The 57,671-nt window shown below is 45.2% G+C and carries 46 protein-coding genes, 2 pseudogenes and 1 CRISPR repeat array (1 of these 49 running past the window's edge); of the genes and pseudogenes, 21 read left to right on the top strand and 27 right to left on the bottom strand.

The window, feature by feature from the left end; genetic code table 11:
• A protein-coding gene (locus ACBR23_RS10115) for a translocation/assembly module TamB domain-containing protein (protein WP_371119437.1) crosses the window boundary here: on the top strand, positions 1 to 2,140 show its 3' end. It extends 4,628 nt beyond the left edge of the window; 2,140 of the gene's 6,768 nt are visible here — the last part of the coding sequence; its start codon lies beyond the left edge, outside the window; it ends in the stop codon at positions 2,138 to 2,140.
• 119 nt (positions 2,141 to 2,259) lie between these two features.
• Here the strand turns inward: ACBR23_RS10115 and ACBR23_RS10110 are convergent, their stop codons facing one another.
• The 4 genes and pseudogenes from ACBR23_RS10110 to ACBR23_RS10095 form a co-directional block, all read right to left on the bottom strand.
• Positions 2,260 to 2,994 carry an HAD family hydrolase gene (locus ACBR23_RS10110; protein ID WP_371115525.1) on the bottom strand — a complete coding sequence of 245 codons (735 nt, stop codon included), beginning with the start codon at positions 2,992 to 2,994 and terminating at the stop codon, positions 2,260 to 2,262.
• Between the two features lie 232 nt (positions 2,995 to 3,226).
• Positions 3,227 to 5,638, bottom strand: a complete 2,412-nt coding sequence (locus ACBR23_RS10105) for an ATP-binding protein (RefSeq protein ID WP_371119436.1) — start codon at positions 5,636 to 5,638, stop codon at positions 3,227 to 3,229.
• A gap of 342 nt (positions 5,639 to 5,980) precedes the next feature.
• A pseudogene (locus ACBR23_RS10100) lies at positions 5,981 to 7,234 on the bottom strand (CheR family methyltransferase); the annotation flags it as partial.
• A gap of 161 nt (positions 7,235 to 7,395) precedes the next feature.
• On the bottom strand, positions 7,396 to 8,895 hold the full coding sequence (locus ACBR23_RS10095; protein WP_371119427.1) for a phytoene desaturase family protein: 1,500 nt from the start codon (positions 8,893 to 8,895) through the stop codon (positions 7,396 to 7,398).
• Between the two features lie 71 nt (positions 8,896 to 8,966).
• On the opposite strand from ACBR23_RS10095, the gene ACBR23_RS10090 reads away from it, so the two are divergent.
• The gene (locus tag ACBR23_RS10090) at positions 8,967 to 10,664 is read left to right on the top strand and encodes a hypothetical protein (RefSeq protein ID WP_371119426.1); all 1,698 of its coding nucleotides are present in this window, start codon (positions 8,967 to 8,969) and stop codon (positions 10,662 to 10,664) included.
• A gap of 115 nt (positions 10,665 to 10,779) precedes the next feature.
• Positions 10,780 to 11,775 (top strand): pentapeptide repeat-containing protein, encoded by a 996-nt coding sequence (locus ACBR23_RS10085; protein ID WP_341740199.1) that lies wholly within the window; start codon positions 10,780 to 10,782, stop codon positions 11,773 to 11,775.
• Between the two features lie 498 nt (positions 11,776 to 12,273).
• On the opposite strand, the gene ureC is transcribed toward ACBR23_RS10085, so the two are convergent.
• From ureC to ACBR23_RS10040, 9 genes are all read right to left on the bottom strand, one after another.
• Positions 12,274 to 14,145, bottom strand: coding sequence for an urease subunit alpha (ureC, locus tag ACBR23_RS10080; protein ID WP_371119425.1), 1,872 nt, complete (start codon positions 14,143 to 14,145; stop codon positions 12,274 to 12,276).
• A gap of 156 nt (positions 14,146 to 14,301) precedes the next feature.
• Entirely contained in the window at positions 14,302 to 14,607 is a 306-nt protein-coding gene (locus ACBR23_RS10075; protein ID WP_371115520.1) for an urease subunit beta, read from the bottom strand.
• 33 nt (positions 14,608 to 14,640) lie between these two features.
• The gene (gene ureA, locus ACBR23_RS10070) at positions 14,641 to 14,943 is read right to left on the bottom strand and encodes an urease subunit gamma (protein WP_015179363.1); all 303 of its coding nucleotides are present in this window, start codon (positions 14,941 to 14,943) and stop codon (positions 14,641 to 14,643) included.
• A 47-nt stretch (positions 14,944 to 14,990) separates the two neighbouring features.
• Positions 14,991 to 15,290: a DUF86 domain-containing protein gene (locus ACBR23_RS10065; RefSeq protein ID WP_371115539.1), complete on the bottom strand. Its 300-nt coding sequence runs from the start codon at positions 15,288 to 15,290 to the stop codon at positions 14,991 to 14,993.
• Between the two features lie 19 nt (positions 15,291 to 15,309).
• Complete coding sequence (locus ACBR23_RS10060) at positions 15,310 to 15,636, bottom strand: nucleotidyltransferase family protein (RefSeq protein ID WP_371115519.1); 327 nt, start codon at positions 15,634 to 15,636, stop codon at positions 15,310 to 15,312.
• Between the two features lie 124 nt (positions 15,637 to 15,760).
• Positions 15,761 to 16,636 carry an urease accessory protein UreD gene (locus ACBR23_RS10055; protein WP_371119424.1) on the bottom strand — a complete coding sequence of 292 codons (876 nt, stop codon included), beginning with the start codon at positions 16,634 to 16,636 and terminating at the stop codon, positions 15,761 to 15,763.
• A 58-nt stretch (positions 16,637 to 16,694) separates the two neighbouring features.
• On the bottom strand, positions 16,695 to 18,011 hold the full coding sequence (locus ACBR23_RS10050) for a photosystem II assembly protein (protein ID WP_371119423.1): 1,317 nt from the start codon (positions 18,009 to 18,011) through the stop codon (positions 16,695 to 16,697).
• Positions 18,004 to 18,924 (bottom strand): radical SAM protein, encoded by a 921-nt coding sequence (locus ACBR23_RS10045; protein WP_371115516.1) that lies wholly within the window; start codon positions 18,922 to 18,924, stop codon positions 18,004 to 18,006. The genes ACBR23_RS10050 and ACBR23_RS10045 overlap by 8 nt, the downstream gene beginning before the upstream one ends.
• Before the next feature lie 56 nt (positions 18,925 to 18,980).
• Positions 18,981 to 23,738, bottom strand: a complete 4,758-nt coding sequence (locus ACBR23_RS10040; protein ID WP_371119422.1) for a CHAT domain-containing protein — start codon at positions 23,736 to 23,738, stop codon at positions 18,981 to 18,983.
• Positions 23,739 to 23,818: 80 nt separating this feature from the next.
• Here ACBR23_RS10040 and rnhA point away from each other — a divergent pair, with 80 nt between their 5' ends.
• Both rnhA and ACBR23_RS10030 read left to right on the top strand, forming a co-directional pair.
• A complete protein-coding gene (rnhA, locus tag ACBR23_RS10035) occupies positions 23,819 to 24,736 on the top strand; it encodes a ribonuclease HI (protein WP_371119421.1) in 918 nt (305 codons plus the stop codon).
• Positions 24,737 to 24,894: 158 nt separating this feature from the next.
• Positions 24,895 to 25,131: a pentapeptide repeat-containing protein gene (locus tag ACBR23_RS10030; RefSeq protein WP_371125642.1), complete on the top strand. Its 237-nt coding sequence runs from the start codon at positions 24,895 to 24,897 to the stop codon at positions 25,129 to 25,131.
• A 234-nt stretch (positions 25,132 to 25,365) separates the two neighbouring features.
• Here the strand turns inward: ACBR23_RS10030 and cruG are convergent, their stop codons facing one another.
• From cruG to ACBR23_RS10015, 3 genes are all read right to left on the bottom strand, one after another.
• Positions 25,366 to 26,538, bottom strand: a complete 1,173-nt coding sequence (gene cruG, locus ACBR23_RS10025) for a 2'-O-glycosyltransferase CruG (protein ID WP_371119420.1) — start codon at positions 26,536 to 26,538, stop codon at positions 25,366 to 25,368.
• A 181-nt stretch (positions 26,539 to 26,719) separates the two neighbouring features.
• Entirely contained in the window at positions 26,720 to 27,664 is a 945-nt protein-coding gene (cruF, locus tag ACBR23_RS10020; RefSeq protein ID WP_371119419.1) for a gamma-carotene 1'-hydroxylase CruF, read from the bottom strand.
• 257 nt (positions 27,665 to 27,921) lie between these two features.
• Positions 27,922 to 30,537, bottom strand: coding sequence for a CHAT domain-containing protein (locus ACBR23_RS10015; RefSeq protein WP_371119418.1), 2,616 nt, complete (start codon positions 30,535 to 30,537; stop codon positions 27,922 to 27,924).
• A gap of 218 nt (positions 30,538 to 30,755) precedes the next feature.
• Positions 30,756 to 30,961: a CRISPR direct-repeat array (repeat unit 26 nt; unit sequence ATTCCCCCCTTGGGGGGGGTAGGGGG).
• Positions 30,962 to 31,482: 521 nt separating this feature from the next.
• On the opposite strand from ACBR23_RS10015, the gene ACBR23_RS10010 reads away from it, so the two are divergent.
• The 4 genes from ACBR23_RS10010 (at position 31,483) to ACBR23_RS09995 (ending at position 32,960) form a co-directional block, all read left to right on the top strand.
• Positions 31,483 to 31,713 (top strand): hypothetical protein, encoded by a 231-nt coding sequence (locus ACBR23_RS10010; RefSeq protein ID WP_371115510.1) that lies wholly within the window; start codon positions 31,483 to 31,485, stop codon positions 31,711 to 31,713.
• A 6-nt stretch (positions 31,714 to 31,719) separates the two neighbouring features.
• Entirely contained in the window at positions 31,720 to 31,998 is a 279-nt protein-coding gene (locus tag ACBR23_RS10005; RefSeq protein ID WP_371115509.1) for a hypothetical protein, read from the top strand.
• A 129-nt stretch (positions 31,999 to 32,127) separates the two neighbouring features.
• Positions 32,128 to 32,313 carry a hypothetical protein gene (locus tag ACBR23_RS10000; RefSeq protein ID WP_371115508.1) on the top strand — a complete coding sequence of 62 codons (186 nt, stop codon included), beginning with the start codon at positions 32,128 to 32,130 and terminating at the stop codon, positions 32,311 to 32,313.
• Between the two features lie 428 nt (positions 32,314 to 32,741).
• On the top strand, positions 32,742 to 32,960 hold the full coding sequence (locus ACBR23_RS09995) for a hypothetical protein (RefSeq protein ID WP_371115507.1): 219 nt from the start codon (positions 32,742 to 32,744) through the stop codon (positions 32,958 to 32,960).
• Here ACBR23_RS09995 and ACBR23_RS09990 read toward each other — a convergent pair.
• Positions 32,922 to 33,716, bottom strand: a pseudogene (locus ACBR23_RS09990) (filamentous hemagglutinin N-terminal domain-containing protein); the annotation flags it as partial. The gene ACBR23_RS09995 and the pseudogene ACBR23_RS09990 overlap by 39 nt on opposite strands.
• Positions 33,717 to 34,098: 382 nt before the next feature.
• Here ACBR23_RS09990 and ACBR23_RS09985 point away from each other — a divergent pair.
• Genes ACBR23_RS09985 through ACBR23_RS09965 form a run of 5 tightly spaced genes read left to right on the top strand, consistent with a single transcriptional unit; the run spans position 34,099 to position 37,739 of the window.
• Entirely contained in the window at positions 34,099 to 35,649 is a 1,551-nt protein-coding gene (locus ACBR23_RS09985) for an AAA-like domain-containing protein (protein WP_371119417.1), read from the top strand.
• A gap of 14 nt (positions 35,650 to 35,663) precedes the next feature.
• Entirely contained in the window at positions 35,664 to 35,891 is a 228-nt protein-coding gene (locus tag ACBR23_RS09980; RefSeq protein ID WP_371119416.1) for a DUF433 domain-containing protein, read from the top strand.
• 12 nt (positions 35,892 to 35,903) lie between these two features.
• Positions 35,904 to 36,317, top strand: a complete 414-nt coding sequence (locus tag ACBR23_RS09975; RefSeq protein ID WP_371115504.1) for a hypothetical protein — start codon at positions 35,904 to 35,906, stop codon at positions 36,315 to 36,317.
• Entirely contained in the window at positions 36,314 to 37,543 is a 1,230-nt protein-coding gene (locus ACBR23_RS09970) for a DNA methyltransferase (RefSeq protein ID WP_371115503.1), read from the top strand. The genes ACBR23_RS09975 and ACBR23_RS09970 overlap by 4 nt, the downstream gene beginning before the upstream one ends.
• A complete protein-coding gene (locus ACBR23_RS09965) occupies positions 37,506 to 37,739 on the top strand; it encodes a DUF5615 family PIN-like protein (protein WP_371115502.1) in 234 nt (77 codons plus the stop codon). Before ACBR23_RS09970 ends, ACBR23_RS09965 begins: the two co-directional genes overlap by 38 nt.
• A gap of 153 nt (positions 37,740 to 37,892) precedes the next feature.
• On the opposite strand, the gene ACBR23_RS09960 is transcribed toward ACBR23_RS09965, so the two are convergent.
• The 5 genes from ACBR23_RS09960 to ACBR23_RS09940 all read right to left on the bottom strand — a co-directional run bounded on the left by ACBR23_RS09960 (position 37,893) and on the right by ACBR23_RS09940 (position 46,142).
• Positions 37,893 to 39,182: a DNA sulfur modification protein DndB gene (locus ACBR23_RS09960; RefSeq protein ID WP_371115501.1), complete on the bottom strand. Its 1,290-nt coding sequence runs from the start codon at positions 39,180 to 39,182 to the stop codon at positions 37,893 to 37,895.
• 291 nt (positions 39,183 to 39,473) lie between these two features.
• A complete protein-coding gene (locus ACBR23_RS09955) occupies positions 39,474 to 41,279 on the bottom strand; it encodes a ShlB/FhaC/HecB family hemolysin secretion/activation protein (protein ID WP_371119415.1) in 1,806 nt (601 codons plus the stop codon).
• 165 nt (positions 41,280 to 41,444) lie between these two features.
• A complete protein-coding gene (locus ACBR23_RS09950; RefSeq protein ID WP_341736974.1) occupies positions 41,445 to 42,410 on the bottom strand; it encodes a protochlorophyllide reductase in 966 nt (321 codons plus the stop codon).
• A 149-nt stretch (positions 42,411 to 42,559) separates the two neighbouring features.
• Positions 42,560 to 43,678 (bottom strand): alkene reductase, encoded by a 1,119-nt coding sequence (locus ACBR23_RS09945; RefSeq protein ID WP_371115498.1) that lies wholly within the window; start codon positions 43,676 to 43,678, stop codon positions 42,560 to 42,562.
• Between the two features lie 136 nt (positions 43,679 to 43,814).
• Complete coding sequence (locus ACBR23_RS09940; protein ID WP_371119414.1) at positions 43,815 to 46,142, bottom strand: pseudouridine synthase; 2,328 nt, start codon at positions 46,140 to 46,142, stop codon at positions 43,815 to 43,817.
• Between the two features lie 120 nt (positions 46,143 to 46,262).
• On the opposite strand from ACBR23_RS09940, the gene ACBR23_RS09935 reads away from it, so the two are divergent.
• The 5 genes from ACBR23_RS09935 (at position 46,263) to ACBR23_RS09915 (ending at position 51,171) form a co-directional block, all read left to right on the top strand.
• Positions 46,263 to 47,957: a tetratricopeptide repeat protein gene (locus ACBR23_RS09935; RefSeq protein WP_371119413.1), complete on the top strand. Its 1,695-nt coding sequence runs from the start codon at positions 46,263 to 46,265 to the stop codon at positions 47,955 to 47,957.
• Positions 47,958 to 47,971: 14 nt separating this feature from the next.
• Positions 47,972 to 48,439, top strand: coding sequence for a hypothetical protein (locus tag ACBR23_RS09930; protein WP_371119412.1), 468 nt, complete (start codon positions 47,972 to 47,974; stop codon positions 48,437 to 48,439).
• Positions 48,440 to 49,049: 610 nt separating this feature from the next.
• Positions 49,050 to 49,838 carry a hypothetical protein gene (locus tag ACBR23_RS09925; RefSeq protein WP_371119411.1) on the top strand — a complete coding sequence of 263 codons (789 nt, stop codon included), beginning with the start codon at positions 49,050 to 49,052 and terminating at the stop codon, positions 49,836 to 49,838.
• 164 nt (positions 49,839 to 50,002) lie between these two features.
• The gene (locus ACBR23_RS09920; RefSeq protein ID WP_341736980.1) at positions 50,003 to 50,311 is read left to right on the top strand and encodes an RNA-binding protein; all 309 of its coding nucleotides are present in this window, start codon (positions 50,003 to 50,005) and stop codon (positions 50,309 to 50,311) included.
• 248 nt (positions 50,312 to 50,559) lie between these two features.
• Positions 50,560 to 51,171: a hypothetical protein gene (locus ACBR23_RS09915; protein WP_341736981.1), complete on the top strand. Its 612-nt coding sequence runs from the start codon at positions 50,560 to 50,562 to the stop codon at positions 51,169 to 51,171.
• A gap of 107 nt (positions 51,172 to 51,278) precedes the next feature.
• On the opposite strand, the gene egtD is transcribed toward ACBR23_RS09915, so the two are convergent.
• From egtD to egtC, 3 genes are all read right to left on the bottom strand, one after another.
• The gene (gene egtD, locus ACBR23_RS09910) at positions 51,279 to 52,316 is read right to left on the bottom strand and encodes an L-histidine N(alpha)-methyltransferase (protein WP_371119410.1); all 1,038 of its coding nucleotides are present in this window, start codon (positions 52,314 to 52,316) and stop codon (positions 51,279 to 51,281) included.
• Positions 52,317 to 52,452: 136 nt separating this feature from the next.
• On the bottom strand, positions 52,453 to 53,688 hold the full coding sequence (locus tag ACBR23_RS09905; protein ID WP_371118158.1) for an SUMF1/EgtB/PvdO family nonheme iron enzyme: 1,236 nt from the start codon (positions 53,686 to 53,688) through the stop codon (positions 52,453 to 52,455).
• Positions 53,660 to 54,448: an ergothioneine biosynthesis protein EgtC gene (gene egtC / locus ACBR23_RS09900; RefSeq protein ID WP_341736984.1), complete on the bottom strand. Its 789-nt coding sequence runs from the start codon at positions 54,446 to 54,448 to the stop codon at positions 53,660 to 53,662. Before egtC ends, ACBR23_RS09905 begins: the two co-directional genes overlap by 29 nt.
• 135 nt (positions 54,449 to 54,583) lie before the next feature.
• Here egtC and ACBR23_RS09895 point away from each other — a divergent pair, with 135 nt between their 5' ends.
• Complete coding sequence (locus ACBR23_RS09895; RefSeq protein ID WP_340518771.1) at positions 54,584 to 54,802, top strand: hypothetical protein; 219 nt, start codon at positions 54,584 to 54,586, stop codon at positions 54,800 to 54,802.
• Between the two features lie 135 nt (positions 54,803 to 54,937).
• Here ACBR23_RS09895 and ACBR23_RS09890 read toward each other — a convergent pair whose 3' ends face one another.
• Both ACBR23_RS09890 and ACBR23_RS09885 read right to left on the bottom strand, forming a co-directional pair.
• Positions 54,938 to 55,162, bottom strand: coding sequence for a hypothetical protein (locus ACBR23_RS09890; protein WP_371118157.1), 225 nt, complete (start codon positions 55,160 to 55,162; stop codon positions 54,938 to 54,940).
• 50 nt (positions 55,163 to 55,212) lie between these two features.
• Positions 55,213 to 55,464 carry a hypothetical protein gene (locus tag ACBR23_RS09885; RefSeq protein ID WP_371120901.1) on the bottom strand — a complete coding sequence of 84 codons (252 nt, stop codon included), beginning with the start codon at positions 55,462 to 55,464 and terminating at the stop codon, positions 55,213 to 55,215.
• Between the two features lie 107 nt (positions 55,465 to 55,571).
• Between ACBR23_RS09885 and ACBR23_RS09880 the strand changes: the two genes are divergently transcribed.
• Positions 55,572 to 57,482 carry a hypothetical protein gene (locus tag ACBR23_RS09880; protein WP_371118156.1) on the top strand — a complete coding sequence of 637 codons (1,911 nt, stop codon included), beginning with the start codon at positions 55,572 to 55,574 and terminating at the stop codon, positions 57,480 to 57,482.
• The last annotated feature ends 189 nt before the right edge of the window (positions 57,483 to 57,671 follow it).

Below are 57,671 nucleotides of genomic sequence, written 5' to 3'. Positions count from 1 at the left end.
GGGAGTCCCCGAAGCCCCTTTAATCGAACAGTTGCAGCGCTTGGTAGAAATTGAAGAAATTCTCAAACAGCAGCAAGCAGTCACAGCATCGGAACCCTTGCCTCCCTTGGATCAATTGCAAGGCACTTTTGGTGGAGAAATTGCCGTAGCCGGTTCTTTGCAAACCGGAATTCAAGCTAAATTTAATGTCAAAGGTGATAACTGGCGCTGGGGTAAATATGTCGCCCAACAATTCAGCATTGAGGGAGGTTTCCAGGACGGGATTCTAACTATCTTACCTCTGGAAATTCGATCGGGCAAAAGTGCGATCGGCTTTTCTGGACAACTAGGCCAAAAAGCTCAATCCGGGCAGTTGCGGGTGGAAAATTTACCAGTCGAAGAGTTAGCAAAACTGGTGGAATTGCCCTTTGTCGATGTCACGGGCAATTTGAATCTGCGGGCAAACTTGGCCGGCACTTTAGCCAATCCGCAACTAGCCGGAGAATTGAGTTTGCAAGACGGTACTCTCAACAGAGAACCAATTAAAAAAGCCGATGGCAGTTTCAGTTACAGCAACGCCCGTCTGAATTTTGGGGGCAGCGCTTTGGTGACTCAAACCGAACCGATTGAAGTTCAGGGAAGTTTACCCTTTGAGTTGCCTTTTGCCACTGTCAAACCTGATAGCAATCAAATCGATTTGCGGGCCAATTTGCAAAATGAAGGATTGGCCATTATTAATGTCTTGACTCCCCAACTTACTTGGGTTAGTGGCAAGGGACAGGTGCAAATTCGCGTGGGAGGAACCCTGGAACGCCCTGTAGCTCAAGGAATTGCAAATTTTGAAAATGCAACCGTCCGCGCCAAAGCCTTCCCAGAACCGCTCACAGGGCTGACTGGGGCGGTGCGCTTTGAGGGCGATCGCATTCGGGTAGAGGGAATTCGGGGACAGTGGTCGCAGGGAGAAATTGTCGCCCAAGGTGTGATTCCGCTGTCAGTACCTTTTGTTGAGGGTGATGTGGATGGGGCGAGTCCCCTAGCTGTAAATTTAGATAAGTTGGGTTTGGACCTTAAAGGATTGTACCGTGGCAAGGTAATTGGTCAAGTGCAGGCGATCGGCACGGCTTTGCGGCCGCAGTTGAGTGGCAAAATTGAACTGTATGAGGGCGAGGTATTTTTATCCAGTGCAGGTGGTGCGACAAAGTTAGTCTCTGCTGCTGCTGCTTCCCCTAAAACTCCTTCTGCTGCGGTTGAGGTTTCTCCTGCGGTTGTGACTCCAACTGCGACTTCCTCTTCTCCTTCCTTTGAAGTCCGTTTAAATGATTTGCGGTTAAACTTGGGGCGTGGAATTCAAGTTAAAAGCGCGCCCCTATTGAGTTTTGGGGCGACTGGGGGTTTGACTGTCAACGGTACTCTTGACGATCTGCGCCCAGAGGGTACAATTAGATTGACAAACGGTGCTGTGAATTTGTTTACAACCCAGTTTAGGCTCGATCGAGGATATCCCCAAACTGCTACTTTTATACCATCCCAAGGATTAGACCCCACCCTGGATGTGAGATTAGCAACTTCGGTACAGGAAGTAACCAGATTTCGGACTCCGGGAAATTCTGTCGCATCGGAAATAGCAGACGAACCGAATCTGTTTGGGAATGTGCGGAGTGTACGAGTTCAAGCCTTGGTAAGGGGAAAAGCTTCTCAGTTGGTGGATAGTTTGGAGTTGAGAAGTTCTCCGAATCGATCGCAAATAGAAATTGTCGCACTGTTAGGTGGCAGTTTTATCCAAACTTTAGGTAGGGGAGATAGTACCCTGGCGATCGCCAATTTAGCAGGTGCTGGCTTATTTGGCAACATTCAATCTGTAATTACAAATGCCACGGGATTAACGGAATTCCGGCTATTTCCCACTAGGATTGGTAGCGGAGAAGGGCGCACGGCTAGTGCGGGTTCCACAAATGGTAGTGCCGGTTCCCTCGGTGTCGGATTGGAAATTGGAGGCGATATTACCCGCAATCTTTCGGCTACTATCATCCGGGTGTTGTCTGCTAATCAACCAACAGAATTCAATTTGCGCTATCGTTTGAGTGACGAAGTTTTGCTACGCGGTTCTACGGATTTTCAAGGAGATAATCGAGCAACTGTGGAGTATGAATTAAGATTTTAAAATGATTTCACCGCAGAGAACACAGAGGATAAAGAGGGAGATAAGAGAGATGAATGCAGGACGATGCTACCGGATTGGATATAACCAACAACAACTAACCAATAACCAATAACAAATAACTAAATTGTAATTTCATCCAAAGATGCGATCGCCACATCAGCCTTTTCCAAATGACTAACCTGGGCATTTCCCCAACAAATCCCAATACAGCCCGCCGCACCAGCATTTTTACCCATCAGAATATCTCCCGCTGAATCTCCCACCATCAAAGTTGCTGCGGGTTCTACTCCCAGTCTCTCACAAGCTAACAAAAATAATTTAGGGTCTGGTTTATTGAGATGCACAGAATCCACACCCATTTCTAACTGAATGTATGCGCCTAATTCGGAACTTTTCACAAAGTTTTTCACGGCTTGAGTCGTAGCAGCCGAAAGAATTCCCAGTTTCAAACCCGCATCTGAGAGAGATTTCAAAACTTCTAAACTGCCCACAAATAAGGGAGAAGGCGGACTATTTTTTAACATTGCGTCGGCTTCATCAAAAGCACGTTGGGCAATCGCTAAAGATTCTATCCATCCTCTGCCAGTTTCGGCAATATATCCCGCAGCTACAATTTCGTTTTCCCGGCGGCTACCCACTGCCATCAAGCCCGTGGGGTCGATTTTACCAGCTTCGATGCCGAAAGCCATTTGCAATGGCTCTCCAACGCCGGGAATTTGGGCATCTACCAAGCGCGATCGCTTCAGCCCTAAATGTCTCAAAAATTCTTGAGAATCCTCTAGAGTGCCATCTTTGTCAAAGATAATGGCTTGAATATTAGAGAAAGTAATACCCCGACATTTAATAGTTACCAAGAATCAAAACTCCTTAATTTTTATATTTTTTTCTATTTTCTCATCTTTCGATGTTTTTCGCAATTAGTATCGGAATTATTTATCCCTCTCTTCTCTTCCTCTGCGCTCTCTGCGTTCTCTGCGTTCTCTGTGGTTAAATCATTACCTTTAGCCACGGGAGGCAGAGCCTCTCGACATCAGTTCCCAGGCAGAGCCTGGGAACCAGATAATAAAACCAGATAATAAGTTACAATCAAACATTCTTTTTAGCGATTAAATCCGCAATGATTAATGCTAATTGAGCAGGCTTAACAGGTTTAGCAATATGCTTGTTAAAACCTGCATCGATCGCCCTTTGTACCTCCTTGTCGCTAGCATAAGCAGTCAGCGCAATGGCTGGAATGTTTCCAGCTTTGGCATCAAGAGAACGAACTTGTTGCATCAAGGAATACCCATCTTCCTCTGGCATTCCAATATCAGATATCAGGATGTCATATTTGTCAAGGTTTTCCGTCAAAGCTGCGATCGCCTCTTTTGCAGAGCCCACCGTCAGCACCTGGGCGCCGTAGTCTTCCAGGACAAATTGCAATAACTCGCGGGTATCCATATCATCATCTACGCTTAAAATCTGCAAACCTTCAAGGCCCCGTCCCCCATCTTTGGAAGTGCTTAAAGGTAGTGTAAATACAGGCGGTTCTACATCACTCGGCGGTGTTAATTCCTGGGTAATTGAAACTAGCGGCAACCTCACAGTCATCGTAGTTCCTTGTCCCTCACCCAGACTTTCGGCTCCCACTGTACCACCATGAAGTTCGACTAAATGACGCACGATGGACAATCCTAATCCTAGCCCTTGATTAGCCTTGGTAGTGCTGGAATCGCCTTGATGGAAACGATCGAAAATATAGGGTAAAAAGTCTGGTTTAATGCCTTTTCCCGTGTCCCTGACTCGAATTTGAGCGTGACTGTCGATCGCCTCTAAGACAATTTCCACTCGTCCACCGGAGGGGGTAAACTTAATCGAGTTAGATAGCACATTCCACAGCACTTGTTGCAATCTGTCAGCATCCCCTAAAACAGTCGCAGAACTCAACTCGGCAAACATTTCAATGTTTTTGGCATCCGCTGATAATTGCACCCCGTCGATCGCACTTTGCACCACTACCAGCAGATCCATCGGACTGGTATCCAGATGCAGTTTACCACTGGTAATCCGGGAAATATCTAGAATATCTTCAATTAACTGAGTTTGGGCGATCGCACTCCGCTCAATCACCTCTAGGGCGCGAGTCACGGCTGCTTCATTAAGTTTGCCAGAGCGCAGCAATTTTGCCCATCCCAGGATGGGAGTCAGGGGGTTACGAAGTTCGTGGGAGAGATTCGCCAGAAATTCATCTTTAGCACGGTTGCTGTTTTCTGCTTGTTGACGGGCTAACTGCTCCTGCATCAATAGTTGCGATCGCTCTTTCTCAAACTGCTTGCGACTTGTGATATCCTCGATCGACAACAAAATCATCATACCTTGGTCTTCTCGTTGCAGTTTAGAAGCATTCAGCAACATAGTTTTCTGGCCAATCTGCTCAAATACGTGCTCTAACTCAAAGTTGTGAAGCTCAACATCACTCACCAGAATATCTGCCAATATCGATCGCAGTTGCGGAATATTCCATTGCCCATTTCCCAATTGAAACAGCGAAATCTGCGATGTTTCTGGGAATGAAACCTGAAACGTTTCATAGAAACATCGATTGGCTGTATTCACACATAAATCAGCATCCAGCACCACTAAAGGTGTGGGAACAGTTTCGACGATGGTTTCAGCATAATTTCGGGCTAACTCTAAGGTTTTGGTACTGCGTTTCATAGCATCAATATCGATCCAAACCATTACCACACCATCAATGCGGTTTTCCGTAGTCCGATAAGGACGAATGCGGAGGATGTACCAATATCCCGCTAGAGTTTGAACTTCTTGTTCCTTCGTCTGGAGAGTCTCAATCACCTCCAAAATTAGCCCTGACAAATCTGGAACATCAAGATGGGAACGAATATCGCTAAAAGGCCGCCCAATATCGGTAGGAATCAGATTAAAAAGTTGCTGTGCCATCGGCGTAAAGCGTCTAATTTTTAAATCGTTTTCCACCATTAAAATCGGAATATTGATACTCCCCAGCAAATTTATCAAGTCGTTACTGATATGATGTTGTTCAATATTTCGACTGCGAAGTTCCTCGTTAGTGGTGATCAGTTCCTCGTTGGTGGCTTGAATCTCTTCTTTGGCAGTTTCTAGTTCCTCGTTGGTGCTTTGCAGTTCCTCGTTGCTGGATAGGATTTCTTCGTTGGCAACTTTGATGTCTTGGTTGAGACTTTCCTGCTGCTGAATTACCGATTGGAGATGCGCTTGAGCCACATTTTTGTCTTCATTCGCGGTGGCAAGTGCCTGTCTCAGTTCCAGAATCTCGCGCTGTAAATCAGCAGGATGCAAGCTCTCAGAATTGACGGTACTGAGGTTGACCGCAGTAAGTAAAGCTTCTTCAAATAGAACCAAAAAGTAGCGTGATTGGGCCCGATCCGGGTGGAAGGGAATCACCTCAAAATTGACGAAGTTCGATCGCTCGCCCACAACCAAATTTATCCCTTCTTTTCTCACAACTACGTTCTGCATCAGTGCCTGATACATTGCAGTACGAAGTTCGATGGCTAAGTCTTCCCTTGCCATTGTCAGCAAGTTTAAGCTGGGAATCCCTGGTGTCAGTCTCAAGTAAGCATTGGTATCTCCCCGCACTTGCAGAATGTTCATCTGCTCGTTGACAACCACACCTGTTGGGGCGTAGCGATTCAAAATTAGTTGGTCTGTGTATTGCTGTAAGTCAAACCCATCTGGAGAGTTTTCATTAGTGGGCTGAGATTTATTTACTTGAGCGATGGGGTAAGAACTCGTTGCAAAGGAAAATATCTGACTATTTTCCGTCAATGTTTTAGCATAAATTTTGCACTTTGTGTGCAATGAATTAAACAAAGATGAAAATTTTCCGATACTTTCAGAAGAGCCTAACAGGAGAAAACCAGTGGGGTTAAGACTGTAATGAAAAATCGGAATCACTCTTTTTTGCAAAGGCTCTGCTAGGTAAATCAGCACATTGCGACAGCTAATGAGATCGAGATTGGAAAAAGGCGGGTCGCTGCCTAAATTTTGTCTGGCAAATATACACAGTTCGCGGACTGTTTTGTTGATTTTATAGCCTCCTCCTTCCCATATAAAGAAGCGAGTCCGGCGCTCTGGTGAAACGTCGAGCATCTGGTTTTCTAAGTAGAAGCCAGACCTGGCTTTGCTAATAACGGCTTCGCTAATATCTGTGGCAAAAATCTGGATCGGTGGCTGGGGAGATCGATCGCCCAAAAACTCTAACAAACAAATGGCGATCGAGTAAACTTCTTCCCCTGTGGAACATCCCGCCACCCAAATCCGTATGGGATTCTTGACTGACTTATTTGCGGTAATCGTGGGAAAAACCAGCTCTTTTAGCTGTTCAAAGGCTTCTGGATCGCGAAAAAAACTGGTGACGTGGATCAGGATTTCTTGATACAGGGCATAGACTTCAAGCGGATGGTCTTGCAGATATTCGGCGTAATCTGCCAAGGAATTGAGCTTGTACAATACCATTCGTCGTTGGATGCGTCGATCGATCGTAGCGACTTTGTAGTGGGTGAAGTCAACCCCTGTAGTCGATCGCAACAATCCTAAAATAGTGGTGCGGACATAGTTGTCTGGGGGTGATTCTGTAACTGTGGTGGTCAATATCGGGCAAGAAAGCCAGGAATCAGCGCGGAAATTTGCCAGTTCCTCGGCAATTTTTTGAGGGGGCAGAACGAAGTCTACATTACCTGTAGCCACTGCCGTATTTGGCATACTATCGAATTTTGCCGAGGCTTCGCATTGAGCAAATGTCACACCTCCGGCTGCTTTAATAGCCTTGATCCCCAGGGAACCATCTCCGTCTCCCCCGGATAATACTACGGCCAGGGCCTTGGGTCCGCGATCGGCCGCCAAGGACAAAAGAAACGCATCTCCCGGCATATATTTGCCATAAATTTTCTCGCGGGCTGTGAGTTTCAGGACACCGCTGGCCACTGTCATCTTAGTGTTGGGCGGAATTATGTATACTTGATTCGGCTCTACAGTTGTCCCGTCAACCACCTGACTGACTGGCATTTGTGTGGTTCTGGCGAGAATTTCAGTCAGCAGACTTTCGTGATTGGGGTCTAAGTCTTGTTTTGCGAGTTCAACACTAGCCCCTTGAGTAGGATCTAATCCTAGTCCATCGCAAGCGCATCAATAAACTTTTGAAATCCGAACTCTGTTGATTGTAGTCAAATAACCATTGCTGTTGACGATAAACTTGAGTCAAGACTGGCAAAATTTTACAAAAATTGTGCCGTGATCTGGCAATTAACCAGAGTATTCGCGCACAGAATTCCTGATGCAGCCACCGCAGGTACGCCAATTCCTGGCATGGTACTGTCTCCTACTCGATACAAACCTTTGACTGGTGTTTGTGGACCCGGAAATGTGCCTTTTCCGGCGGGGATTCCCGGCCCGTAAGTACCTTGATATCGGTGCAAAAATCGGGCATGGGTTAGGGGTGTGCCGATCGACTCTAGGACAATTCGCCTCCGCAAATCGGGGATAATTTTTTCTAAAGCTGTGAACAGAGATTGCGATCGCTCTTGCTTTTTTTGTTGATAAAATTCGCCATATTCCCAACCTTCGTAGGGTTCCAGTGTATAAGCATGAATGGCGTGATGTCCCGGCGGTGCGAGATTGGCATCCCAAACCGTAGGAATCGAAATCATGCAAGTATTTCCAGGTACTGTAATATCGATGTTGCTGTCATGGACAACAACGTGGTGCCCAGTCAAACCATGGAGTCCTTCAGCTTTAATACCTAAATGCAGGTGCATAAAACTTTCTACCGCTGGCGTTGATAAGGCAATTTGGCGATAATTTTTTGGTAAATCTTCTGGTGATAGCAACTTAGTATAAGTATCCCAGATGGTCGCATTGGAGATAGTAATTGGTGCGCGGATAATTTCGCCATTTTGCAAGCGAACACCAGTTGCTCTCCCCGATGCAACTAAAATTTGCTCGACTGGTGTTCCCAGGCGCAACTTTCCCCCCCAGCGCTGCAAGCCTCGGACTAAAGCATCGACGATCGCACCACTGCCACCGACGGGATATTCTATAACTGAGCGCGATCGTTCGCCAATCATAAAAGCGATTTCCGGGGCGACAGTTCCCTCCGCCTTCAAGCCAGACAGCAAAAAGCACTCCAAATCGATCAAACGCCGCACCCAAGGGTCCCTCACATCCCTATCCATCAACACCCCCGCAGCACCTCCTATCACCCCTACCAGCGGCAGCAGTTTCAGCATAGATGGCCAGTACCGAAACAGCAAAAGAGGCATTAACTGCCAATCTGCTCTAAGCGCCACCGCCGGAATTCCCCGCAAAGCTTCATATAAAACTAATAAATTTTGTTGGAATTGCTGCAATTCCTTCGCACCTTTTGGTGTAAACTCAGCTACAGCATCTAAGTATTTTTTCGCATCAGCATAAACCGGCAAACTTCCCTCTGGAAAATGATAATGCCCCAAGGGGTCGTAGGGAATTGTGGCGATGGATTCCTCCAAAATCTCCAACACTTGTCGCAAAGGATTGAGGGACTGGGGGTCAGTCAAACCGCAATAAAAAGAAGGTCCCGAATCAAAATGAAATCCCCGGCGCGAAAAACTGTGAGCCACGCCACCGGCTATGGTATGGCTTTCGCAGACGAGTACCCGCTTACCGTAGCGAGCTAGCATTGATGCGGCGACTAAGCCGCCAATGCCACTCCCAATTACAATTACATCAAAGTCTGGCATCTGTTAAATGTGGTATAATTTTATTGTTTCTTGGTAATTGTTGACAGGGTATTTTTTGGAGGTAGAAAACTATGAAACCTTTATCTATTTTAGATGAGGTTGTTCGCGAGTTGGAACAAGATGTCAATATCTCGCGGATTAAAAGAATAATATTTTTTGCTTGTAAAGAATTCTGGGAAAACGATGTCGGAAAGTTAGGTGACACAGATTTAGGTATTCTGATCCAAGAATTATGTACCAAATATACCAATTTAGAAGATATTGAGACAGTTTTAAATATTATAGTTTCTAAAGTCAACAAAAAAGCAGAGTACGCTTTAGTAGCAGACCTAATCATCTGTCAACTGAGTAGGCTGTACGAATTTGAAGACTTGACCAATTTAGAAACAAACATATCTAGATTTGGCGGTGAGAGTCCGCCCCCATTTCAAGAGGAATTTAGTTCGGAAATCCCAGGTACTGACGAAACAGAAAGAAACCCCGGATTTTTATTTGATGTCAGACAAAAAATCTTGCAGCAAACAAATCCGCTGAGGGCGAAAATACTAATTTTTTCGACTCTTTATCACGAATTTACTTTTAGCGATCGCGACTGGTTGCTGCTGAAAAGCCAAGAACTAGATACCCTGCTGCGACAACTGTTTAACGTCTGTCCCACCCTAGGAGAACTCGAATCTCAATTGTACAGAACGGCGAGCACTCTGGAAAACACAGATGAAAATGACCAAACAGCTAGCGTCATTATCCAAGCGATGAATCCTTGTTACGCCAAAATAGAACCTGAATCACCAAATATTTCTAGCGAAGAGGTGGCGGGAGAAGATTACGATCAGACCCACTTAATCAATAATATTTATGAAGACAACAAGCAGAGTAACGGCAAAAAAGATTATTTTGAAGCTGGCGATATTACTCACATGATTGAATCTTCTCCCATTCAGTATGCTTCTAACTCCCCGGATAGTTACTTCGTGACCGGAACGGGAGAAAATTCACCTGTTCAGCAAACCGAAATCAACACTAATAATTCGCCGATTAATTTTCAACAGGAATTGAAAAAGACTTCATCTGTTGAAGAAAATCAGGCTACTGCGGGAAGTTATATTTCCCCTGAGAATAGTATAAATATTAGCGAATCTATCAAGCAGAAATTGGGCTTAGAAGAAGAAATTAAATCCTTAGTAATTCAAAGTGCTAACTCCGCCACTGCCAAAATAGAAAACATATTTAGTGATTTAGAATCGGCTCTGAATCGACAGTTTTCAACAGAAAGTGTAGAAGAGCGATTGTACTGGAAATATAAAATTCTCAGAGATTATGTAGGAGAAGTCCAGGGATTTACCTACAAGTTAATGAAAATTTTGAGCGATTTGGAGTCAAAAGAAAGGGGACAATTTCCCGCTGAAATAGCCGACAATTTTGATGGTAATGTTTCGCAACCAGAATCAAATAAATCTAGCCAAAGACCGAGCCAGCAGCAGCTACTGGAAATGGCAAGACAAGGAAATCCCAAGGCGATCGCCACCTTAATCAATCAACTGCTACAGCCTCAAGGAATTACCGCTACAGCGGGATTTAAAGACGGTTGGCTCCACATCATTTTGGAATCTGCCCCCAGCGCACCAAATCAACAAAATACTGCGACCTATATTTACAAAAAACTTTGTACTTTAAAATCGAAGTTTCTCCATAAAGTGAAAATTCACGGGCGACAGCTAGGTAACAAAACTATAGTCTGGACTCAAGATTTTGTCACTAAAATGAATTAGCCATAAAATCTGCCAATAATTCCCGGCATACATCCACTAAATTTGCCCGTAAAAAATCCTAGTTCCAAAATACCAAACTCCCAGATTTTAGTAACTAAATTAACCAGCACCAACTATGAATGCTAGCGAATTATTAAGACGATATACATCAGGTGAAATTGATTTTGAAGGCATGAATCTGAGAGGTGTCTATCTAAGTGGTGCCGATTTAATAGGTGTGAATTTAAGCAGCGCCGACTTATCGGGTGCAAACTTAGCAATGGCATATCTGAGTAGAATTAACCTTCAACGTGCAAATTTAACCAAGGTAAAATTTGGCGGTGCTAACTTGAATCAGGCAAATTTAAGTTCAGCAAATTTGTCCGATGCAGACTTTCACGGAGCTACTTTACAAAATGCTGACTTTCGCAGAGCCAACATATGTTTGGCTATCTTAATCGATGCAAATTTGACTGACGCGGATATGCGAGGTGTTAATTTGCAAGGTGCAGATATGCGCGGTGCGTGCTTGCGGGGTGCAAATTTGCGGAAGGAGCAGCGAGTTTTTGATGGAGCAAATTTGCGGGGTGCAAATTTGCAAGGTGCCGATTTGCGCGGAGTCAATTTACAGGGTGCTGATTTGACTAAAGCAGATTTAAGTCGAGCCAATTTGACTGAAGCTTCTCTCCGAGAGGCAAATTTGAGTCAAGCAAATTTGAGCGAAGCTATTTTGGACAATGTATTTTTGACTGATACAAATTTGACTGAGGTAAATTTTTCCTGGGCTGTAATGAGAAATGCCAAATTAGAAAGGGCTATATTAATCGATGCTGAATTCGCAGGCGCTAACTTACAGGGTGCTTTTCTTCCTGATGTTAAATTGAACAATGCTAGTTTAATTATGGCGGATTTGAGTCGGGCTAATTTGGTGAGGGCGGATTTGAGTCGTGCTAATTTCAATCAGGCTAATTTAACTGAAGCCGATTTGACTGATACTTACATGGCTAAAACTGATTTACGGGATGTAATTTTACATCGCACAAGTTTGATGAGGGTAGATTTGATCACTGTTAATTTAGCGGGGGCAAAGTTTCAGGGTACAATCATGCCGAATGGAGAAATTAATGGGTAGTTGGGAATTGGGAATTGGGAATTGGAGAGTTTGATGTTAAAGTAAGCCTGCTCTATCAAGACTTATTTAAGAATTATAGTTTAGGCAATTTGGGAGAATAAAAAAAGAGGGCAATGCTGTGTTAGAGACAGGGAAAATTTTACAAGTGGGTTTTACGACAAGTCTAGATCCCCCTAAATCCCCCTTAAGAAGGGGGACTTTGAGCAAGTTCTTGTTCCCCCCTTCTTAAGGGGGGCTAGGGGGGATCTAAGTTTAATAGTCAAACAGCTATCTCTGACAGGGTTTGAGGTTAAGTTGACACCTATGGGGTAAAACCCGCCCCTACATGATTTTATAATGGCCTTAAAATAGGTGGGGGCGGGTTTTTGAGATTGTGGGTTTGTGGTAAATATTGTTGGTAAAACCAGCGTTAAAATAGGTGGGGGCGGGTTTTTGAGATTGTCTGTTTGTGGTAAATATTGTTGGTAAAACCCGCCCCTACATGATTGGATAATGGCCTTAAAACAGAAAATATCTCTGCGCCATTGGTAAAATATTTGCAGGTTCGCAAATCAGCAATTCTCCATCCGCCCTCACTTCATAGGTTTCTGGATCTACTTCCATTGTGGGCAAATAATCGTTGAGTTTCATGTCTCTTTTAGTAATTTGCCTGGTGCCAGAAACTGCTACTGTTGGCTTTTGTAAACCTAGCTGTGCGGCAATATTGCGATCGCACGCAGCCTGAGAAACAAACGTCAGACAAGTAGCCCCAATCGCACCGCCAAAACTGCCAAACATCGGCCGCATATGCACTGGCTGCGGCGTGGGAATGCTGGCGTTAGCATCTCCCATCTGCGAATAGGCGATCGCCCCTCCCTTAATCACCATCTCCGGTTTCACCCCAAAAAATGCCGGTCTCCACAAACACAAATCCGCCAATTTCTCCTCTTCAATGGAACCAACATACTGACTAATTCCATGAGTAATCGCCGGATTAATTGTGTATTTAGCAATGTACCGCTTCGCCCGAAAATTATCATTTTCTCCCTCTATTCCCCCCCCTTGATAAGGGGGATTTATTTGAGATCCCCCCCCTTGATAAGGGGGATTTATTTGAGATCCCCCCCCTTGATAAGGGGGGGTTAGGGGGGGTAAATTTCCCCCTTGATAAGGGGGGGTTATTTCAGATTCCCCCCCTTGATAAGGGGGGGTTAGGGGGGGTAAATTACCACGCTGCACTTTCATTTTATGTGCCGTTTGCCAAGTCCGAATAATCACTTCCCCAACCCTTCCCATCGCCTGAGAATCCGAAGAAATCATGCTAAAAGCACCCAAATCATGCAAGATATCCTCAGCAGCAATCGTTTCTCTTCTAATTCTCGATTCAGCAAAAGCCACATCTTCAGGAATACTTCGATCTAAATGGTGACACACCATCAACATATCCAAATGTTCTTCCAAAGTATTGACTGTGTAGGGGCGAGTCGGATTAGTTGACGATGGCAAAACATTAGCTTGGCCACAAACTTTGATAATATCCGGTGCGTGTCCCCCGCCTGCACCTTCAGTGTGATAAGTATGGATTGCCCGATTTTTAAACGCGGCAATTGTAGCTTCCACAAATCCTGCTTCATTGAGAGTATCGGTGTGGATTGCAACTTGCACGTCGTACTCGTCAGCTACATTCAAACAAGTATCAATTGTTGCTGGTGTAGTTCCCCAATCTTCATGGAGTTTCAAACCCATTGCACCAGCTAATATTTGTTCCACTAATCCTTGGGGTTGACTGGTATTTCCTTTACCTAAAAACCCCAGATTGACTGGAAAAGCATCCGCGGCTTGTAGCATTCGGTACATATGCCAAGGTCCGGGAGTGCAGGTTGTGGCGTTTGTACCCGTTGCAGGGCCTGTGCCGCCGCCGATCATGGTAGTGATTCCAGAGGCGATCGCCACTTCAATTTGTTGCGGACAAATAAAGTGAATGTGAGTGTCAATTCCCCCCGCAGTCAGAATCATCCCTTCACCCGCAATTACTTCAGTACCGGGGCCGATAATAATATCTACCCTATCTTGAATATAAGGATTTCCGGCTTTACCAATCTTGTAAATTTTGCCTTCTTTAATCCCAACATCTGCTTTAACAATGCCCCACCAATCTAATATTAAAGCATTAGTAATCACCGTGTCAACAGCGCCGTCAGCATTAGAAATAGGCGATTGTCCCATACCGTCGCGGATGACTTTGCCACCACCAAATTTGACTTCATCGCCGTAGGTTGTGAAGTCTTGTTCAACTTCTATGAATAATTCGGTATCCGCTAACCTGACGCGATCGCCCACAGTCGGCCCGAAAGTTTCCGCATAAGCGCGGCGATCCATTCTGTAACTCATATTAATGCACTCCTTGCTTCATTTTGATTGATAATAGTCGAATTCTCTCTCATCCATCTATAGCAGTCCTAAATCATTTGTGAACTTCTTACTCCCTCCCCTTACTAAGGGGAGGGTTGGGGTGGGGTAAAAAGATTTACGACTCATTTAGGATTGCTATAACTCACCATTCACTTTTCCATTAAAGCCGTAAACTTCACGACTACCGACAAAAGGTACTAATTGCACTTCTCTTTCATCTCCCGGTTCAAACCTGACTGCTGTACCTGCGGGGATATCCAACCGCATTCCTTTTGCTTGTTCTCGATTAAATTCTAATGCTTCGTTAGCTTCATAAAAATGGTAGTGGGAGCCGACTTGGATTGGGCGATCGCCTTTATTTCCTACCAGCAACCTCACTGTTGGACGACCTGCATTTAGTTCTATTTCACCTGCTAAAACAATCATTTCTCCGGGAATCATTTTTCTCTCCTATGAGTTGATGCAGTTAATTTTTTAACGGATCGGATCGTGGACTGTAACGAGTTTAGTACCATCAGGAAAAGTCGCCTCAACCTGGACTTCATGGACCATTTCTGGTATACCTTCCATCACATCTTCCCGCGTCAGGAGAGTTGTGCCATAACTCATTAAATCGGCGACGGTGAGGCCATCTCTGGCTCCTTCTAAAATCGCGGCGGAAATGTAGGCTAGTGCTTCTGGATAGTTTAATTTTAAACCTCTTTGTTTCCGGCGCTCTGCTACCAGGGCGGCAGTGAAAATCAGTAGTTTGTCTTTTTCTTGGGGGGTGAGTTGCATTGTTATTCGGGTAAGTGCGATCGCATTATTTGGTTAATTTTAAACGATTATTGAATAACTTTTTCAAGTTCAACTATCAGCGAGGGTAAATCATCGGTAATGACATCCCAAACTATATCTAAGTTCACCTCGAAGTAAGCGTGAATTAGGCGATTCCTCATACCGATAACTTGCGACCACGGGATTTGTGGTAATTCCTTTTGACGGTCTGTACTGATGCGAGAAGCAGCCTCACCAACAATTTCAATACACTTGACCAAAGATAGTGTTAACATTCGGTTAGTATCAAGATCTGCCCTGCTTGTGTTTGCGGAAAATAAGACAGCTTCTTTTGCCGCATTCAGCATATGATGCAGACGAGTATTATTATCTATGAACATACAACACCTGTGCTGAATCAAGAACTTTTTGGCGAAAATATTGACTCAATTCTTCGGGTGTTCGTAAGTCTACTTGACGTCCTAACATTTCTGTTAGTTCAATTTCCATAGTGACTATCCGCCATCCGATTTTGTTTCCTGGTATAAATTCTACCAGCAAGTCAATGTCACTGTCGGGTCTAAAGTCGCTTCGGAGGATTGAACCGAAAAGAGAAAGTTTGGCGATCGCATTTTTTTGACAAAAGTCAGCTATCTGGTCATGGGGAATACTAATGGGTAGTTGTTTGTCTGGTTCTGGGGTCGTGAGTTGCATTTTATTTACGATAGTTAGGAGGGCAACTATACATGAGACATCTCCTGAAAAGCTGCTCAAGAACAGGCAAGATGCCTGTTCCACAAGAATTATGGGAGATGTCTATTAAAACTCAAATATATTCCTATTTTATCCAAACACGGGGAAAACAGCAAGGGCGTTCTGAAAAAGATAGGCGGAGCAAGTCCCAAATGCTGACAAACCAGTCTCTAGCGGCCGTGGTGGATGTACCGCGATATCGGCACAGCAAACCGTTAGGAATACGAGTGATGCCGATGGTACAATTACCAGGATTAATTGTTGCCTCCGAGGGCAAAGCACGCAGTTTTTCCACAAGTTCTGGGGTTACAGGTGTGCCAACCCAAGCAAGGGTGGCAACTACGGGTTTTCCTGCTAACCCGTGGGGACTTTCGAGCATGGTTTCCCCGCCTATAAGCAATTGTCTGTCAATCCATAAAGGGCTGTTTTGTTGCCAGATTTCGGTGTGCGATCGCCATTTTCCAGACAAGAATTTTTCGCCCCTAGCACTGCGTCCAAATCTGGTAATTTCCCACAATAAAATATTCGCTGTTGGTGCTAATTCTACCCGCAAGTTTTGCTGATAAATTGCGCCATCAAAAACGATTGTTTCCTGGGGTAGCCATTCTAAGTTAGCACCTGGTTCTAGTTTTATGTCAATATTTTGTTGTGATTCTAGTCCGCTGCTGCGATAGATTTTAGCAGCGGCGGCGCTGGTAATCAAGGCTTTGGCGTTGGGTTGGAGGTGAAAATGGCTCGAAAGGCGATCGCCCCCCACAACTCCTCCAGCCGTGTGTAAAATGACGCTGTGACAAACATCTTTACCTTCAGGATAGAACGGGCGTTGCACTTTTAGGGGTGCTTGCATTTCATTTTGAATGATTTGAGTTGAGCCATCGCGGTTGGCGTAGACTAAATTGAGGAGGCCGTGCCATCCATTTTGAATATTATTTGTAGGTTGTTCAGTTGCATTTTGAATCATAAATTTAATAATCAAATATTAAGAATTACACTCTTTTTCAAAATTTATTATATGTATTTTATCGTTTTTTTGCTAATATCACATAGTCATCAACTCCATAATTTAAGTCATAGGGCAACTTAAAGTGTTGACGAAAAAGTGGACTAATAAATTCCTGAACAGGTAGATGTTCTTTAGCAAATTTTCCAAAGTTAGGATGGGATGTCCTGCTACCCGTTGAAGATAAATATTTATACCAAACCAAGTTTAAGCCCAAGTCAGCAACAAATTGTTTGACAACACCTAGTTCTTGTTGAGCGTTATCAACTCGACGAACCTTGTACGGTATCAGCAACTTTTTTTCTTGAATGATTAGCAAAACGTGACCAGAATCTGTCAGGCTGTTTGTAAATATATCATTATAAATGTGATGGGATTTTTCTCTACCCTCCTCATCGTTAAAAAAACAGTGAGAAATCACGATAAAATCAAAGAATTTTTTCGGCAGTCTTTGAGATTGACTGTCCCTATCAAAGATACTAGAAGTGTCAAAGCGAAAGTAAGCATTCATCGCCTGGGGTTCCATGTACTGTCGCCAAAACTGGAGTCCCCGATATTGAAATGCTTTTTGCTGTTCCAGAGAGTAGTAGGATATGTGCATTGGCGGCGTGGCAAAAAATTCGCTACTACTTTGCAGCAACAAACCTAGTCCGTAAGCAACAGTACCCGGCCCAGCGGCAATATCGAGGATATTAACTTTAGTTGGTAATAACCCAGCCTTGTAAATCAGGAACCAAGCTAGATATGTACAATAGACGTTATCTAGGAAATACCTCATTAAATAGATGTGAGGACTGAGTTCAAAATTGTATTGAGGATCTTGTCCTTCTTTCAACTTTTGGATATCGTCAACCGCTTGTTCAAGTAAAGAATCAATATTATTTTTTTCACGGCTCAACTTGTTAAGATCGTTCTTAATGAAACCTGACAAATGTTGTTCAAAGTTATTAAATACTTTGTCATCAATGCCAGTGCATTGAATCATACTTTGATCGCATTCTATTAATTTGAAGGATTTTGAAATATATTCAATGAACTTTGCGTCTGGAAACAACGTTAATTCATCAATCGGCCCCAGGGAATCGTTAAGTTCCCCGAAGCTTAGTTGCATTTCTAATTCTGCTAACTGCCGATCGCCTTCTTTGATGCGATTATTCTTTTGAGCCAATAATTTTTCAAGCTGTAGCTGATCTTTAAATAGCTTCTCTTCCCATGAGAGTTTCGCACCCGAATTTTGTATTTCTTTTAACAGTTTTTTTGCAAGTCCATTATTTTGACTCTTAACAGCTTCATTAAACTTCACGGAACGCCACCAGTTAGCTAGCGGATTATTCATAGCCAAATCCTTCTTTACCTTCCATAATCTCCAGCGCCGGGAGCATCGCAATTAATTTATTTTTAAACTTGCGATAACTCTGTTGTTCGCTATTGTACCACCAAGCGTACTTTTGTTTAAGGGCCAATGCTTCCTCGCGGGTTGACGCAATTAGCGATCGGGCATTACTTGCATGAAAATCCTGAATCACTACCCGATCTACAATTCCCAGCTTGTTAATAAAATTAGCTTCATCTTCTGGTAATGTAGGGAGTAGTGGAGTCACAGTTATCGAAAATCTGATGTCGCAATTTTCTTGGTAAGGAAAGCTGTATCTCAGTTTGGCAATAGCTTTGAGTCTTGCAGGAATACTCGGCGATTTTGGTTCAAAATCTTTCCTCACTTTTTCGCTACCCGTGGGAATACTCATGTTAATTCGCAACCGCTGAAAGTGCTGTAAAATATCAATATCTCTAGTTATCATAGGACTGCGAGTTTGGATAACTAGCGTCGGTTGATAGGAAACCATCACTTGTAATAAGTGCCTAGTTAGTTGTTCTTTAGATTCTATTGGCTGATAGGGATCTGTGACACTACTCATGTAAATGCTAGGTGGTCGATCGGGATTTTTCTTGTACCAACTTTGCAATTCTTTTTTTAAGATTTCCGCTGCATTTTGCTTAATAATTACCCAATTTCCCCAGTCCTGCCGCATATTTGAATTAGGGCTAAAAGCAGCGGCATAACAATAGCTACATCCGTACTGACAGCCGCGATAAGGATTTAGCGTAAAATCATAAGCACTGATAAATCCAGTCGCTTTGTTAAGCACTGACTGTGCATTTTGTGCATAGACTTTTGCCGTTCCAAAGTTCTCTCGGAGTCGGATATTTTGTTGGCCACTACAATATCCCTCATACTTATATTTTACCATAATTAAACCTGCTGCTACAGTATTAAAGCGGAAAATGTTCAGGAATTTGTCTCCAATCACCAAGGACTACCCACCATCACAAAAGCTGACCAATAAAAAGGATGGGACAACTTTGTATCTGCAAAACCTTGCAGCGACGGTGGTAAATCCACCCCTCCACCCCGACTCGAACCCCGCAATTGACCACCCTCCAAACGCACATCTCCTCGCAACATCGCAATTTGCGCTTTGCGCAGGGCGGCCGCCTTAATTGGCGCAGTCTTCAACTGTTGATAAAATTCACTCATCAATCCCAAAGTACCTTCATCACTCACATACCACAAACTCCCCAAGGCCGTTTGCACCCCAGATTGTACCGCCAATCCCCCAAAACCTAACTCCGCTTCCTCATCTCCCACCGCAGTGCGACAAGCACTCAAAACCAATAAATTTACCTGGGGATCGTTCAATCTCAACTGTCGTAATTGATCGAGTTGCAGTCGGCTATTCCACAACTGAATAAAAGAATTACTTGGTAATCCTGGTTTAAATTCGCCGTGAGTAGCTAAGTGAATAACTCCAAAGGGCCGACTTTGATGCTGTTGCCTCAAATTCTCCAAAGTAAAGCCCTCATTCAGAAAACTAATTCCCGGCCAATCTCTGGAAATAGCCGCTATTTCAGCAGGAACTGCCGGCAAAGGTTTCAACTCAGAAAATTGTGACGCACCCATGGCTAAAACCTGAAGGTTTCTAATATCAATGTAACGAGTATCGGTTAAACTAACGCTGGGAATTAGACTGATATTGTAATTTTCCACCAAAAATTGCTGTCCGTCGTGCAAAGCCGAAAAAGGAAAGCCTCGCAATCCTTTATCAGCGATGAATGAGATTGTATCAATTCCCCGCTCTTTTAAAGTTGGTTGTAAAGGAGCAATTATCCACTGATAAAGTTGTTGGGCATAGGGGAGATAACTGGTAGTTCCTCGCGCACCCGGTTTGGTAATTTCTTCCCGAAATTTACTGACAATTTGCATCAGTTCTTTGTGGTTAGCTTGTGGCACAGTTTGGTGAATGACAGAACCTGAAGCTGTCACCAAAACTAAATCTAATTTTTCGGGTCGGGAAAAGAGATAAATAAAACTGGGTTTAATACCGGTTTCTGCGGAGAGGGCTGCTAATTTTTTTTGAGTTGCTTCGGTGGAGATTAGTTCGTCTTCAATGTCTGGGAAGTTTAGGCCGAAATATTGTTGGTATTCTTGGCTGAAAGATTTGTCTAGTAAAGCTATACCTTCCGAGACTTTTCCTTGGTCAAAGTTACTGCCGATGTTGCTGCGAAATGCTGACAGGAAGGCTAAATTTGGGGGATTTGAACCGATGAAATCTAAGATAGCTTTGGGAGGTAAGTTTTTTTCGATTCCAACTATCATTTGTCGCGGTGCTTCTATGTTTCGCAAAATGATGTTTTGATTTAGCAGTTGTTCTGGTGTCAAGGGTTGGTTTGGCCCTGGAAAGAGCGATGAAAATCTATTTAATGGTGTTAGTGGTGTTAGTGATGTTGGCGGTATTTGCGGTGTTAGTGGTATTTGCGGTATTATTGGTATTTGCGGTATTATTGGTATTTGCGGTATTAGTGGTATTTCCGGTATTAGTGGTATTTGCGGTATTATTGGTATTTCCGGTGTTATTGGTATTTGCGGTATTACTGGTATTTGTGGTGTTGGTGTTGGTGGAATAATATTAACATTGCCAGAATCGATCGCTGCGGCACTACCGTTAATTCGGGCATCTCCGATCAAAAAAGGCGTTGGCGGGTTAGTATTAGCGCCACCGTGATTAATAGTAACGGAACCTTGTCGATTAGCACCAACAGTTGAGATGCTAACAGGAGTACCGTTTTGGTTTAAAAAAGAATTGGTGATTCGCACAAAACCCGGAGTGCCGATCGCCACCGTACCTCCAGTCGCATTAATCGATGCTACACTAATATCATTACGAGCATTCAGATTCACCGTAGAAGCGCGATCGCCCCCAACAGGATTAACATCTATACGCCCTACTGTGATTTGCCTTCCCGCTACAACGCCCACAGTCTCGGTAGCATTTATATTACCAGTAGTAACACTCCCCCTGGTGCTGTTAATATCAACTGCAACTCCCTGCAAATTTCCTGCTTTTACATCGCCTGCTGCGGTTAAATTTACATTTCTCGTTGCGGTAGTATTGGCAGTTTCAAGACTTCCAGAATCACTCTTAACATTAACTCCTACTCCCTGTAAATTTCCTGCTTTTACATTACTAGCAGCAGTCAAACTTACATTGGCTTGGGCTTGAGTATTGGTGGTGTTAACGCTCCCTGTTTTACTATTGACATTAACTCCAAGTCCCTGCAAATTTCCAGCATTCACATTACCCGAAGCAGCAACATTGATATTTCCAGTTGTCACAGTATTGGCGATCGCAATTTGGCCCCCATCACTATTAACATCAACTGCCGCCCCCTGCAAATTCCCGATATTTAAGTCCCTGGAAGCTCTCACAGCAATGGTGGCGGTGGGAGCATTGATGGAGGCCGCAGCAATGTTAGTTTGAGCATCCAGATTGACTGTGGGAATGAAATTTAGCCCAACAGAATTAACAGTTACCACCCCAGTATTAATTAGCTGTCTGGCTAAAATTCTGACATCTCCAGTAGTAGCGATCGCCCCCGTGGTGACATTGCCCGTATTGCTGGTAGCATTGACAGTAGCAGCATTAAGATTACCTACCGTTAAGTCCCTAGAAGCCGTCAAACTGATATTTGCAGTTGCTGCAATATCCACTGGTGTAGTATTAGGGACTATGAGATTAGGATCGCTCCAAACTCCCAATTCCCCGGAGTTACTAACAATATCAACCTTAGTGCCCTGTAAATTCCCAAAATTCACATTTCCTAAAGCTCTAAGTTCGATCGCCCCAGAATTCCCAGTATCGATCGCCCCAGTGACTATACTACCCCGACTGCTGTTGAAACTCACATTACCATTTACATCAGCACGGGAAATGTCATTTGTCAATATAATATTATCAGCAGCCTGAATATTAATTGTCGAACTAGAAGTCAATCGGCCACCAACCACCACACCCTGTCCGCTTTCCAGCTTAATTTCTCCACTATTAATATCTCTAGTTGCGACAGTTCCCGGAGCAGACAAACTCACCAGCCCAGCAGCAGAAATATTATCTACAATAATTAATGGATTCGAGTTAATAATCCCCGGATTAAATATAGCATCCTCACCTAAAGAAGTAGTTTCATTATCATCAAAACTGCCCTCAACAGCATTAGGAACATTCGGAGTATTAGCCAAATTCCGAACTCCAGCCCGCAAAATCAATGCCGGAGTCCTAGTTAAAATAGCAATATCCGAATCAGCACTAACATTGCCAATATCGAGAGCAGTATCCGGGCCAGTAATTGTAATATCCTGGGCCACAATACTTCCCTTCGCCTCCACTTTCAGCGAAACACCCGTATAATCTCCCAAAAAAACATCAGCATCAGAACTAATAATCGGGTCAAAGAAACTCACGAAAGTTCCCGGCATTCCTGACAGATTCCGAATTGAAAAATTGCCACCAGAAACAAAGTGAGCATCCCCAGAAATCACACCATTACTAACTAAAGTCAAAGCGCCGCCCGCCTGAAATTGGGGAGCCAGAGCCAAAGCACCGATCGCATTTTGAGTCAGAATATCGATAGTGCGATCGCCCTGAATGTATAAATTACCCCCAGCCTGAGCCAAAAACGGATGCGTCGCACTGTCACGCACTTGCGCAGCATTTTGCGCGGTCAAAGTCAAGTTACCAGTGGTGTATAATTGAACCCCATCTAATGTGAGATTATTAGCAGCCCAGAGGCGAGCATTGGCCGCAGTTAAATCAGAAATTGGGGTAAGATTGCTTCTAGCGATCGCCACATCCCCCGAATTCACCTGCAAACCAGAGCCCACAAGTCGCACCGTACCATCACCAGCCACAGCAACACCAGTCGCAACATTATTCACACCGCTACCAGTCAGCAACTGCGGCAAAGACAGAGGATTTGCAACCAAGGGAGAATTCGGTAAATTGCCACCAGTAGCAATTTCTAAACTCAACAAATGCCCTGGTTGACTAATGCGAATCGCACTTCCACTTCCCACACTAGCAACAGTAATGTTACCTCCCGGTGCCGACAAATTCCCCGTACTAATCACAGTACCGCCCAACAAAGCCAAACTTTGACCAGGTGCCACAGCCAAATTAGCAGCATTCACAATGCTTCCCGGTGGAGCCACCCCAAAATAAAAACCATTAGGAGTACCAACTAGCGTGCTAAAATCGTTTACGCCCGTAGCATTAAACCAATTAGAACTCAAACCAACCCCAGTAGCAGTAGTCGCAGTGAAAGCCGCCGGCACATTCAAACTCGCGTTGGGACCAAACACAATCCCCGCAGGATTAATTAAAAAAAGATTAGAGTTGCCACCAGTGACAGTAATTAAACCATTAATTAGGGAAGCATCCCCGCCAGAAACGCGGCCTAATATATTTTGAATCGCTGGATTGGTCAAAAAATTAGCAACCTGACCCTCCGGGATACCGAACTTCTGAAAACTATGAAACAGATTCGCCCCGTCCCCCGACAAACTGCCACCACCAATATCGTAGCGGTTGTCAGTGCGGGTCACATTAGTGCCAGTACCGTCAGCCGCCGGAACGACTGTTTGCGCTTGGGCGAAAGTATTAAAAATTAACAAAGAAAACGGACAAATAAATAGCCAGACCTTTTTAATTTTTAAGTTGGCATTTTTCATAGCATCTAGGTCCGATCGCGATTCTGTTAAATTATGACATCTGGCAACAACATACCTGTAAAAAATAGATTAACTCGTCCATGACAATTCCCCAAATCAAAAGCTTGTACACAGACGGCGCTTGTTCCGGCAACCCAGGCCCAGGCGGCTGGGGCGCAGTGGTTTGCTTCGCCGATGGCAACTGTCACGAACTCGGAGGTGCACAGTCCCAAAGTACCAATAACCGCATGGAAATGCAGGCTGCGATCGCCGCCTTGGAGTTTTTTGCCAATTCCGGTCAAACCGAAGCAGTCACCCTTTACACCGACAGCGAGTATGTTAAAAACGGTATCACCAAATGGATTCAAGGCTGGAAAAACAAAGGCTGGAAAACTTCCACAGGCAAAGATGTCGTCAATCAAGACCTCTGGCACCTGCTAGACAAGCTGAATTCCCGGCAAGTGAAGTGGGAACACGTCCGGGGTCACTCTGGCGATTTCTATAACGATAGATGCGACGAAATCGCCCGCAGCTTTTCGCAGAATCTCGTTCCCGAACTGCAACAACACAAAGCAACAGCAGACGGGGCCAGGGCGAGCACAGGGGCAGGCACGGGGGCACTGCCCCTACAGTCGGAAAACACAAATGTTTCAGATGAAACGGAAACAATTGGTAACAAAACGATAGAATCCTATGTCATAACTTCTGACCTTCTCATCTCCAATGCTGCCATGATCGATTCTACTGCCGATACTCTGGAGAACTTGCCCCGCGAGGTGAGGGTTCAGGACCTCCGAAACCTCATCGAAACCTTGCATATAGCTGATGAAGTTGCCACTAAAGGCTACTTGATCACAAGTTCTGAATTAGCTGACTTGATGGATGTAAATGCCAGTGCTGTTACCAGTCGTGGAGACAACTGGGTTTGGCGAAACTGGGTAGTTTCGCGGGTGCGCCGCGAGGGAAATCAAATTCTCTGGCAATTGGAACGCATAGACCACGTTAGTACAGTTGATTAATTATTAGTTATTTAGTTATTAGTCAGTTGCCAGAAAGCAGAAAGCAGTATTTTGATGAAACACTGCTTTCTGCCAGTTTTTTTTACTGCTGCGATCGTCTTTGAGTAATATCAAATCCGGTAGCATCTGAATGATTCAGATCTCTATTCTCTCCCTCTGTGTCCTCTGTGTTCTCTGCGGTTAAATCATTCCGATGCAGCCGGAAACGATATAAATCCCAACTCGTGAGGGCGAATTTAGCGGGAGCAAATTTATCTGATGCTAATCTCAGGGGTGCAGATTTGAGTTATGCAGATTTAAGCAATGCTGACTTAACAAAGGCGGATTTAAGAGGTGCAAATTTAGGGAGACTAGACTTGAGAAAAACTTGCTTAGATGGGGCGACTTTTGAGTAATACCAAATCCGTTGACATCGGAATTATTATTTCTCTCTTCTCTTTCTCTGTGTCCTCTGTGTTCTCTGTGGTTTAATCATTCCGATACAACCGGAATTGATATAAAATGATTGGCTGTATCGCGGACGGGATATCATTCCCATCCCAGTCGCGATCGGGGCGGGTTTATTTAGATTGTTAGTCTGAACGAAAGATTGTTGGTGAAACCCGCCCCTACAGAAATGATGTCCTAGGCTAACTATACTTGCGACCGCGCCACTGAGTAGGCTGATTCAACGCAGAAATGAGAATTCGCAAAAAGGCTAACGGATCGGCTAAAGGTGACAGCCAAAATAGCCATTTACCCGATGCTTTTGTGCGATCGTAGGAAGGTGCGATCGCCAAACACAAAGCCGATCGCACCGCCAGCAAAAATAGATTCAATCCCAACAGCAAACCGTAGGGAAACAGCGCCACAGGCGATCGCCAACCAAGCAACAAATAACCCAATAAAATCACCACCGGCAAACCTTGAACTGCAAACAGCAGCCACAAATCGCCCCAAATTTGAACCCTAGAAGCAGCATCCTTCAAATCGAGCGATCGCCCCCACTCATTCCAAGTCTCGATCGCACCCTCATACATCCGCACCTGCAACACCTTAGCCCCGTCCAAAAACCCCACCTTAAAGCCCTTAGCAGCCGCATAGCGAGCCAGAGTCACATCATCGCAAAAGGAACCCCTAGCAGACTCGTAGCCGTCCAATGCCACCAAAACCTCGCGCCGACACAAAAAACATTGACCGTTGGCCATCACCAATTCCGGCACATCTCCACCAGTCCCGGTCGGTCCGAACCGATAAACCAAAGTCATCAACAGCGCAGGTTGCAGCCACAATTCCCCTGGATACTTGAGAATAAACTGCGGCGATAATGAAATTAAATCATAATTTTTGGCGATCGCCGTTTTGAGCAAACTTGCAATCAAACCCGGATGCGGCACAGTATCAGCATCTATCCCCAAAATCCACTCACACTTGTGGGAACTTGCCAAAAAACCTGTGTGCAAAGCCCAGGGACGCCCCACCCAACCAGCCGGCAGTGGGTCATCATTAATGACGCGAAACCGGGGGTCTTTTGCTGCTGCGGTTTTAACTAAATCTGCGGTGCCGTCAACGGAATAGCTATCAACCACAATAACTTCTCGGAGTTCGTAACTTTGGTTGGTTAATCCATCTAAACAAGGCGAAATGCGATCGGCTTCATTCAAAGTCGGGACAACTACTGTACAAGCACCAAGCAAATCCAGTGTCGGCGATGCCGGTTCTAGGGGCGGGATGCGCGAGGGGCCTTTGATTAAGCGCGACATCAGAATTGCCACGGCGGGTAATTGCAGCAGCAGGAGTGTGAAAGACAAGAGATTGGGCATAGGGCATGGGGCATGGGGCATGGGGCATAGGGCATCGGACATAATGACTATATAGCAATCTATACGGTCACTGAGCGTAGTCGAAGTGTCCAGAGCACAACAGTCAACTGACAACTGACAACTGTCAACTGTCAACAGTCAACTGACAACAGTCAACTGACAACAGTCAACAGAATTGATATTACTTGCGTAGAGCGCCAACGGGCTGAGGTGGAATTTCGGATTTGAGAGCAGATTTATCCAAAGATGCTGCAATTGTGTCTGTAGTATTGCCGATCGCGGGTTTAGCCATCAAGCTTAAAACGATCGCCGGAACAACACCCAGAAGCACAGCTAGCATTGTTGGAAACCAGAAGCGAGAATCCAAAGAAGTTATAGTAATAATTGCTCCGAAAGCAAAATTTACCACATAAACAATTAAGGGCAAACCCATTTCCGAGCGCTCCAAACGAATCGGAGTTTTTCTCCAGAAAAAAGCTGCTACAGACATAAACAGCGCTCCTGTACCCATCCATCCCGCCAAATTGCGGTAAGGCATCCCGAAGAAAGCTCCAAGTTCCTCAAACTCCCAAAAAGGCATAGAAGTCTGACTCATCGCCGGATCTAATACAAAATCCCAGGCTGTTAGCAACATAGCACCAAGGGCGATCGCCCCAAGCTGACGCACCCAGTTGAGTTCCCCTTTAGCAGAGCTCAATCCAGCGCGAGCAATCACATAACAAACCATTCCCAGATAAAACCACGACAGCGGGATGGTAAACGGCACCAACCCTGCAATTTTGTAGCCCAAACCGCTCAAATAGTGGTAGTGACCGAAGGGAAAACCTGTACTCGTACCCAATAACTCGCTACCCAAAGACAGAAACACCGAAGGTATCAAAAATGCGAGAGTAGCGCCTAAACCCAATGTCCGAAAGCCATAGAGAGCAACGGCTGCTGCACCAAAAATGATATAAACGACTCCACCTCCAACCATTCCCCACTGGAACAAAGTTTGCCCAGCCGGAGGCAAACTCATCACCAATTCGGGACGGGGTAAAATCAGTAGTAACCCTGCTAATCCAAAAGCCATAGAGAAAACGTGGGCAATTAGGCAGATGCGCTCAGCAATTAAAAGTTGCTTCATAGAAATCCTCGGAAAAATATCAAATGCGTAAAGCACTCTTAACAGTTTACAAACTTTAACAAAAAACTAAGCATATTTGAGTTAGTTGGCAGTTGACGGTTGGCAGTTGACGGTTGACGGCGGTGCCCTGAGCGGAGTCGAAGGGTTGACGGTTGTCAGTTGACCCTTCGACTACGCTCAGGGTGCAGCAGTTGATGCCCGATGCCCGATGCCCCATGCCCGATGCCCAATGCCCCATACCCAATGCCCATCTAAAATTATTGCCAATTCCCCACAAGTACAAAAGGTGCCCAGAAATAGGGATTTTTATACAGTGGGTTTTTCAGCAGGGCTAATTGAGCATTGCGGAGAGCTTCCACTTTGCTAATTTTAGGCAAAGCCAGTTGCCGATAGAACTCAGCCATAAATATAGCAGTAGATTCGTCGTTGACTTGCCAAAGAGTCGCCACAGTGCTGCGGGCACCCGATCGAATTGCCGCCCCAGCCAAACCCAAAGCTGCGCGACTATCGCCCGAAGCAGTTTCGCAAGCACTCAATACCAAAAGTTCGATCGCCTGTTGTTTTTCCCCACTGCGCGATCGCAACAGTCGATCGAACTCCTTGACATTCACTTTCTGGTCCCAAGTCACAATAAAAGTATCCGCTGCATTGGAACTAAACTGTCCATGAGTTGCCAAATGCACGATCGGGTAGGACACCTCTTTAATTCGAGCTTGCAACTTCCCGCTCACAAACTCTTGATTCAGCAGTCGAGTTGCCGGCATCTGATCTGCAATTAGCTGAATTTCCTCAGTAACCCCCGGCAAAGCCGCAAAGCCTTGACGAGCTTCTGAGAGGGCGGCCGTCAGCACTTTTAACTTGACGGTGCTCAGAGGTTTGGGAGCAAGCAATTGCAGTCCCGGCGCCAGGGCAATGCTGTATTTTTCCAACAGAAACCTTTCACCGTCATGGAGAATCGCCATCGGCAAATTTCGCAAATAGCCATCCAGTACAAATACTAAAGTTTTAATCCCGCTAGCAGTCAAATCCGCCTCCGCAGGGCGGATTAACCAGTCATAAACTTGTTGAACAGGTTGCAACCTATCTCGCGGAAAACCCGCAGGTCTGATGACATTTTTAGCTTGTCTGAAAGCAGTTTCCAAATCTGCCTGAGTCTTCTTCGTGCTGTAGCGACGCAGGGGTTTACCAGGAATAGACAAAATCACCTCCAAACGATCGCTCAAAATAATCGGATAAATCACCGCCGCCCTAGGATCGATTTCCTCGATCGACTTTGGTTTAGCATCAGCACAAGCATCGCGAAAAAAGTTATCCAATTCTGCCAACTGCAAAGATTCAACCGTTTGGCGAGCCAGCTTTAACTTATCTTGACTGGGAGATTCCTCTTCCAACAAAAGTTCGACTAATTGGCGATAAACCGGTTCGGCACTTTCGCGAAACGAAAATTGCACTTCTGGATTAACCGTCACCAAATCTCCCCGCAGAGAAGACAATACATTCACAGCTTGAGTATATTGGGCGATCGCCCCTTCCAGATTGCCCTCGGCCTTGCGAATCCGTCCGAGTTGCCACAACAATTGATAAGCAATATCGGGAGACTGAAACGCCGGCACTAAACTCAAAGCTTGAATAGTCAGAGTTTCAGCTAGAGAATGCTGCTGCTGGAGTTCGTACACCTTCCCACGAGCTCCCAGAATATAAGCTTGTATCCGCTTATCGCCCAAACGGTTTGCCGGTTCCAAAGCGGCTTTGAGCATTTTGTCAATATCGCTCAAACCCGGAGTCGCGATCGAAAACCGATCCAATTTGAGCAAACTTTCTGCCAGATTAATTCGAGCATAAAGTCCGGCGCGATTCCACGACAATCCATCGACTTGAGGTTGGATCGAACGCCACAAAATCCCTGCTTCCGACCAATTTTGGCGCTCTACCAACAGACTCAACTGGTTCAACTTTGCCTGCATCCCTAGGGGCGATGCCCCCGCACTTCTATCTGCCGATCGAGCATAATACGAAAAAGCCGATCGCTCGCTATTAGCCCGCTCTTGAGGGCTTAAACCAGGTATATTACTTTTAGCCCGTTCCGTATTACCAAGATTAAGAGCGATTTGAGCCTCCTCTTGTCTGAGTCCCAATTTTTCTGCCCCTTCAAGTCCTACTAAAAGAATCTCCTGCGATCGATCGAGTTTTCCCAAAACCCGCAGCACCCTACCTAAAGCATTAATTCCCCGAACATTTTCCGCCGAAATCCGCTGATTTTTCAAACTGGCCAAACTGGCACTTGAAACCTCACAAGTTGTGTGTTCCAACTTAAAAGAATCCAACAAAACTTTGCAAGCTCTCGGATAAAGTCCCAGAGTTTCCCAAGCCCTACTTTGATTAATATGAATTTGAAACAACTGGTCTTTAGCCTGAATTTCATCAAAAATTTTAGCAGATTCAGTCCAAATATCGATCGCCTCCTGAGTCCGTCCCCGTTCCAGTTGCAATTGTCCTTGAATATTCAGACTTTGACCCAAAATCCCCTGCTGTTCCATGGTTTTCGGCAACTGACGCACCACCGACAAACTCGAATTAATCGCAAATTCAGCCTGCTCCCAGTCATTAAGTTGTCCAAAAGTTGCAGCCAAATTGCTCAAAGCCGTAGCTCGATCCAGATTTTGTCCTTTCGCCTCAAACACCACCGCAGCTTGCTGTAACAGCGGCACAACCTGGGAAAACCTTTCCGAATCATAAAAACTGCGAGCTTGTTGAACAAGCTGCATCGCATCTTTGGGCTGAACTTGAGCAACAGCAGGAGGAATGGCAATTGCCAGCCAACAAGAAATTAAAAATAACAAAATTGCTTGACGGAGCGATCGAGTAAATTTCATAGGTAATTGTTAATTGTTAATTGGTAATTTGCGTAAATTAACGTCAATCTGCCGTAGAAGAAAACATACTTTCAACGTGGTATACAAACAGGATTCTGCCGAAGAATCCGTGAAGTGGTATTTGCAGAATTGTACCCAACAAGCATCACATCCCCTTGAGAATTCATCACCCAACCTTGCGCCGGAACAATTTCTTTCCCCCCTTTGTTCCCTTCTTCATTCCCCCCTTGGGGGGGGTAGGGGGAGCTGATTCTCCCTTCTTTATTCCCCCCTTGGGGGGGGTAGGGGGGGGTAATTCTGGCGTCAGGATTCCCCCCTTGGGGGGGGTAGGGGGGGGTAATTCTCCCTTCTTCATTCCCCCCTTGGGGGGGGTAGGGGGGGGTAATTCTGGTGTCAGGATTCCCCCCTTGGGGGGGGTAGGGGGGGGTTCTTTTTCCTTGAGGGGAGTTGGGTGGAGTTCTACTTCCTTGAGTAAAATCCACCCATGCAAACGGCACAGATTCGCTGCTGAGAGTATCATTAGGACTAGGTGGCACACCCCCTTTACCAGTCACAATAAACTCGTTCTGCGCCCCTTGGAGACAGGGATTAGTAGCAATTAACTGCGACGGATTGGTAATATTTTGTGGCAATTCCACCAACCCTTGAGCAGGATTCACCCCAGAAGAACTAAATGTGACAGTCCCTTGCAAAGCCGGACCTCCAGTTTGGGAAATAGCCGCAATGTCGCTAGTAGAAATCAAGGAAGTAGGGCTTACCTGTAACTGTGCAAATTGAGCATCTGTCAACCCCAAACTGCCTCTAACCTCTTCCCGGCCCACTGCTCGAAATCCCAAAACAGTGGGTACGTTGACATTAACACGACCACCTTGAGCGGTGCGCGCATTAGCCGTAATATCGCTATTTTCCCCTGGGAGAGCAACCAAAATATCACTTCGGAGGTTAATGTTACCGCCCTCGGAAGTACCCGCATCAGTAGTAATTCGGCTACCACGCCGCAACACAATGCTTTGCGATTGTAGGTTAATATTCGCTCCCGTACCAGAGACAGTAGTACCATCAATACGGCCTTTGTTGTCAAGAGAAATTGAATCTGCTACCACATTGATATTACCAGCCCGTCCCGTTCCCCTAGCCAAAACCGTCACCGTCGCTCCATCCCGCACGCTCAATTGACGGGTATTGAGATTCACCGAACCCGCATTTGCTGTCGCCTCGGCATTATTACCAAACACTTTGCCCACAGAAGCATCTATTTCACTAATAAATAGACCGTTATTGCCACTACCAATTACTTCGATGCGATCGGCATTAATGGTAATATCACCCACATTTCCCACACCCAAAGAACTCGTAGAAATTATCCCCCCATCCCGCACCGTCAACCTCGGCGTATCAACCCGGATATTCCCGCCCCGACTCGAACTCAAAGTGGCGGAAGTGAATGCACTAGCATTTTGATTCCCGCTAGTCAAAAGCTGAGAAATCCCTGAAATTTCCACTGATTCACTCGCCCTAACTCTTAAATTTCCAGCGGGACCGCCATTTCTGGAAAACAGAAACCTGCCCACTAATACACCCGTTCCCAAGGTGAAAGCAGAGCCATCTGAAAGACTCAATCGCTTGGTGTCAACATTAATATCTCCTGCATTTCCATTACCACCGATACTCAAAGTGCTGATTCCCGTTGATACAGCAGTTCTCGGTCCAGTGTTGGACAATTCTACAGATTCCCTAGCTTTCACATTAATATTTCCCGATCGCCCATCACTATAACTCGTGCTACCCAGCAGAGAACCATCACGCATAATTAACCTTTCAACATCAAGATTAATACTTCCTCCTGCACCGCTACTATCTTTAGCTGTGGCGTTGTTAATTCCAGAACCCACCATCTCAAAAGTATTGGCACGGATATTGAGATTGCCGCCACTTCCAGCACCAAGGGTGATCCCACTACCGGTGAGGCCATTACGCATCAGCAGCCTACCAGTATCAATGGTAATACTCCCCCCAGATCCACTACCAGAAGTACCATTAAACAAAGCAAATTGTGGGTCAAAGGGGTCTACAGTTCCTGATATTAAATACTTAATTACAACCTGTTGATAACCCTCTACTCCCAGTCCGCTCATGTCTACTGAATCCTTAGCAAAGATGTTGATATTTCCCCCCGCACCATTGCCTAGGGTGAGGGTAGAAATTTGCGTCCCATCCTTGATTTGCAAATTTTGGGAATTAATATCGATGCCTCTACTATCAATATTGCCCAGTGTCAGCCCATAAATTCGAGAATTAGCGACGGTGATATTGCCACCTCTGATATCAATTTTACCGCCTCCCAGTCCGCTAGTATTAATCAGGCTACCTGCGGATATGTTGATGTTACCAAAATTTTGAATATTGTCATAATTAAAACTTAGACCCAAGGGATTTGAACCAAAATTAACTAAACCGGAATTGGCAACACTACCGAGGACTATTTGTCCGTTGTTAGCTGTTAAGATACCACTATTAACGTGGATATCGCCACCAATTAAGGCTAAGGTTTGACCGGGGTCTACGGCTAAACCGACTTGATTGGTAATCGGAATTGGGAGCGACGAAGCTGGTAGCTGGTTTACTACTCCAGTCGCTGTTGATTGGTTGACAATTGTACCGGGGTTGTCGCGAAATCTCAAACCCACGGGAATATTTACGGTTAATAGTGGCGATGTTTGCGGTTTCGTACTGCTGAATTCAAAGCCGTTATTAAATACTATACTTTCAGCAGTTGAACCGATAAATGAACCCCGTAAATCTAACCGAGCGTTAGGACCGAAGACAATTCCTTTTGGGTTAATTAAAAATAAGTTGGCGTTTCCCTGGACTCCTAAGGTGCCTAAAATATTGGAGGAATTGTTGCCGGTGACGCGGGTGAAAATATTAGTAATGCCTTTGGGGTTGGTAAAATAAGCTCCCCTGCCTTCACGGATGTTGAATTCTCGGAAACTGTGAAAGAGATTTGAGCCTCGTGTTGCGCCGCCTTCAATGCGATCGCTTGGTAAGTTATCGATCGTATCGGAAACTGTGCGAGAGCTTTCAGAACCCAAAGTATTGTCTGGGGTAATTTGGGCGCAGGTTTTCGAGGGCAAGAGTAGTAAGCAAATAAAAACTAGGGCGGAAGATAGGCGAAACATAGCTGAAATCCTTTTAGATTATAATATAAATACTATAGTTTTTAATTTTATCAGAAAAATCAAACAAGAATTGAACATCAATATCGAACTAGCTTCCCCACAGGATTTATTACCTTCACTTCCGGGCTGGCGTGACAGGATCATCTTCATTTCCCCTCTCTTAATCCTGATGTGCCCAGAAGCAAAGTTGAGAAATTCATCGAAGGTTTTGAATGTAACTCAGAGGAGCAACAGTCATGAGCTTGAATGAGTTACCCGGAGCGGAGCTAATTCTACCTGGACTCCACGATATTCATCATGATAATATGAATACAGTTGGGTCATTGTTAATCGCCACAACAGTAAAGTAAACTGAGAGCAGCCCCTTTCCCCCAGTTGACCTATGCCACGCTGGTTCAATACCGCTGGCCCCTGCCGCGATGACATCCACTATCTGCTTCCAGCCACCCGTCGCCTTCCTAACATAGAACGACTCATTGCTCAGGAGAACTACTTCGTCATTCACGCACCGAGACAAATTGGCAAAACCACCGCTATGCTGGCACTAGCCAAACAACTCACCGAAAGCGGACAATACACCGCCGTGATGCTGTCGGTGGAAGTGGGTGCACCGTTCAGTCAGGACATCGCGGGTGCTGAAGAGGCCATTCTCGGTGCTTGGCGAGATAACATCTCTTTTCGCCTTCCGCCCGAATTGCAACCGCCTGAGTGGACAGCCCTGCAATCGGGACAGAAAATTCGGGCGGCTTTGCAAGCTTGGGCACAAGTTTCATCTCGTCCTTTGGTCATTTTGATCGACGAAATTGACGCATTGCAAGATCAAGCTTTGATTTCCATCCTGCGTCAACTGCGCGATGGTTATCCCAATCGCCCGAAAGCGTTTCCGCAATCGGTGGGTTTAATTGGTTTGCGCGATGTTCGCGATTACAAAGTGGCCGCAGGTGGTAGCGATCGCCTCAATACATCCAGTCCGTTTAATATTAAAGTGCGATCGATTACTCTCAGAAATTTTAATGCAAAAGAAGTCGCCGAACTCTACGCGCAACATACCCAGGATACCGGACAAGTTTTTACACCTTCAGCCATAGCGTTGGCTTTTGAATTAACACAAGGACAACCTTGGTTAGTGAATGCTTTAGCTAAAGAAATCGTCGAAGAATTAGTGATAGATGAATCTATAGAAATTACACCAGAACATATTTTAGAAGCCAAAGAAATTTTAATTAAACGGCAGGATACACATTTGGATAGTTTAGCTGAACGACTCAGAGAAAACCGAGTCAAAGCGATTATCGAGCCGATATTAGCGGGACGAGAATTGCCAGAATCTTCTAATGACGATCGCCAATATCTGGTAGATTTGGGCTTGCTCAAACGCGATCCGGCTGGGGGTTTAGTCATCGCCAATCCGATTTATCGAGAAGTGTTGCCGCGAGTTTTAGCGCAAGGCCCGCAAGATAGTTTACCGATTATCAGTCCGAGTTGGTTGAATCCTCGCGGCGAACTGATGACCGAGGCACTCCTGCAAGCATTTCTCGCATTTTGGCTGCAACATGGCGAACCGTTACTCAAAAGTGCGTCTTACCCCGAAATTGCCCCGCATTTGGTGTTGATGGCGTTTCTGCATCGGGTGATTAATGGCGGGGGAACCTTGGAGAGAGAATATGCGATCGGGCGAGACAGGATGGATTTATGTTTGCGTTATGGTGATGTGACCCTAGGAATTGAACTGAAGGTTTGGCGGACTCGGAAAGTAGATCCGTTGAGTAAAGGGTTGGAACAGTTAGATGGGTATTTGGCTCGATTGGGACAAGATGAAGGGTGGTTGGTGATATTCGATCGTCGTGAGAATGCACCGGAGTTGGAAGAACGGTTGAATACTGAAATTCATACAACGAATATGGGGCGAATAATTACAGTGATTCGAGCGTGAAGAAGTTTTGATGAATGGGCGCGACCGCAGAGGAAACTGTTTATCGTTATCCATCTCTGAATCTAGCTGACGTTTATGCCACGATCGCCTTCTATCTCAAGCACGAATCGGAAGTAGAAGCGTACTTGCAACAGCGACGGCAGCAATCGCAAGAGATTCGTGCTATGAATCAAGCAAAATTCGACCCACAAGGCTTGCGCGATCGCCTGCTTGCCCGCAGAACAGTGCAAGAACCATGTTAAAATTTCTTGCTGATGAAAACTTCGATAATACGATCGTTCTTGATGTATAGGGCAAAGTTAACGCCATACCACGCTGTACCTGCACCCTTGAACGGAGCAGTGTTTGAAGTTCGACAAGGATATAAAAGTAAAGATAGCAAGAGACAGAATGCTGATATAGACAATATTGCCGTTGCTTGGGCAAGCGGCTACCTTCCAGTTTTTGCAATTTTTTCTTCTCAGATTGATACGGATTTGGTGTTGCGCTACCGAAATAGCCGTGGAGGAATAATCGTTGGCACGACATCAGGGAATAATCAAACTTCGCTATTTGCTTTTTCCAAAGAAGTTTTGGGATATGACTTATCAGATTTTTTCCATAGGAATTCTGAGGTAATCAAAAGCGAAGTTTACAGCACTTTAGAAATTCTACTGAGGGCAGAATGATGAGATCTACTGTCCAACAACGATCTGACTATACTTTTAAAGCTAATCGTAGTCTTGGAAGACATGGATGGCTTCGTCTTACACCAGCATATGGCGTGAAGCTGGTTGAAAAACTTTTGTCTTCGTCTAATACGGAAGCGATTATTCTTGATCCTTTTTCTGGTACAGCTACAACAGGGCTTGTTGCTGCTGAACTAGGGTACAAAGCTTATTCATTTGACATCAACCCATTTCTGATTTGGCTTGGAAATGCTAAATACCGAAATTATGCTGAAGACTGCCTACTGGATATTCGTGAAAAAGCATGGCAGGCTTTGAAGGAGTATAAGAGTCGATTAGAGCAAGATAACTGGACACCACAAATATTCAACATTGAGCGGTGGTGGTCTGGCTATACACTTAAGGTTCTTGCCTCTCTGCGAACCGCCTTAGTGGAGCAATTTGGAGAACCCGAAGAAAACGATGAATATAGTGTCGTTTGGATCGCCTTCTGTCGTTTGATAATCGAAACTTCATCGGCAGCTTTTAATCATATTTCTATGTCATTTAGTGAAACAGTAATTCACCATGAGATTGAGTATATTGAAAAACTTTTTTTGGACATACTTGATTTTGTACTTAGATCTGCCGAGAAGAATATTATGGGTAATGCTAGAGTCCTGAAGGTAGATTCTCGGAATATAATCAGTGTCGGCAATATCAAGATAAATAAGGTTATAACTTCGCCGCCTTATCCAAATCGAGTTAGTTATATTCGTGAACTTCGTCCTTATATGTATTGGACAAAATTTATAAATGAAGCCAAAGAAGCAGGTGAACTAGATTGGTTAGCTGTTGGTGGAACTTGGGGAATTGCAACAAGTCGGCTCAATTCTTGGACGATACAAGAAGAAGATTTACCAGAAAGTATCTTCTCAACTGTAAAAAATATAAGGATGTCTGACGGAAAAAATTCAAATCTTTTATCGATTTACGTATTGAAATACTTTCATGATATGCACTTGCATTTGAGTTCAATCAGATCCATTTTAGAAGATGGAGCTGAACTCCATTATATTGTTGGTAATTCAACTTTTTTTGGTAATATGGTGGATACGGCAGCCTTATTTTCTGATTCCATGAGAATTCTTGGCTACTCCAAAATTCATTCTGAAATTGTCAGAAAACGGAACTGTAACAAGGCTTTGTATGAATACTGTGTTTCTGCAATCTGGTCCACAGGCTAACCATGATTTGATGATTGTCTCGAAAGACGCGGATATGCACGACCTGAGCTTAGTATTTGGGAATCCACCGAAAGTTATTTGGCTTCGCCTTGGAAACTATTCGACATTACAAATTGAAAATTTGCTGCGTCGGGATTTTAACGCAATCAAATTATTTTATGAAGATGAAAATTTATCGCTGCTTGCTTTATTATAATTGTACCGCAAGTGCGATACAATTATAAGTCAGGTTGCTGGGTTGTCAGTATGGTGGCGGATGAAAACCCACCTACGAGAGTTGAAACAAAACAGAGAACCACCCGCGTTAAGTAGTTCCCTGAATATATGTGCCGCAAATTATGAGACAGACCTATGCTCCAACAGCCGTAGGAAAAATTTCAGCAATAGGTTTAGGTAATGTAAGCGATTCGTCAATATTAATGTCTCTTCCATGTGCGATGTTGTATTCTCGCTGAATATCAGCAATTTCCTCTTCAGTCATCTTATCAGCGGCGATTAAGTAATGAATCAGCTTACCTCCCTGCACTGGTGGCTGTTCTCCCCTAAGCATAGAACCGCTGGGAGCTACAAGAACATTTGTCCAGATTTCTGATGACATTTGCCAATCTATTTTGCTGGCTCGTCGCACTGCCTCGCGCAGCACCAATCGATTGTCGCGTTTTGCTGCAATTAGTCCTCTAAATAAAGCTAGTTGACCAACTGGTTTGAATAAGAGCGAGTAGGGTTGATCATCCTTTCTCATTTGAGGTATGCGACTGCTATCTTTAAGAGCCTCCTTATAAGGTTGTAAGCCGTCTAATACAACGTTCCAAAATTCTTCAACTGTTTCGTAGTAGTGATTTAATTCTTCTTCTGATGGACGATTATTAGGGTCAAGTGCTACACCCTCGCTTTTAAGAATAAGCTTAACGGTTTCATACACAGCACTAATTGTCGTCAGCTTTGTGCTTCTTACCGCAAGCGCATTGCTCTTCCATTCAACAATTACATCGCTGCTTCCACGCGCTTTAACACCCAACGGCGCTCCTTCATTTAATAATTGGCGAGCAATGATGGCGCTACGGTCGTCTTCACTTGTAATAATGTTGTCGCCTCTGCTGGTTGGTTTTGCGTATCGGTTAACCTTGTTAAATATCCGACGTGTTTTTTCATTGCTTTCATGCTGAATAAAGATGACGCAGACATCATCATTTGGCACATCCTCGCGGCATGGTCCAATCACCTCACCTTTTATTACCTTCTCAAGAGCTAGAAGGCGATGCTGTCCATCAAGCATGATGAGGGAACCACCATCTATTGTAAGTACACCAATATTATCTGAGACTGATTGATAAGCGCGTGGAGCTTTATTAGATACCCAGTCTCTCAGACTATCAAAGTAAATTTCCCCCTTATAGACTAATACAACCATTGCACCAAAGAATCGATCCTTGGACTCTGCTATGTAGGGAGCAATCTGCTCCTTCACTCGTTTTAGGTCTGGGTCGCGCTGTAACCGCTCTTCAATGCTCATTGTTGTCCACTCGTCAAGTTCGCTAGCCGACCGTACTCCTTGTACTAGGTCACGAACTTTCATCGTTGCCTGATAGAAGTCGGTATTGCCCAAATGTCCTTTTACGCCTGGAATAACTAAAGCCATAAAGCCTCTGCCGTGAATATCAGTTGAATAATGTAGTACATTTTACAAACAATCTGCTTGTTGTCCTGTACTTTTCATATGTTTTCACAAACAAAAGAAAATGTCAAGAGATTTTTTGCTATGTTTTCACAAACATATGTTTCGATCAGCTATTTTGCTATAGCCCTGGTGTCCGGTTGCGACATCCCGCAGCTTAATCGGGCGATCGATCCCGCCGCTTCATAAAATTTGACCGTCAGCGCTAAAGATGAACGTGTTAGGTTTCGATCGCACTCAACACAACCCACAAATTCAAAAAGCAAAATAATTAATCCGAAAGTAGAGGCCTTTTTCCTGGAAAGTTCGATCGCCCCCTCCGACATTAATCAAAGGAAAACCGTAGTCTAAGCGCGCATTAAACCGATCGCCCATTTGCCACAACAGCCCCACACCAGCGCCCAGAAGCTTGTCAGAATCAGGATTCGCTTTTTCGCCAGAATGGTTCCAACCTACACCCAAATCGATAAATGGAGCCACCTGCAACAATCCTTTGACCTTCGGGACGCGCCAAATTGGGATACGCACTTCCGCGCTGGCGATCGCACCGCTATCAGTCAACAGCAAATCTTGGCGATATCCGCGTACACTCTGCACGCCACCGATCCCGATTTGTTCGAGAGAAAGCAAGGGGCGATCGGCTAATTGAACATCAGAACGTACAATCAGCAAGGTTTCTGGTGCTAGCAGCCGCACATATTGGGCTTGTCCGCGCCATGCCAGAAAACGGCTGTCTGGCCCGCTATTATTGCTAGTAGCGCCGAAAAGATTAGTACCGATCGAAAATTGCGATCGCGCTGCAAACACTTGATTGGAACTACGTTGCACGTATTCTTGAAAAAAGCGCACAGCAGAAACACGGGTTTTGCCACGATCGTTTGCACCCTGCGACAGCGGAAATCTTTCACCCTGCAAGAATGTATTGCTTTCTTGCCGCGATAATGTTACTCCCACAGCCAAGTTGCGATCGGGTTTTTCCAGAATCGGTTGGCGGTAAGTTAATTCGTAAGTACGCGACTTTCCCTCAATCCCAGCAGCATCAAAAGGTTCCTCAATGATATTCGTGCTAGCAGCACCCACCGCCAACCGAATTGTGCCGTTGCGGGGATTGACTGGAACTGTATAACTGCCGTTGATTTCATTGCTACCGTCGGTGTTAGCGTAGGATACCTCCAAGCCGTCGCCCAAACCGAGCAAATTTGCTTGATTGATTCGCACTCCGCGCCGAAAACTGCCGACGCTTGGCGATCGATTGTTGTCTGCGAAGACTTCCCCACTAAAGCTGTCTGCTTCTTTGACTCGGACTTCTAAGCGACTTTTTTCGGGGCGACTTCCGGCTTGCAATTCGGCGGAAATATTGGCAATTAAAGGGTCTAGTTGCAGCAGTTGCAAGGCTTCCAGCAGTCGATCACGATTGAGTGGCCTCCCGGTAGCGATGGCTAGGCGCGATCGCAGATAATTTGAATTTAGCCGACGGTTGCCAGTAATTGCAATTTCTTCTACTCCCCCTTCGACAATCTGAATTTTAACCACTGCGCCATCTCTGGGAAAGGTTTGGTTGGCGGGGATTACCGCACCGGAATTGAGATATCCGGCTGCTAAGTATTTTTGAGTTACTGCTGCTTCCACTGCGATCAGTTCGGCGAAGGTGATTTCCCTACCCACGAAGGGTTTAGTGAGTTCTGCCAGTTCGCGATCGCTAAAGGCTGTGTTGCCCTCAAATTCAAAGCGATCGACTCTAATTGTACCCGGTATATCTGGTCTCACTTCGCCCTCAACGGGTGTTGGTGTAGCAGGTTGGAGGGGAGATGGCGGTGGGGGTTGTGGTGGTTGAGGAGTTGGTAATTCGGGTTCTCTGGGTTGAATTGGGTTGGGGAGTTGGCTCAGTTGGGAAGGGCGATCGATTTCTGTAGGTAAGTTTTCGGGGTTGGAGATTTCTAAATTATCAAGATTTGAGAGGGAATTTTCAACTTTACTCGCAGTTGCTTTGGCTGGCATTCCTAACAATAAAAATGCAGAAATGACTATAAATATAAGTAGTTTGTTGGAGCGGTAAGTCATATTATTTATATAATTGAATAATGAAATTAAACCGCGAAGGCGCGAAGAGCGCGAAGGAAGAAAGGAAGAAGATAGACTTTTTCTTTCCCCCATTGGGGTACCAGGCGGGGTTCTTCCTTCGCGTCCTTAGCGTCTTCGCGGTTCATTTAATCTTACTTCATTTGACTACTGGGCTAATCCGACCAACTTAGCGCTCAAATCCCACATCCGATCGCCTTTTTCGTCATCCCTAGCCTGGGGAGAAACCTTCTGGACAAAAGATGCGCCATCTTTTTTCTGACGGTTCCCCCAACTCCAATACGCGCCGGATTGCTTATATTCCGGATCGGCAACTACCATTGCTAGTCTTTCCCCTGCTAACTCCTGGGAAACATAGCCTCCGGTGATATTTTTTTGGAACAAGGGGAAAAGTTTCTGAAACAAGGGGTAGTGATTGCGGAACAGGGGCGTATCGGCGACACATCCCGGATAAAGCGACGTGAAGGTAATCCCAGTGGATTCGTGAAAGCGCCGGTGCAATTCCCGCATTGTCAGCACGTTGCAAACTTTGCTGTCTTTATAAGCCTTGACTGGCTCAAACTTTTTGCCATCAACCATCGAAACTGGGTCTTTAAAACCCGCTTCAAAGCCCTCAAATTTGCCCAAATCCGGGCGCGGCGGAATCTTCCCACCCAACTCGTCTGGATTGTGAGTCACGGTTCCTAAAATCACCATCCTCGCATCCGTATAGTAGGAAGGCTTCATATTCTCCATCATCAGGTTGCACAGGAGAAAATGACCGAGGTGATTGGTAGTCATCGTCAACTCAAATCCCTCTGGGCTACGCAGAGGTTCCTTAATCAAAGGCATATAGATGGCGGCGTTACACACCAAAGCGTCCAAGGGCCTGCCACTGGCCTTAAATTCCCTAGCAAACCGTCGCACGCTATCTAAATCGCCTAAGTCGATTTGCATGATGGAGTAGCTACCCTGGGGTATTCCTAACTCTTGGGCTGCATCTCCGGCTTTTCGCACATCCCGACAGGCCATGACTACGTGCCATCCCTTGGCTGCAAGGGCTTTCGCGCCGTACAAACCGACGCCGGAGGAGGCACCGGTGATGATAACTGTTGACTTGTGATTTTGTGCCATTATCTTAAAACTGCTGCGATCGCGATTGATGATTTTTAGGCACTCAAAAATGAGAGCTGTCAGCTCTCATTTTTTTTAGTACCCTATGGTTTTAGGATATGGGGAAACGTTCTAGATCTCAACTGGCACTCATCCATCTGGTTCTGGGATTAGGAAGCCGCTTGAGATGCCTCATAGGTAGGAAAGTCCACATAACCTTCTGGACCAAAAGAATACCAGGTAGGCATTTCAGCAGGGGGATTGAGCGGCCAGCCATGAGTGAAACGCTCTACCAAGTCGGGATTGCTGATGAAATCTCGACCAAAGGCGATTAAGTCCGCCACTCCGCTACTAATGGCGGTTTCTGCCAGTTCTTGGGTATATCCGCAGTTACCAATCAGAGTACCTGCAAAGACCTCACGAAACTCTGCTAGTGTCATCGGCGTTCCCAATTCATGAAAGCCAAAAGCTAAGCCATCCATCAGGTGAAGATAAGCTAAGTTGTAGGTATTTAACTGCCCTGCAATGTACAGAAAACTTTGACGATAATCTGGAGAACCCATGTCATTGAAAACACCGTTGGGAGAAAGTCGCACTCCCACTCTATTTGCTGGAAATACTGTGATAATTGCCTCCACAATTTCCTTGAGAAAACGGTAGCGGTTTTCCACTCCACCGCCATAGGAATCATTTCGGTGATTGGTTTTGGTTTGCAGAAATGTGTCAATTAGATAGCCGTTAGCAGCGTGAATTTCTACACCGTCAAAACCTGCATCTTTTGCTCGTTCTGCTGCTTTGCGATAGTCTTCTACAACGATCGCAATTTCATCGGTTTCTAGAGCACGAGGAGTTTCGTAGGGTTGTTTTCCTACAGGGGTATGAAGCCCTTCTCCATTGATTTTGATCGCAGACGCTGCAACGGGCAATTGACCGTTTTCATGAAAACTGCTGTGGGAAGCTCGCCCGCAGTGCCAAAGCTGCATAAAAATCGGTGTTTCGTGAGTTTGCACCGCAGTTACAATCTGTTTCCAGGCTTCAAGCTGCTCGTCGGAATATATTCCGGGCGTATTTTCCCAGCCAATACCTTGAGTCGAAATCACTGTGGCTTCGGTAATGATTAAACCCGCCGCAGCCCGCTGAGCGTAATACTTTGCCATTAAGGCGTTGGGCATCCGCGCTTCACCGGCTCTGCCACGAGTCAAGGGTGCAAGAACTACTCGGTTTTTTAGGAGCAAATCTCCAAGTTTGAAGGAACTTAGCAGGGCTGGCGATGTGGTTTGGATGTTCATGGTTTTGCTAATTTGTCAACTGAAGAATTCTGGAAATTCGCGTTTGCTTCTTACCATAGCTTGAATCGAACCATTACAATGATAATGACATCACAAAATCGCAAACAATTCAGAGATTGCGTAATTTTGAGCCAAATCAAAATGGCATTTCTGCCTTTAGGTATAGCCTGTTTCCCAACTGCGGATGCTCAAAAGAAATTTCCCTAGCGTGTAAGTGTAATCGCATTCCATCGGCTTTGCATCCGTAAAGTCGATCGCCCAAAATCGGTATTCCCAATCCTCTCACATCCGCTGCATGAACTCTCAATTGATGAGTCCGTCCCGTGAGTGGCACAAATTCGATGCGCGAGCAATTTCCTTCTCTTCCAATCACCTGAAACTGAGTCACACTGGGCTTTCCACGTTCCCAATTAACTTCCTGAATCGGTCGATTTTCTGGATCGCCCCAAAGTGGCAGGGCGATCGATCCCATATTCATATTTGTTACACCAGAAAGTACAGCTTCATAAATTTTATGTACTTGTTTTTTTTCAAATTCTAGACTAAGTTTTCGGTAAGTATCTTGGTCCCGTGCTAATATCAAAATTCCCGATGTATCGAAGTCTAAACGATGCACGGTATTCAAATTAAATCCATCGACTAGCAAGTTGCGGAAACGACTTAATACACTATCTTGATTTTCTAGGTAACGACCAGGAACTGATAGTAAATTTGCAGGTTTATTGATAATTATTAACCATTTATCCTCATAAATAATTGGTAGCATTTTTCTCGGTTCAGGAACAGGCAAGATGCCTGTTCTACCATCAAAATTATTGTTTTTGGGGTGGGCTATAAGCCCTCCTTTCATCTCTTTCCCAGGCTGTTCTGATTCGTGAGAACTTAAGACTGAAAATAAATGTTGGTTTTTGTCGAGTCTAGATCCCCCTAAATCCCCCTTAATAAGGGGGACTTTGAGATTATTTGTTGTCCCCCCGTCAATCATGGGAACTTTGAGATTATTTGTTGTCCCCCCGTCAATCATGGGAACTTTGAGATTATTTGTTGTCCCACCGTCAATCATGGGAACTTTGAGATTATTTGTTGTCCCCCCGTCAATCATGGGAACTTTGAGATTATTTGTTGTCCCACCGTCAATCATGGGGACTTTGAGATTATTTGTTGTCCCCCCGTCAATCAGAGGGACTTTCAGAGTATTTCTTGTCCCCCCCTTCTTAAGGGGGGTTAGGGGGGATCTAGACTTCAATACAAACAAAGGAAACAGTCGGTTTGATGTTAAGTTGTCAGGGTGCATCTGTGTTTGGCAAATATATTCGTAGGGGCGAAGCATGACCGCTGTAAATCTCTGCTTATCACTAATAAATTGTCTGCCGTCATGCTTCGCCCTTACATAATCGGGATGCTCGCAGTTGTCACTGTCACCAACAGCATCTACCTCGCAGTTATTAACATTCTTAAAAACACTCCGATTTTGAGCTAATCCTGATAGCAAAAACCCCATCAATGGCTGACACCGATCGCCACAAGCACCATAAAACTCTCCCTGAACTTTGTCCCCCAAGGATGGTCCCCACCAAAACTCAGCCATTGCCAAGGGTTTCAGATTGTGTAAAGCCGCGTAGTGGAGCAATTTTGGCGCACAACAATCGCCGGTTCCAGTGGGGATCGAACCGCTGGGCATCAATTGCTGGAGCGATCGCGAATTTCCCAAAAAGTTTACCAAAGTATAAGCCTCGTGCATCTGCATTTGCAGTTCGCGAGACAGTTTTTTACGCTGCTGTTTCAGTTCAGTTATCCGCCCATCGGCAGCTTCAATTAATTGTTTTAATGGCTGCAATTTATCATCCCGCTCCCGCTTAATTTGCCTGCGTTCAATTCCTTCTAATCGACTGGCTTGATTCAGTTCTTCTAGAGCTATTTCCCGTGTTTCTCCTCCCAGAGTTTGGCACAGTAAATCCCGCGTGATATCTCGTTGCTGCTTGCAAATTTTGTGTCGCTCGTTCACAGCCTGTAATTCCAATTCCCACTCCCGCAATCGTCTGTCATATTCCTGCCGCTGGGGAAGCTGTTGTAGCCGCATCAGTTCCTGTTTCATCGACTCCAATTCAGTCAAGGTTCGGGCCTCTGTCAACGCCACTCGATCGCGTCCGGGAATGGGCGTTACCCAGCCGGGAACGTGGCTAGAACCATTCAAAAGCCCGGAAAATGCTTTGAGTACCTTTTTTTCCCCTCCGAGGGTTTCAACTAGCAAGACTCCATACATTTTGCCCTCGCGGGAATGACACTCGTCCTCTCCAAGGTGCTGCATCAAACCACGGGCGATCGCCTCACACTGAACTGTGCGAGGCAATCTCAGCAACTCACCGCTTTGAACGCAAAGACCTTGATAGCAATAATTGGAGCTAAAGGCGATCGAGTCCCAATTAGCATCGGTAAAATCTAAAACTGCGTGCACAAAAACCATACAAAATTTGATTGAAAATATGTTAAATTTATCTGACTATAGCAGCGAGTTAAGCACAGCATAAGTTAATATTAAGACCGCCAAGCTGGTTGTTCAACAAAATTTTTATGTACAAAGCCTATGTCAGACTTATCAACTTCTCCCCCTCCAACCTCCAATGACAAATTTTTAACCCCCCAAGGAACCTTACTGCCACCAATTTTCAGGATTTTTGCAGCATTTCCTGATTACGATCGGGGCAATAGATTGTACGCATCGGGAAGATATGAAGCAGCCGTGGATTGTTACGGAAAAGCATTGCAAATTAAGCCAGACTGGGTTAGGGCATGGCTGAATTTGGGTAAGGCTTACAAGCAATTGGAGCAATATCTCCAAACCGTAGCCTGTTGCGATCGAGCTATAGCTCTCAAACCAGAAGAATATTGGGCATGGATGCTACGCGGTACGGCACTGTTAAGCTTACAAAATTACTCCGAGGCGATCGCGGGTTTTGACAAAGCTATTGAAATTAATTCGGAAAAACACGAAGCTTGGTATCAGCGCGGCCGAGCTCTGGAAGAATTGCAACAGTGGGAACTTGCAGCAAGTAGTTACAAAAGAGCCACACAAATTCATCCCAATTTGCCCGCCATGTGGTTTCGTCAAGGTAATGTACTGTTGCAAGCCGAACGGAACTCGGAGGCCGTGGCTGCTTACGAGCGCGCCCTCAAGCTCGTACCAACTCATTGGGAAGCTTGGTTGAACCGAGGCTTGGCTCTGATGAAGACGGAGCGTTATCCTGAAGCTGTCACTTCTTACGATCGCGCCCTGCAATTACAACCAGCCAATTGTCTGGCTTGGTTCAATCGAGGCATAGCATCGGCCAAACTCCACCGATATCCAGAAGCAGTTAGAGCTTACGATCGGGTAATTCAACTACAACCTAACGATTACGAAGCTTGGTTTTATAAGGGTATGGCCCTGAAACACCAGCAGCATGATGCCGCTATTGCTTGTTTCGATCGCGCTATTCAAATTAATCAATTTTATCCCGAAGTCTGGATCGGTCGCGGTCAAACTCTGTCAGAATCCGCAGACTATGAAGGGGCGATCGCAGCTTTTGACAAAGCAATTCAAATCAATCCCAATTTCCCCGAAGCTTGGCTAGGTAGAGGCATCGCTTTAGCCGGATTGGAACGATACAAAGATGCAATCATCGCTTACAGTAATGCCCTGCAAATTCAAAGCAATTTTCTAGAAGCTTGGAACCTGCGAGGTGCAGCTCTCGAACAATTACAACAATACGAAGAGGCGATCGCCTGTTACGATAAAGTAATTTCTATGAGTTCCGAAGCACAAATTTCCTCAAAAGTTGGTTTACAACAAGGGGCAGCCCTAGAAAAATTAGAGCGCTATCAAGAAGCCATCGCCGCCTATAACCAAGTCATTCAAATCATGCCCGACAATTTTGAAGCTTGGTTAAAACGTGGCAAGGCTCTCGAAAATTTGCAGCAGTACGAACCAGCCCTGGTAGCCTACGATCGAGCAATTACCATCTGGCCTGACAACTATCAAGCCTGGATGCACCGCTCCATGGTAGTAGCAAAAATGGCACGCTATGCTGAAGCACTTATAGCTGCTGACAAGGTAATTCAACTCAAGCCAGATAACTGGGAAGCTTGGTCTCATCGAGGCGATGTATTGCAAAAATTGCACCGCAATCAAGACGCCATTAGTTCCTATGGAGTCGCCCTAGAAATTAAACCCGATCATTACGAAGCTCTCATGAGTCGAGAAGAATTGAGACTCAAGGAGACAATGCCAGGAAAATGGTAATTAATCAGCACACAATGACAAAAATATTAGATGAGATGCTTTCCCAAGAAATTGCCAGTAGCATCAAAAGTCAACCTAAAAAATGCTTTGACAATGCTTATCGAGCAGCTTTAGCCATCGATGGTACAATCTATGTTCAAGGCTTTTTGGTGATACCTGCAATCTCCGAGCAACCTCTGGAATATGGCTGGCTGGAATTGGGCGATCGCATTATTGACCCAACCTTCCCGCGCCTTGGCGTTACCGCTGAAAACCTTTACTATTTTCCCGCCCAAAGTCTCAGTATCAAAAAATTGACCGCAATTTTAGAAGAGTCAAAGGAAGATTACCCTCTCGACGATCCACTGCCAGTTTATGGAGATGTACCCTATGAATATTACGGGGATTTGATGTTAGGCGGTATCGACTATCAAACCGCTTATATGTTGGCTTTAGATAAATGCCAAGAATTACAGATTTTTCAAACACAGGAAACCAATTAATTCATCCTTCCTAAATTTCCCCACAAGAGGGGATAACTGCTTCCTAAATTTCCCCCCTCTTGGGGTGATTTCTTCCTAAATTTCCCCCCTTGGGGGGGGGCAGGGGGGGGTCGAGGGACAGGGGCAGTGATTTCTTCCTAAATTTCCCCCCTTGGGGGTGATTTCTTCCTAAATTTCCCCCCTTGGGGGGTGATTTCTTCCTAAATTTCCCCCCTTGGGGGGTGATTTCTTCCTACATTTCCCCTCTTGGGGGGTGATATCAAATCCGGTAACATCGGAATTATTCATCTCTCTTATCTCCCTCTGTGTTCTCTGCGTTCTAGTAAGGTTAAATCATTCCGATGCAGCCGGAAACGATATGATTTCTTCCTACATTTCCCCCCTTGGGGGGGGCAGGGGGGGGTCGAGGGGCAGGGGGGGGTCGAGGGGCAGGGGGGGGTCGAGGGGCAGGGCGGTCTCATTCTCCTAAAAACAGGCACTCGGAGGGCCGGCACGGGGGCACGGCCCCTACCAAAAATAAAACCGCCCTGGGTGCACGGGCACGGACAGTAACTTCTTCCTTCTACTTATCTGAGCGAGCTAATAAATAAAATTAACCCAATTAAATATAATGGAATCACAGAAAGTAGATGCAGCAATTTCTGAATTTGAACGCTCCCAGATTCCCGGAGTTTGGGCAGGTTTGAATAAAACCAAAATCATCGCAGAAATGCGCGATCGCATCCAAAACCCTTTCCAAATCAATCAAAGCGGACAACCTTTTTGTGGACCCGCAGCCGTAGCATTTACACTGCTTAACCAAAACCCTCTTCGCTACGTCGAAATTTGCCGCCATCTTTTTGAAATAGGCAGTTTGCAGACTAAATCTATGCGATCGATTTATCCCTCCATCCCCCTGCGACAAAGCAAAGGAAACTTGCGGATGCCTCAAGTTGATTGGATGCTATTATCAACACTGCGGGAATCCGCCAATTTGATATTTCCAGTCGAACCAAATGCTCCAGAAATTATTCGTAATATTAGTGGGATGACTAAATCTTGGGAAATGGCTGGATGGGCGCGAGAAATTTTGGGAAGTCGCGATGTAAAATCTCATTACGCTTATTTTAGTGGCGACATTCCAGCGCTGCGGGCCGCCGATGAAGCGATTAAATCAGGCGGCTTTGCTTTTGCTTTAATTACTGCTGAAGGAATGTTAGGAAATAATCCACCTCTGATACCTTATCCCAGTCATTGGGTTGCTTTGTTAGGAAATATGACAATTCCTGCTGGCAATTTAGCTAATTCCGATCGAGAGCGCGTCAGCTTTGATGTCTATAGTTGGGGTAAAAAAATGCGCGTAGATCTGCCGAAAAAATCTTTTGAAAATTATTTCTGGGTCGCCATTGCTGGCATTTAATTTGATATTAAATCTAAAATTTCAAGTCGATAATTGCTGATTCTGCTATCTTCATGTTATAGTGGTGGCTCAAGAATTAAATTCGGTTGTGTAGTTTGTTGCTCTTGATTTACAAGCATCTCTCCGAATCTAACTCTCTGCACCCTAAAGATTCTGGAGATTTTATGTCGATTTACGTTGGTAATCTTTCCTACGAGGTAACGTCAGAGGACCTCAATGAAGTATTTGCCGAGTACGGTACTGTCAGTCGCGTCCAAGTCCCTATGGACCGGGAAACAGGTCGGATGCGGGGTTTTGCTTTCGTGGAAATGTCCAGCGAGGCCGAAGAAGCAGCAGCGATCGCAGCTTTAGACGGTGCTGAATGGATGGGCCGCGACTTGAAAGTCAACAAAGCCAAGCCTCGCGAAGATAACAAACGCTCATCAGGTGGCGGTGGCTGGGGCGACAACAATCGCTCCTCACGACGCTACTAAGCTTTGAAACTGAAACTGGAACTGAAAATTTGAGTTTTGGTGGTTGACAGCCATTAGACATCTTCCAAGCAGCGTGTTTTCAACAGGCTGTTTGGTCTATCTCACCGGAATTATCCCAGATCTCGACAAACTATCAAAATTGTCCACATAATAGAACGTACAGAGTACGGTTGCAGTCCTAGGCCCTTTTATATTTGAGATATCAAAAGAATTAACCACGGGAAATATTGATTTTGCCTTAATTAAAGATGTCCAAGATCTACACCCAGGCGGAACTCATTAACATCCTCGAAGCAGAACGCCAAGCTTGCTTACACGGGCGGCGTCTGAATTTGACTGAAACCCATTCTACAGGAAACCCGGTGATCGATCGCTTTCTGAAATCTGAGGGCGTCCAAAAGTTCACTGCTTATCAAAATTTTAAGGCCGCCATACACGAATATCAACGGGAACATCAAGTTTCTGGGATTGTTTGGCGCGAAATGACGGTTAAAGGGAAAACTCTTAATTATCCAGCAGTGGACGATGAATTAATTGCTTTACCTGTGGATTTGATGACGCTCAAACAAGCCAAGATTACAATGTTGGCATTCTGGCGGCAAGTAACTGTGGGGATGGATTTATATTTAAGTATTAATAGTGGCAAGGATTTTCGCTCGATCGAGCCTATGGATGTAGAGGCGATCGTCCAGCGCACAGAATGGGTTAATCTTTGGAAGTGGGAAAAATTAGATTTTTTAGAAATATTGTTGCAATTGGGCTGGGGGAAGCCGGAGGAGGCTTATTACAAGCGGGGATGGCCAACATCGGGAAGCGAGTACATTCATGCTGTCAAACCAGGACAGAAACCAATTTGTTAATTTGTTCTTTTTTACTGATTTGAATGAACCGCGAAGACGCGAAGAGCGCGAAGGAAGAGCTGCATTCCTTTTTTTTCTGACTTAACGCCTTCGCGGTTCATTTAATCTTAAACTGACATCTGACAAAGTATCAAACCAAACCACTGATTTGGATCGGTCCAAACTTGCACAGGCACTAAACCGCGACTGGCAAGTTGTTCCTGCATATTAGGGAGTTTGAACTTGCGGGAAATTTCACTTCTGATAGTTTCTCCTGCGGCTAATTCAACCGTTAAATTAAGAGCGCGCAAGTTGACTGTTTGTGCTTTTTTGCTTTTCAGGTGCATTTCAATTTGACATTCTTCTTGATTGTAAAATGCCCAATGCTCGAACTGCATTAAGTCAAAATTTCCTTCGTATTTCCGATTCAAATGCCTCAGCATATTCAAATTAAATGCCGCCGTGACTCCTTGACTGTCATCGTAGGCTGGCTCTAAAATCTCCTTAGATTTGTCTAAGTCAATGCCTAACAAAAAATACTCTCCAGGCTGCAATGCGCCGACAATTTGTGAGAAGAATACATCGCATTCTTCAGGGCTAAGATTGCCAAGGGTGCTGCCTAAAAAACAAATCATTCGGGTTGGCAATGGCGATGGGGCAATTTTTGCCAAAGCTAACTCGTAGGTGCTGACAAGTCCGTGAATCTGGAGTGATGGATACTCTGCCAACAGTTGAAAGGCACTGCTTTCTAGGATGGTGGGACTGATGTCTATGGGTAAATAATGCAGGGGATATTCCCGTTGACTGTAAGCATCGAGGAGAATCCGTGTTTTGGTGGAACTACCGCTACCTAGTTCGACAATTTCACAGGGGCCTGTTAAGTTGGCGATCGCCCCCGCACATTCTTCCAAAATCGCCGCTTCAGTACGTGTCACGTAATATTCCGGCAATTTACAAATCAACTCAAATAGGTTCGAGCCGCGATCGTCGTAGAAATACTTAGGAGGCAAGGATTTTGGGCTTTGAGTTAACCCGCTGACTACATCGCAGCCTGCATTGATTTCTGTGGCTGTCGGTGCCTTCACACTCACCAGTCGCTCTAGGTGTAAGCGATTGTCCTTCGTTGAGGCTGAATTTGTAGTTTCAGACAGTCTTGAGGATGTCATAGCGTAAATTTAAGATGCACGAATGGGTAAAGCACGTATTCACTCATCTAGAAACCCGGTTTCTCAAAGAAATCGGGTTTCTGCTCTTTGTTAGGTTACATTCATTTGTGCCCAATTACTTACCAATTAGCCAAAATCATTGAGCGCACCGAAAGCCAGCGATGATTTGTCGCACGCCCGGATAATACCAATTGCGAAAACTCGATCGCAGGGATGGAGCATGAGTTGCCCAACTGCCACCTTTTAAAACTCGGTGTTCTCCATCGAAATATGCTTGAGAATAGCCAGTATAAGGATAACTTTCAAATCCTGGATAAGCATCAAAAGTTGAAGCTGTCCACTCCCAAACATTGCCTAACATATCACAGCAGCCAAAGCTACTGGCTCCCTTTGCAAATTTATCAACTGGGGCTGTATTCCCAATCTTATTGCCGTGATTGCATAGGGATGAATTCGGTAATTCTTCTCCCCAAGGATAGGTGCGCTGAGTTTGATTTGCTGCATCCCAACTGGCTGCTTTTTCCCATTCGGATTCTGTGGGTAGTCGCTTGCCGACGAAATTGCAGTATGCTTCTGCTTCGTACCAACTGACACCGCAAACTGGGTGGTTGTTCCTAGCGGGATTGTCTGACCAGTAAAGCGGGCGATCGACTAAATTAGATTGCAGCCATTTCCAACCTTCTGCGGACCACCACTGAGGGTTTTGATAGCCGTCAGATGCCATGAAATGGCGGTATTGACTGCAAGTGACTGCATAGCGGTCGATCGAGTATTTGTCCAAATAGCATAGGTGGCGCGATCGCTCATTATCCAAAGCTTCAACGCGATCGCTTCCCATGTAAAATTCCCCGGCCGGAATTTCAATCGCTGAATTGGGCATTGGCAATTCATCGGCAATTGGTCGCCCCCTCTCCCCCTGGCCCCTCTCCTGCTGCATTTGCAACAAAAAAGCCACGGTTTCGCAGTGCTGACTTTCATGTTGAATAATAAATTGCCACAGACGCTCTTGCTGTGCGATCGGCGCTATTTCCAAATAATCCAGCACCTTTTTTCTGACCGCATCCAGATATAATTCAACTTCGGGAATTGTCGGCAAATAAACCCGTTCTTGCTTCGGTAAAATATCAGCAGCAAACAGCTTATGATACTTAGGAAATACTGGTTTAATTTTACCACATTTCTGCAATAGCCACAAATCCTCCGTATAAGCAATGTGACCTAAATGCCAGCCAACCGGACTAAATTCTGGATGAATTTGCCTACAGAAAGTATCGTAATCCATCCCTGAAAATAGCTGGAAAGTGCCGCGACGACACTGTTGCAAATCTCGATAAATAGCCTCTCTACAAGATAGAATTGATTTTGAGATCACCGTCTTTTCCCGTACTAATAATGCTTTGTGGTGGACACAGATGCCAATTGCCGATAAATAAAGGTTCGGAAGCAATAATCACCGCTTCTGGAAAATTCGGGTCGTCCCGCAGCCAATAGAGGGAGGGAGGAGCCTTTTTGGAAGCAAAGCGAGACGCAACTAACTGTTTTCCATCGCTGACAATTATATTAGCTGAAAATTCTACTTCATGGAAGTTGGCTAGTTCTGCCAAAGTTGTTAGTGCATTTTGCAAAGCGACTTCTAGAGTCATATTTGGCGCTGTCAATTCATTGACAAACAGACCAAAAATATGCTCGGAATCTGTAGTACCGTTAATTAATTGATAGGTGGCATCGTTGAGGCGATCGCGAATTGGTCTGTAAAGACTTTGCCGAAAATTCTTCACAAAGCCGTTGTGAACAAACATGAGACGGTTGTACCCAAAAGGCTGACAGTTGCTCAAATCCACAGCTTGTCCCACCGTTGCACTGCGAACATAGGCTAGAGCACATCCTGATTCCACGTATCTACTGATACTCGGAAGGTTGATGTCGCTCCAAATTGGTTGTATATTTTTATAGACAAACGGGTCCGTATCTAGGTGGGAGTGATACCAACCAATGCCAAAACCGTCAGCATTGAGTAGACCTGAAGTCATTTCGCGGGGTTGGTAACTCTGCACAATTAAGGAATGTTCCGGCTTGTACAGAAGAGAATCGAGTAAAATCGGCCCGCCGAGATAGCCAAGCAAACGGCACATAAAATTTTTCTAGGAAATTGAGAGAGCAGAAGGTATAACCCGAATAGGCTAGAACTTACTACATTATTTAACTTTTATCAAAAACAGTTAAGATTAATTAACAGTATCACCCCAGTAGCACAAGGAGAATCTTGAATGTTCCTCGACGAACTCATCCCGGTAGTCAAAGAATTGTTCCAACAGCCGATCGCATTTACGGGCGGATTTGTGTCGGGCCTGCTACGACTTAATCTTCAGGAAGACCCAGTGAAAAGCTGGATCGATGAGCAAGCGGGTTCAACTTCCTACACACCACCCGCCAGCGAAACCACCAATCCGTCAAGTAACGGGCCTCAGTCAATCTCGATCGACTGAATACAGATAAGCAGTTAACTTTTCGATTGCATCAAGTCAACTGTTTCAGTTGACACCCAAATTGTGTGAAAGCGGGCGACATTGTATCGAGCTCGCTTTCCCCGACAACGTAACCGAACTTATATTGTGTACCTATTACCAAATTTTTTTACCCAGCTCAGAATTGTCTTCCAAGTCAATCGATTCCATAGATTGTTGCTTCACACGGCCAGCCATCGCCGCCAACTGCAAACTCATAAAAGCATTCAAATCTTCCAAGTCGCATTTCGCTGACGAGAAAACGTGCGCTATTTCATTTTCGGCTTCCAAGGTCAGATATCCAGCCGCAATAGCTTTTTTTACAACGTCACGAATCACCATGATTTCTAGATTCCTTACTAATTCTCAATGTACAAACAGTCGATTAATTCCTAATTGGAAGTCTTAGAGACGACTTCAGAAAAGTATTGACATTCTCTCAATTCACGAGACTCTTGTTTCACCATTCCCGACATAGTTGCTAGCTGCAAAGTCATAAAAGCATTTAAGTCTTCTAATTCATAGGTGGTGGTGGTTAGCATCCGGCGCAAAAGATTTTCTGCTTCAATAGTCAGATAACCGATGGTCATAGCTTCTTGGGCAAGGTCGCGAATCAGTACCATAAAACTTATTGCTTTCAACATTGGGGTAGCTTCAGTATCGACAATAGCCATGGATTTGACGGTGACGGGTAAGGTCTAGTTTGTGTGACATTGTGGCTTTCATGCAGTGACTGCAACAGTTGTAGACTGTGACTAGCAGTGGAGCTAGATGTGACTTCGATCACAATAGCCTGGAGGGATGGCAAGAAAAATCTGGGTTCCGCCGAAGCCAGAAGTGCTTGGGCATTCTATCTGTGGCACTCTCAAGGACACTCAACGTCTATAATCAGCAAGTTAAATATTTACGACAGACTATGGAACCAACTCATAAAGATTTGCTACAACAAATTGCCGGACTATCGGAAACCTATCCTAGTTTGGCCGATCGACTCGCACACTCCGCCAAGCAACTCCAACAATCGGGCCTTCCTCCGTCAGAAAACTTGCTGCAAGAAATGGTGAGTTACAGTCGCAATTTTTCCGTCGTCCAAAAACAAGCTCTCGAACTCAGCAACAGTGCTCTAGTATCTGGAGAAATTACCTCCCTCCAAGAAATTCAAAACTTAGTCCAGACGCTCGCAGCTTCTGAAGGGAAAGCAGAAATTCGCTCCCAAGCCCTAACAGTGATCGATCGAGTATTAGCGATCGCCCACCGGGAACAAAGCGACTTTGGGCCACTACAATCAGTACATAGTAAAGCCCGCGAGCTTCAGCGCGCCATTGCCGAATCAACCCCAGCCCAACTGCACTCCGATGCAGAATCCTTAGTCAGCGGCAAACACCCAGTGGCGGCAGTGCTCGCCCTCGTCGAACAACAAGATAAACTAGATGACGAACAGTGGGTCATCCTGGAAGAAACCGTCAGCGCCGCCTTTGGTAAACAAATAGCTGTTGCCATTTCCAGAGGCAAATTGACCGTTACCGAAACACAAATCTCCCCTCAAATAGCCCCACCAGCCACAGTTAAACCCGTACCAGCACCAGTTGCTGAACCATTACCAGAAGTCATCGTCATCCCGTCGGGAAAGGTCGCGCCCCCGAAACAAGTTGCAGTGGTGCCAGAAATCAAAATTTTGGAATCACCGGCACCCTCAGCCCCCATGCACGAGGTGATTATTGTTCCCAGCATGGAAATGCCTAAATCTCTCCAGACAAAAAGCTCCGGGAACATTGTCTTTGGGACACCTACGGCGGTGAAACCAGAACCCGTAGAGGGGGCTGTGGGATTAAAAGTTTTGGTGCACATTCAGGGAATTGGCGATCGCACTTTTGGTTCTCAACAATACGCAGGAACCAAAGCTCAAGGGCGGCGCGTCGAAGGATTTCAAGTGAATTTAGAGCCAGCAATTCCCGGCTTAAAAGTCGAGTATATGGCTCACGTTGAAGGTGTCGGCGACACTCCTTGGCTGAGCGAACAGGAATTAGCAGGTTTCCGGGGTAAGGGGAAACGAATTGAAGGATTTGCTCTGCGATTGAGCGGGGACCAAGCTAGTAAATACGACATATTTTACAATGCTCACATTCAGAATATCGGCGACACCAAAGTAGCCTCCAACGGCGAATATTGTGGCACTCGCGGGAAAGCCTTGAGAGTAGAAGGTATCACAGTTTGGGTTGTGCCATCAGCCAAGGCTCAACCAGCCCAACCAGTCAGCTTAAAAGTGTTAACACATATTCAAGGAATTGGCGATCGCACTTTTAGCGATCGAGAATATGCCGGCACTCGCGCTCAAAAGCGTCGCGTCGAAGGGTTTCAGATTAAAATAGACCCTCCCGTCGCCGGTCTCAAATTGCAGTACATGGCCCACGTCGAAGGTGTTGGCGATACCGCTTGGATCGAAGAAGGAGAGTTAGCAGGATTCCGGGGAAAAGCTAAGCGGATTGAAGGATTTGCGGTGCGGCTAACGGGGGCCGAGGCTGATAAATACAACGTACTTTACACTGCTCACATTCAGAATATCGGCGATACTCCCACAACTTCTAACGGTCAATATTGCGGGAGTCGCGGCAAAGGTTTGAGGGTTGAAGGGCTAACAGTTTGGGTTGAGGCTAAGGCTTAACATCAATTCTGGTGACTGTAGGGGTGTTTCATCCCAACTTCGGGTGACTCACCCCCTTTTTGATTTTAGCTAGACAGACGGGAATCCCCACACTATACCGCCTCGGTTAGTGTGGGATGAAAGGCGTGTGAGGTGAGGATTCCATCTGTTCACAATCTCAAAGCATAGCTTTGAGGAGTGGGCGGATGG

The sequence above is a fragment of the Microcoleus sp. genome, assembly GCF_041354475.1.
Lineage (GTDB): Bacteria > Cyanobacteriota > Cyanobacteriia > Cyanobacteriales > Microcoleaceae > Microcoleus.
This window is presented reverse-complemented; position numbering and strand designations above follow the sequence as displayed.

Excerpts from the sequence above, each read along its gene's own strand:
- ACBR23_RS10105 (WP_371119436.1), bottom strand. The coding sequence starts at position 5,638 with ATGCAGAACGTAGTTGTGAGAAAAGAAGGGATAAATTTGGTTGTGGGC.
- ACBR23_RS10095 (WP_371119427.1), bottom strand. The coding sequence starts at position 8,895 with ATGCCAGACTTTGATGTAATTGTAATTGGGAGTGGCATTGGCGGCTTA.
- ACBR23_RS10090 (WP_371119426.1), top strand. The coding sequence starts at position 8,967 with ATGAAACCTTTATCTATTTTAGATGAGGTTGTTCGCGAGTTGGAACAA.
- ACBR23_RS10085 (WP_341740199.1), top strand. The coding sequence starts at position 10,780 with ATGAATGCTAGCGAATTATTAAGACGATATACATCAGGTGAAATTGAT.
- ureC (WP_371119425.1), bottom strand. The coding sequence starts at position 14,145 with ATGAGTTACAGAATGGATCGCCGCGCTTATGCGGAAACTTTCGGGCCG.
- ACBR23_RS10075 (WP_371115520.1), bottom strand. The coding sequence starts at position 14,607 with ATGATTCCCGGAGAAATGATTGTTTTAGCAGGTGAAATAGAACTAAAT.
- ureA (WP_015179363.1), bottom strand. The coding sequence starts at position 14,943 with ATGCAACTCACCCCCCAAGAAAAAGACAAACTACTGATTTTCACTGCC.
- ACBR23_RS10065 (WP_371115539.1), bottom strand. The coding sequence starts at position 15,290 with ATGCTGAATGCGGCAAAAGAAGCTGTCTTATTTTCCGCAAACACAAGC.
- ACBR23_RS10060 (WP_371115519.1), bottom strand. The coding sequence starts at position 15,636 with ATGCAACTCACGACCCCAGAACCAGACAAACAACTACCCATTAGTATT.
- ACBR23_RS10055 (WP_371119424.1), bottom strand. The coding sequence starts at position 16,636 with ATGATTCAAAATGCAACTGAACAACCTACAAATAATATTCAAAATGGA.
- ACBR23_RS10050 (WP_371119423.1), bottom strand. The coding sequence starts at position 18,011 with ATGAATAATCCGCTAGCTAACTGGTGGCGTTCCGTGAAGTTTAATGAA.
- ACBR23_RS10045 (WP_371115516.1), bottom strand. The coding sequence starts at position 18,924 with ATGGTAAAATATAAGTATGAGGGATATTGTAGTGGCCAACAAAATATC.
- ACBR23_RS10040 (WP_371119422.1), bottom strand. The coding sequence starts at position 23,738 with ATGAAAAATGCCAACTTAAAAATTAAAAAGGTCTGGCTATTTATTTGT.
- rnhA (WP_371119421.1), top strand. The coding sequence starts at position 23,819 with ATGACAATTCCCCAAATCAAAAGCTTGTACACAGACGGCGCTTGTTCC.
- cruG (WP_371119420.1), bottom strand. The coding sequence starts at position 26,538 with ATGCCCAATCTCTTGTCTTTCACACTCCTGCTGCTGCAATTACCCGCC.
- cruF (WP_371119419.1), bottom strand. The coding sequence starts at position 27,664 with ATGAAGCAACTTTTAATTGCTGAGCGCATCTGCCTAATTGCCCACGTT.
- ACBR23_RS10015 (WP_371119418.1), bottom strand. The coding sequence starts at position 30,537 with ATGAAATTTACTCGATCGCTCCGTCAAGCAATTTTGTTATTTTTAATT.
- ACBR23_RS10010 (WP_371115510.1), top strand. The coding sequence starts at position 31,483 with ATGTTACCGCCCTCGGAAGTACCCGCATCAGTAGTAATTCGGCTACCA.
- ACBR23_RS09985 (WP_371119417.1), top strand. The coding sequence starts at position 34,099 with ATGCCACGCTGGTTCAATACCGCTGGCCCCTGCCGCGATGACATCCAC.
- ACBR23_RS09980 (WP_371119416.1), top strand. The coding sequence starts at position 35,664 with ATGGGCGCGACCGCAGAGGAAACTGTTTATCGTTATCCATCTCTGAAT.
- ACBR23_RS09975 (WP_371115504.1), top strand. The coding sequence starts at position 35,904 with ATGAAAACTTCGATAATACGATCGTTCTTGATGTATAGGGCAAAGTTA.
- ACBR23_RS09970 (WP_371115503.1), top strand. The coding sequence starts at position 36,314 with ATGATGAGATCTACTGTCCAACAACGATCTGACTATACTTTTAAAGCT.
- ACBR23_RS09965 (WP_371115502.1), top strand. The coding sequence starts at position 37,506 with ATGAATACTGTGTTTCTGCAATCTGGTCCACAGGCTAACCATGATTTG.
- ACBR23_RS09960 (WP_371115501.1), bottom strand. The coding sequence starts at position 39,182 with ATGGCTTTAGTTATTCCAGGCGTAAAAGGACATTTGGGCAATACCGAC.
- ACBR23_RS09955 (WP_371119415.1), bottom strand. The coding sequence starts at position 41,279 with ATGACTTACCGCTCCAACAAACTACTTATATTTATAGTCATTTCTGCA.
- ACBR23_RS09950 (WP_341736974.1), bottom strand. The coding sequence starts at position 42,410 with ATGGCACAAAATCACAAGTCAACAGTTATCATCACCGGTGCCTCCTCC.
- ACBR23_RS09945 (WP_371115498.1), bottom strand. The coding sequence starts at position 43,678 with ATGAACATCCAAACCACATCGCCAGCCCTGCTAAGTTCCTTCAAACTT.
- ACBR23_RS09940 (WP_371119414.1), bottom strand. The coding sequence starts at position 46,142 with ATGGTTTTTGTGCACGCAGTTTTAGATTTTACCGATGCTAATTGGGAC.
- ACBR23_RS09935 (WP_371119413.1), top strand. The coding sequence starts at position 46,263 with ATGTCAGACTTATCAACTTCTCCCCCTCCAACCTCCAATGACAAATTT.
- ACBR23_RS09930 (WP_371119412.1), top strand. The coding sequence starts at position 47,972 with ATGACAAAAATATTAGATGAGATGCTTTCCCAAGAAATTGCCAGTAGC.
- ACBR23_RS09925 (WP_371119411.1), top strand. The coding sequence starts at position 49,050 with ATGGAATCACAGAAAGTAGATGCAGCAATTTCTGAATTTGAACGCTCC.
- ACBR23_RS09920 (WP_341736980.1), top strand. The coding sequence starts at position 50,003 with ATGTCGATTTACGTTGGTAATCTTTCCTACGAGGTAACGTCAGAGGAC.
- ACBR23_RS09915 (WP_341736981.1), top strand. The coding sequence starts at position 50,560 with ATGTCCAAGATCTACACCCAGGCGGAACTCATTAACATCCTCGAAGCA.
- egtD (WP_371119410.1), bottom strand. The coding sequence starts at position 52,316 with ATGACATCCTCAAGACTGTCTGAAACTACAAATTCAGCCTCAACGAAG.
- egtC (WP_341736984.1), bottom strand. The coding sequence starts at position 54,448 with ATGTGCCGTTTGCTTGGCTATCTCGGCGGGCCGATTTTACTCGATTCT.
- ACBR23_RS09895 (WP_340518771.1), top strand. The coding sequence starts at position 54,584 with ATGTTCCTCGACGAACTCATCCCGGTAGTCAAAGAATTGTTCCAACAG.
- ACBR23_RS09890 (WP_371118157.1), bottom strand. The coding sequence starts at position 55,162 with ATGGTGATTCGTGACGTTGTAAAAAAAGCTATTGCGGCTGGATATCTG.
- ACBR23_RS09885 (WP_371120901.1), bottom strand. The coding sequence starts at position 55,464 with ATGTTGAAAGCAATAAGTTTTATGGTACTGATTCGCGACCTTGCCCAA.